This is a genomic window from Streptomyces sp. NPDC052721 (assembly GCF_040678315.1).
In the GTDB taxonomy this organism is placed as follows: domain Bacteria; phylum Actinomycetota; class Actinomycetes; order Streptomycetales; family Streptomycetaceae; genus Streptomyces.
This window is the reverse complement of the sequence record NZ_JBFATL010000004.1, coordinates 1-55,909: the sequence shown is the minus strand read 5'-3', so window position 1 is coordinate 55,909 and position 55,909 is coordinate 1. Positions and strand designations below refer to the sequence as shown.

The following is a 55,909-nucleotide window of genomic DNA, read 5'->3' as shown; positions in this document are numbered from 1 at the left end:
CCCTGCACCGCCTGGGCGGGGGCGACCGGGGCCTCGTAGCGCGTCGGCGCGGTGCGGAGCGTGAGCGTCGTCGCACCGATGATCGTCACGGTGAAGGCGATGGCCGCCCGGGTCCAGAAGACGTTCCGCCGTTCGCAGCCGGTCCGTACCGTCGTCGGCTTCTCCGCGCGGAGCCGCTCCCTGGAGGCCAGTTCGAGCAGGCGGTGGTGCAGCGTTTCCGGATCGGCCAGTTCCGGCAGCAGCGCGGCCACCGCCTCCCGGGCGTGGATCAGCCGGTTCGCGGCGGCCGGTGTGCTCGCCTCCGTCTCCGCCGCCGTCTCCGGCAGGTCGAGGCCCACACCGTCGTACAGGACGAGCGTGCGCCGGTACGACGCCGGCAGCCTGAGCAGCGCGTTCAGCAGGGCCTGGTCGGCCGGGTCGGCGGGCGGGGGTTCCGGGGAGCGGTAGCGGGGGCGGAAGCGGTGCCAGGGGGAGAGCGCGCAGTCGTACGCGACCGCCCGCACCCAGCCGGCCGGGTCACGGTCCCGGGCCACCTCGGGCCAGTGCTGCCAGGCCAGCTGGAAGGCCCGTTCCACGGACTCGCGGGCCAGCTCCCGGCGCCCGGTGAGCAGATAGGTCTGGCGTACGAGGGCGGGGGCGCAGAAGGCGTACAGCGCGTCGAAGGCCTGAGCGGGGGTCAGCGAGGGTGCCTGTTCGGCCGTCAGGCACGCCTCGGCCGAACGGTTCTGAGGGGCCGTCGGCTCGGGGCTTTGTGTCGTCACCATGCACCCTTCTGTACGAAAAAGAACATAAACGTATATTGAGCGACACTTCGGAGGTTCGCCTGTTACGACGGGAAAGCGCGTGTCGTTGGGAGCATGGCGAGCGTGATCCAGACGACCGTTCGCCGCTCCTCGATGTCGCCCATGGCCAACCGGATGCGCGACCGCTCACCCGGACTCGGCGCCGGCCTGCTGGGCGGTGCCGTCGCGGCCGGACTGGGCCTCGCCTCGTTCGCCGTGCTCGTGATGGTGCTGTGGGTCAGCTCGCCCTACCCGGACAGCGGACCGGACGGCGCGCTGCACATCGCCGCCGCCCTGTGGCTGCTGGCGCACGGTGTGGAACTGACCCGCACCGACACGCTCTCCGGCGCGCCCATGCCCGTCGGCGTGACCCCGCTGCTGCTGCTCGCGCTGCCGCTGTGGCTGCTGTACCGGGCGGCGCGGGACGCCACCGACGCGTCCACCGAACCGGACGGCCCGCCACCGGTGCGGGCGCGTACGGTGTGGACGGGCGTGGTCCTCGGCTATCTGGGTGTCGGCGTCGCCGCGGCGCTGTACTGCTCCCGGGCTGAACTCCGTCCGCAATGGGGCTGGGTGACCGTGTGTCTGCCGCTGGTCGCCGCGGGCGCGGCCGGTGCCGGGGTGTGGGCGGCGTACGGCCGCCCGCGCGAGCCGGTTCTGAGCGTGCTGGGGGTGGTGCCGGGACCGGTGCGGCGGCTGGTGTTCGGCACGGACGAGCGGGCCCGGCTGGGCGCCGCCGTACGCGCCGCCGGTGCCGCGACGACGGTGCTGTTCGGGGGCGGCGCGCTGCTGGTGGGGGTGTCACTGGTGTGGCACGGCGAGCCCGCGCGGGCCGCCTTCCTCCAGCTGACGGAGGGCTGGACGGGACGGTTCGCCGTACTGCTGCTCGGCGTCGCGCTGATCCCCAACGCGGCGGTCTGGGCCGCCTCCTACGCGCTCGGCCCCGGCTTCCTCCTCGGCGCGGGACACCTGGTCCACCCGCTCGCCTCCGACCCGGCCCCGCTGCTGCCGCCGTTCCCGCTGCTGGCCGCCGTGCCGGAGCCGGGGGCCGGTACGCCGGAGAACTGGGCGGCGGGGCTGGTGCCGGCGGTGGCCGGGATGACGGCGGGATGGTTCGTGGCGCGGGCGGCCGTGCGCCGGCCGGAGGGCGGGGGACCGGCGCGGGCCCGCTGGTCGGCCGGCCGTACCGCCGGGGTGGTGCTGCTGACGGCACTGGTCTGCGCGGCGGCCCTCGCCCTGCTCGCCGCGCTGGCGGGCGGCCCCCTGGGCGTCGCCGCGCTGTCCCGCCTCGGCCCGCCGTGGTGGCAGACCGGGGGCGCGGCCGGGGCCTGGACGCTGGTGTTCGCACTGCCGGTGGCCCTGACCGCCCGGGCCTGGCACCTGCGCACCTGGCTGCGGCGCCACGACGGCATCCCGGCCCAGGGCACGGAGACGGGGGCCACGGCCCCGAAGGCGGCGCGGGGCGGCAAGGGGGCGGTGACGCCGGCGGCCCGGGCGAAGGGCGGTGCGGGGGTGGTGACGCCGGGGGCCGGGGCGGAGAGCGCCGCCGGGACGGTGACACCGGCGGTCGCCGCGAAGGGCGGTGCGGCGGGTGTGGCAACGACGGCCGCGGCGAAGGCGGGGCAGTCGGGCGAGGGGGCCGAGGCTACGGCGGACACCGGGGAGGCGGCGGCCACGGGCCCGGACGCGGGCCAGGCCGCCGGCGAAGCGGCACGGGGCGAGGGCGGGCCGGCCATGACCGACGACGGCGGTACGGCGGGCGGGGACTCCGCGGGCGGGCCCGCGGGCAGGCGGAAGGTGCGGGGCCGGAGCAAGGACGGCAAGGGGGGTACGACCGCTCGGGCGGGGGCGGTCGCCGGTGCGACCGGAGCGGAGGAGGAGGACCTGTACGAGGTCCTTCCCGCCGACGACGCGTTCCCGACCTCGTACCCGACTCCCGCCCCGGCACCGGCCCCGGCCGCCCGGCCGTTCGCCGCGGGCTGGCACGACGACGTCGCGCGCACCTCCCGCTGGACGGCCCTGAAGCAGGCGGCGGGAACCCCGGAGAACGCCGGCGAGAACGCCGGCGAGAACGCCGCCGAGGGCGGCGCCCCCGACACCGCGCCCCGGCCGCACCCGGAGACGCAGACGGAGACACGAGGCGAGGCGCGTCCCGGGGCGCACGCCGAGTCTCGGCCGGAGCCGGAAGCCGACCGGCGCCCTGGATCCAGCCCCGGCCTCGGCCCCGACCCTGACTCCGGCCCCGACCTCAGCCCTGACTCCGGCCCCGGCCCCCGCGCGGGCTCCTCCGGGTGAGGGACCTCAGCTGTTCTCCGTGCCCAGTACGCCCCGCAGCTCACGGGGCAGCAGGGTGTCGCAGGACTGCTTGGCCTCGTGGGTGAGGGCGTCGTTGACGCAGGTGTAGTAGTCGCGGTAGACGAGCTGGACGGTGAAGGTGGAGGCCACCAGAACCAGCGCGAGGCCCGCTGTGACCAGGCCGCCGACGGCCGCCGTCGTCTGCGGCCGGCCGGCCGGAGCAGCGGGGGAGGCCGGGGCCGCCGGGGCGTCCGGGGACGGTCGGCGCGGCTTGGCGCGCAGGGCGCTGATGCCCCAGTACAGGGCGAGCGCACCCAGCAGCAGGGCTACGTAGGGCCAGCTGAACAGGGCGAAGAAGACCGCCCACATGCCGGAGAGCAGGGCGTACCGCGCGCGGCGCTGTGCCGGGTCCGTCGGGTCCCAGCGCATGCCGGGGCCGGCCGGTCCGCCGGGGCCCTGCGGGCCGCCGCCCGGGCGTTCGCCGAAGCCGTCGGGGGAGCGGCCGGGCTGCCGGTCACTCCACTGACTGCCCCAAGGAGAGTGGCCACCAGGCCCCTGACCGCCCCCGGGACCCCGCCCGGGAGCCTGGCCCGGACCGTGGCCGTCTCCCGGCCCCTGACCGCCCTGACCGGACCCCGGACCACCCGAGCCCTGCCCCTGCCCCTGCCCGTGCCCGTGCCCCGTGCCGGACGGACCCCCGTGATGACGCGGCCACCACGGCTGGTCGGGAGCACCCTCCGGCGGCGGCGCGAACGGATTGTCGTCCTGCCGCTCACCACCCGCCCCGGTACCACCGTGCCCGGAACCGCCCTGTCCAGAGCCGTCCCACCCGGAGCCTCCCTGCCCGGCGCCTCCTTGGCCGGAACCGCCCCGCGGCGACTGGGTGGGCGGCGAGGTCGGGCGCTCGCGCAGCAGTGCGGCGCCACGCTCGCCTCCCTGGGCCGGGCGCGGCGGGAACGTGAGGAGTCGCAGGCTGCGATCGGGCATCAAAAGAGCGTCTTCCCCTAGGTGACTACGGCAGTCCGACATGAGCTTCCACCCCGTGAACGCACCGCACGACGACCCGGTTCCCGAGGCTGCTCCTTCGTGACTCCTTGCGAACGCTACCGAACGGCCGCCCACCCGTCCCGAGGGCCCCTTCCCGAGTGCCGGTATCGTTGCTGACGGTCGGCCGCTTCGTAGACTTCCCCGTATCCGGGGGCGTGAAGCATTCGTACGACTGTACAAACCGGCCGTACGAAACCGGCCGTACACGGATCGCAACCCCAGAAAGGGCCCCATCGTGGCCGCCACCTCCGCCGGCCCGGCAGTCAAGCGCCTCGTCGTGCTGGTCTCCGGCTCCGGCACCAATCTGCAGGCGCTGCTGGACGAGATCGCCGCCGTCGGCGCCGAGGCGTACGGCGCCCGGGTCGTGGCCGTCGGCGCGGACCGCACGGGCATCGAGGGGCTGGCCCGCGCCGAACGCGCCGGTATCCCCACCTTCGTGTGCAAGGTCAAGGACCACGGCTCCCGCGAGGAGTGGGACGCCGCCCTCGCCGAGGCCGTGGCCGCCCACCGGCCGGACCTCGTCGTCTCCGCCGGCTTCATGAAGATCGTCGGCAAGGAGTTCCTCGCGCGGTTCGGCGGGCGGTTCGTGAACACCCACCCGGCCCTGCTGCCCAGTTTTCCGGGGGCCCACGGAGTCCGTGACGCGCTCGCGTACGGCGCCAAGGTCACCGGCTGCACCGTCCACTTCGTCGACGACGGCGTCGACACCGGCCCGATCATCGCCCAGGGCGTGGTCGAGGTGCGGGACGAGGACGACGAGAGCGCGCTGCACGAGCGCATCAAGGAAGTCGAGCGAAGGCTGCTCGTCGAGGTCGTGGGGCGGCTCGCCCGCAACGGCTATCGCATCGAGGGACGAAAGGTAGTTATCCAGTGACCGCCGAGAGCAACAAGCGGGCCATCCGTCGCGCGCTCGTCAGCGTCTATGACAAGACCGGCCTGGAGGAGCTGGCCCGCGGGCTGCACGAGGCCGGTGTGGAGCTGGTCTCCACCGGGTCGACGGCCGGGCGGATCGCCGCCGCCGGCGTCCCCGTCACCAAGGTCGAGGAGCTGACCGGCTTCCCCGAGTGCCTGGACGGCCGGGTGAAGACCCTGCACCCGAAGGTGCACGCCGGCATCCTCGCCGACCTGCGTCTGGACAGCCACCGCGAGCAGCTCGCCGAGCTGGGCGTCGAGCCGTTCGACCTGGTCGTCGTCAACCTCTACCCGTTCCGCGAGACGGTCGCCTCCGGTGCCTCGCCCGACGAGTGCGTGGAGCAGATCGACATCGGCGGCCCGTCCATGGTCCGCGCCGCCGCCAAGAACCACCCGTCGGTGGCCGTGGTCACCAGCCCGGAGCGGTACGCCGACGTCCTCGCCGCGGTGAAGGACGGCGGCTTCGACCTCGCCGCCCGCAAGCGGCTGGCCGCCGAGGCCTTCCGGCACACGGCCGAGTACGACATCGCCGTCTCCTCCTGGTTCGCCTCCTCCTACGCGCCGGCCGACGACTCGCAGTTCCCGGACTTCATCGCCTCCAGCCTGGAGCGCGCGCACACCCTGCGCTACGGCGAGAACCCGCACCAGCCCGCCGCCCTCTACACCTCCGGCGAGGGCGGGCTCGCGGCGGCCGAACAGCTGCACGGCAAGGAGATGTCGTACAACAACTACACGGACACGGACGCCGCCCGCCGTGCCGCGTACGACCACGCCGAGCCCTGTGTCGCGATCATCAAGCACGCCAACCCGTGCGGCATCGCGGTCGGCGCGGACGTCGCCGAGGCGCACCGCAAGGCGCACGCCTGCGACCCGCTGTCCGCGTTCGGCGGGGTCATCGCCGTGAACCGGCCGGTCAGCAAGGAGATGGCCGAGCAGGTCGCGGAGATCTTCACCGAGGTCATCGTGGCGCCGGACTACGAGGAGGGCGCGCTGGAGGCCCTCACCAAGAAGAAGAACATCCGCGTGCTGCGCTGCCCCGACGGCCCCACCCACCCGGTCGAGGTCAAGCCGATCGACGGCGGCGCGCTGCTCCAGGTCGCCGACCGGCTCCAGGCCGAGGGCGACGACCCGGCCCACTGGACGCTGGCCTCCGGTGAGGCCCTGGACGCGGACGAGCTGGCCCAGCTCGCCTTCGCCTGGAAGGCGTGCCGTGCCGTGAAGTCCAACGCGATCCTGCTGGCCAAGGACGGCGCCTCGGTCGGCGTCGGCATGGGCCAGGTCAACCGCGTCGACTCCTGCAAGCTGGCCGTCGAGCGGGCCGGTGCGGAGCGGGCCCGGGGTGCCTACGCGGCCTCCGACGCCTTCTTCCCCTTCCCGGACGGCCCGCAGATCCTCATCGACGCCGGTGTCCGGGCGATCGTCCAGCCGGGCGGTTCGATCCGGGACGAGCAGGTCGTGGAGGCCGCCAAGAAGGCCGGCGTGACCATGTACTTCACGGGGACGCGCCACTTCTTCCACTGAGCCGCACCCGCTGCCCCCGCCGAGTCCCGCCCGTCCCCGACGCGCGGGACTCGGCCGTATCCGACGCGCGGGACTCGGCCGTATCCGGACGCCCGCCGTCCGGAAGCGACCCCGGCGGGCCGCCCGCGACAGCGGTCGGCAATGTTTCAGTCCCTCGTCAGCGGTGGACGCGAGGGCGGTGGGCATGACGTCGAGCGTGGCAGTCTCCGCTGCCTTCCCGACACCATCCCGATCGCCCGGTTCCACCGCGAACTCGGCCTGGCGGACGTCCAGTTGTGTCGCTGCCAGCGCTTCTAGGGGCTGTCGGACGTGTGCCGCGACCCGCAGGCCGACGAGACGCGGCTGCTGCTGCGCGCCGGGCCTCGCGGCCGGCCGATCCGCGCGGCGCGCGGCGCTCGGCCGCCCGGGTCGGCCTCATCGGCACCGGCCTGATCGCCCGCTGTCCGCACACCTGCCTGGCGGCCGGCGGCGGCCAGTTCCTGGACTCCGTCCAGCGGGTGGCCGCGGTCGGCACCGCCATGGACCCCGAGGCCATCTCCCAGCTGCTGGTCCGCAAGGAGCGCGACGAATCCGTCGGCAGCCTCTCCGAACGCGAACGCGAGGTCCTCGAACTCGTCGCCCAGGGCCGCTCCAACGCGCGCATCGCCCAGGCCCTGTTCGTCACCGAGAAGGCCGTCGCCAAGCACATCGGCAACATCTTCACCGAGCGCGGCCTCCTCCCGACGGACGGCGACAACCGCCGCGTCCTGGCCTACCTGGACCAGTGAGCCGAGCGGACCGGTGCGCGCAGCCGCCGAAACGACACCGGGCCGCACCCCGTCCGGGCGGACGGGACACGGCCCTGGAGTGGTGCCGGGCGCCGGCGGCTCAGTACCGCGGGCGGTTGAACCAGGCCGAGGCGGAGCCGTTGACCATCGACGCGAGGATGATGCCGGCGAAGGCCAGGGAGATGACCCCGCCGAACGTCGCCGAACCGCCACCACCGTTGACGATGTTCACCAGGCTGCCGAGCAGCATCAGCGACGCGTACACGATCGTGGTGACGCGGATGCCGCCGCCGCCCTTCTTGAACTTCACGCCCAGGAAGATCGACAGGGTGCCCAGCGCCAGCATCAGCAGCGCGAACGCGATCAGCACACCGGTGGCCATGCTGGTGTCGTCACCGGAGCCGATGCCGTTGGAGACGTCCTGCGCGGCGCCGGCGGCGATGCCGAGGAACAGACCGGCCAGGTACTGGAAGCCCGCCAGGATGAACAGCAGCACCCGGGCCGTCTTGATCAGGCCCGGCATCTCCATCGGCACGCCGTAGCCGTACGGCTGCTGCACCGGCGGCGCGGCCGGGTAGCCGTATCCGGCCTGGCCCTGCGGGGCGCCCGGGTAGCCGTGTCCGGGCTGGCCCTGCTGCGGATAGCCGCCCTGCTGGCCCTGCGGCGGGCCGTACGGGTTGTTGGGGTCGCCAAAGCTCATGGCGGTCTTCCTCCGTTTGCTCAAGTGCGGGGACGACGCGCGGCACGGTTCGGAGGAAGTTCTACAGATGCGGTCCGTCCCCCCGGTACTGCCCGCGGCACTGTCCGCTCATCGTTCTTTAACAGGCTCTTACTTGTCCAGCCGGAGGCGTCAGGTGTTGTGCAAGTGCAACATCACTGATCATGCCGTGACACCCGGATTGGAACCGGGGCCGGGTCATCCGCGAGGATGGGACCATGACCGCCCAGATTCTCGATGGCAAGGCCACCGCAGCCGAGATCAAGTCCGATCTGACCGCCCGCGTGGCGGCGCTGAAGGAGAAGGGCGTCACGCCCGGCCTCGGCACGATCCTGGTCGGGGACGACCCCGGCAGCCAGAAGTACGTCGCCGGCAAGCACCGTGACTGCGCCCAGGTGGGCATCGCCTCCATCCAGCGCGAGCTGCCCGCCACCGCCACCCAGGAGGAGATCGAGGCGGTCGTCCGCGAGCTGAACGAGGACCCGGCCTGCACCGGCTACATCGTCCAGCTGCCGCTGCCCAAGGGCATCGACGAGAACCGCGTCCTGGAGCTGATGGACCCGGCCAAGGACGCCGACGGCCTGCACCCGATGAACCTCGGCCGCCTCGTCCTCAACGAGCCCGCCCCGCTGCCCTGCACCCCCAACGGCATCCTCACCCTGCTCCGCCGCCACGGCGTGGAGATCAAGGGCGCCGAGGTCGTGGTCGTCGGCCGCGGTGTCACCATCGGCCGCCCGATGCCGCTGCTGCTCACCCGGCGCAGCGAGAACGCCACCGTCACCCAGTGCCACACCGGCACCCGTGACCTGTCCGCCCACCTGAAGCGGGCCGACATCGTCATCGCCGCGGCCGGCTCCCCGCACCTGATCCGCGCCGAGGACGTCAAGCCGGGCGCGGCCGTCCTGGACGTCGGCGTCTCCCGCAACGCCGACGGCAAGATCGTCGGCGACGTCCACCCGGACGTGACCGAGGTGGCCGGCTGGATCTCCCCCAACCCCGGCGGCGTCGGCCCGATGACGCGGGCGCAGCTGCTGGTCAACGTGGTCGAGGCGGCGGAGCGCAGTGCCGGCTGAGGACACCCGCGGGTCCGCGGAGCCGACCGCCCGCGACGCGATCAGCGCCCCGGACGCCGAGGGGCGCCCGCGCCGCGTCACCCGCCGCTTCCCGCTGTTCACCAGGGACACCGCACGCCCCGAGGGCGGCGGCCGGGCCGCGCCCGGCGACGCCCCGGCGCCCGCCCGGCAGTGGCCCGTGCTCGTCGTGCTGTCCACGGTGGCGCTCGGCCTGCTGCTGACCGCGCTCGACGTGTTCCGCTACGGCACCTTGCTGATCGGCGCCGCCCTGCTGGCCGGCGCGGTCATGCGCTGGATGCTGCCCAGTGTCGGCATGCTCGCCGTCCGCTCCCGCTTCACGGACATCGTCACCTACGGCGTCCTGGGGCTGGCCATCTCCCTGCTGGCGCTGATGATCCAGCCCGACCCGCTGCTGAAGATGCCGTTCCTCAAGGACATCCTGCACTTCACGCTCGACAAGTAGCGCGATCGGTACGACAGGTGGCCCGCGCCTCCCCCGGGGACGCGGGCCACCGCCGTATCCGCCCGGGGCCCGACGCCACGGCCGCCCGCCGCCCGCCGCCTCCGCCCCCGGACCGAACCGCCGTACCGTCCAGGGACCTACGGCGGCCGGGAACTGCAACTTCCGCGGTACCGCGCGCGGTTGACTCCCGGACGCGGCCGTGCGGGTTACCCTGCGGCGATGCGACCGAGGACCCCCCGCCCGCTCGTCGTGGACACGTTGATCGCGGTGGCCATGGCCGTGGTGGCCGTCCTGGTCGCGCAGGAGTCCCGGTCGCAGGGATGGCCGGAACTCGACGCCCCCGCCTACGCCCTCGTCGCCCTCGCCCACCTCCCGGTCGCCCTGCGAGGCCGCCACCCCCTCGCCGTCTTCGCCGTCGTCGAGGCCGCCGCGGCCTGCTACATCAGCCTTGGCCACTGGCCGGTGGTGTGCACCTTCGGCGCCATGCTCGCCCTCTACACCGTGGCCTCCGTCCGCCCGCCGTGCACCGCCCTCGCCTACGCCGCCTGCACCTCGGCGGTCTGGGTGTACGCCGGCGTGGTCAGCCACAGCCCCTCCATGGCGTCCGTGGTCGGCCAGGCCCTGCTCTACAGCTCGGTGCTCGTCTGGTTCGGAAACCTGGCACGCCGCAGCGCCGAACTCACCCGGCGGCTGCGCGCCGAACAGGCCGAGCGGGCCCGCCGCGCGGTCGCCGAGGAACGCGGCCGGATCGCCCGCGAACTGCACGACGTCGTCGCCCACCACATGTCGGTCATCTCCGTGCAGGCCGGGCTCGCCCGGTTCGTCTTCGACTCCGATCCCGGCAAGGCGCGCGGCGCGCTCGGCACCATAGCCGACACCAGCCGCGAGGCCCTGGAGGAACTGCGCCGCATGCTCCAGGTACTGCGCGAGGAGGACCCCGAGGCCCCGCAGCGGGCCCCCATGCCCACCCTGGCCCGGCTCGGCGAACTCGTGGACCGGGTCCGGGCCGGCGGACTGCCCGTGGACCTCGCCGTCGAGGGCACCGCCCGCCCGCTGCCGCCCGGCGTCGAACTGTGCGCCTACCGCGTCGTCCAGGAAGCCCTCACCAACGCCCTCAAACACGCCGGCCCCGCACACGCGCGCGTGGAACTCCGGTACGGCGCCCACGAGCTGACCGTCCGCGTCACCGACGACGGCGAGGGGGCAGATCCGGACAGAATGCCCATGAGTGGCGGCCACGGCTTGATTGGCATGCGGGAGCGGGCCACGCTCTACGGCGGGACGATCAGCGTCGGCCCACGCACCGAGGGCGGCTACGAAGTCCGGCTGACCCTGCCGACCTCGGCCGCCGAACGCGACCGCGGGGGTGCGCGAGAAGCGGAGCGGTGAGGGACGACGCACGGCCGGGGGGGACGACCGTACGGATGACCAGAGTGCTCGTCGTGGACGACCAGTTCCTCATCCGCGCCGGACTCGTCGGCCTGCTCGACGCCGCGCCCGGCTTCGAGGTGGTGGGCGAGGCGGGGGACGGCGAACAGGCCGTACGGCTCGCCGCCGAGACCAGGCCCGACGTCGTCCTCATGGACATCCGGATGCCCGGCGTCAACGGCATCGAGGCCACCGAACGGATCCTCGCCGAAGCCACCGACCGGCCGCCCCGGGTCCTGGTGCTGACCACCTTCGACCTCGACGAGTACGTGTACGGCGCGCTGCGCGCAGGCGCCTCCGGTTTCCTCCTGAAGGACTCCGGCCCCGAGAGGCTGCTCGCCGCGGTCACGGCGGTCGACGGCGGCGACGCCCTGTTCGCCCCCAGCGTCACCCGGCGCCTGGTGGAGGCCTTCGCCCGCCAGCAGGCGCCCGCCGACACCGCGCCCCCGCCCGACCTGCGCGTGCTCACCTCCCGCGAGGTGGAGGTCCTCAAACTCACCGCCCGCGGCCTGTCCAACCTGGAGATCGCCGACCGCCTCTACATCAGCGAGGCCACCGTCAAGACCCACCTCAACCGGACCATGACCAAGCTCGACCTCGGCAGCCGGGCGCAGGCGGTGGTGCTGGCGTACGAGACAGGACTGGTGACCCCCGGCGGTTGACCGCCGTCCTGGCATCCTTTTGATCAGCGCGTACCGCGCGACCTGCAAGGAAGACGGGGAAAGAGGGGAAGAGGGGGTAGGCGATGCCACGGTGGAAAGCCCTGCCGGAGGATCTGGACCCGCAGATCAAGGAGTTCACCGTCCAGTTGCGGCAACTGGCCGACCGCGGCGGCCTGAACACGGCGGCCCTGGCCGACCGCACGGGCTACGGCAAGACGTCCTGGGAGCGCTACCTGGGCGGCCGGCTCCTCGCCCCCAAGGGTGCGGTCATCGCCCTCGCCGAGGCCACGGGCACCGACCCCGGCCCCCTGACCACCCTGTGGGAACTGGCCGAACGGTCCTGGACCCGAGCGGAGTCGAACGACGACCACACGATCCAGGCCCTCACCATGACGGAGTCCCGAGCGGCCTTGGGCGACCTCGCCCGTCCGACGGAAGAGACCGGGCACGTGTCCGGGGGGAGCCCTGCGGTGTCGGCCGGTGGGGCGGGCGGGGGTAGGTCTGGGGGGTCGGCTGGTCGTGCCGTGGGGCGTGAATCTGCGGGGGCCATTGGTGGGGCGGCCGGGAGCAAGTCCGTAGGTGCGGCCGGGAGTACGTCGGTGGGGACGGCCGGCGGGGCAGCCGACCGGAAGGGGGGCGAGAAGGGTGCCGGACCCGGTGCCGGCCGGGGTGGTGGGCTCACGGCCTTGCTGGGGACCGCCGGGCCCGCCCGTGTCTCGCCGACGATCCCGGCCCAGCCGACGGACTCGGAGGCCGGCATACGCGACAGCGTGCCGAACCTTACGGGGCTCGGCGGCGAAGAGGGCGGCGACAGCGGCGATGGCTCGGTCACGGCGGGGGCAAGCGGCCGGGGTACGGCGGCGGGCGCCGGCTCGGGCGCGGATTCCGGCGCCGGCTCGGGTACGGGCGGCGGCGATGGCCCCGACACGGGCGGCGGCCGTGGCTCCGGTGCGGTGTCCCGCGCTGACTCCCGTACCGCTTCCGGCATTGATGAACCGCCCGTCAAGAACTCCTGGGGGCTGGCCGGTTACCGGGGCCCGTCGAAGGCGAGCGTCCGCCCGGGCACCCGGCCCGGCCCGGCGCCGACTCCACCCTCCTCCGCCTCCAGTCCGGACACGCCCGCCCGGACCCCGGACACGCCCGCCCGGACCCCGGGCCTCCCGGCCGGAGCCCCGGGCCTCCCGGCCGGAGCCCCGGGCGCGTCCGCTCGGTTCCCGGACGTTCCCGGCGGAGGCCCCAGCACCTCTGTCTGGCCCCGGGGCCTCACCGTCGGAACCCCGGCTGTCTCCCCCCGGACCCAGGGCCGCGCCGCCGGAACTCGGTCCACCCCTGCCCACACCCCAGGCGTCCCCGGCGGAGCCGCCGGCACGCAGTCCGTGGCCCCGCTCAGTCGGCGGTCCGAGCATCGGCAGCAGGTGCTGATGTTCCTCGCGGGGCTGGTCGGTGTCGGGGTGCTCATCGCCGGGGTCCTCCTCTTCACCCAGGGGGACGGGGGCAAGGGCGGGCGTGCTGTCACGTCACCGTCCCCGTCCGCCCCGGCACGGACGAGCCCGCCCCCCGGTGTGAAGTGCACCGGCGCCGCCTGTACCGGCAAGGACGCGGAGGCCATGGGGTGCAGCGGTGACCTGGTGAGCACCGCCAAGACCGCCACCGTCGGCAGCACCACCCTGGAGGTCCGCTACAGCAAGGCGTGCGGCACGGCCTGGGGCCGGATCACCAGCGGTGCGCCGGGCGACACCGTACGGGTCACCGTGGGCAAGGTCCGGCAGACGGGCGACATCACCGCCGTGGGGGACACCATCGGCTACACCCCGATGGTCGCCGTACACGATCCGGCACAGGCCAGGGCCTGCGCCACGCTCGCCTCGGGCGAGACCGGCTGCACGCGTTGACCGCGGCGGTCGCGTCGCGCGTCAGCGGGGCGGAAGAAACGGAGGGGGAATTTCCAAAGGCGGCGCATAGGGCGCCGGATCCTGGGCACGCGAACGGTATCCCCCACGGGAGTCCGGTACGCCGGTACCCCCACCGGCGGCCGTCTCCGTCCCTCCTCTCCCGGACGGACGGCCGCCTTTTCGTGCCCCTCCGCACCCCGCCCGACAGGCGATACGTCCCCCCTGATCCCCTTGTGGGGTGAGCCACACGGCCCCGGACGTCTCACCTGGCGGATGCGCGATAGCCTGACCGCTGGATCTCTCTTGACGCCAAGAGATCGATCATCCGCCCGGGGCAGGGACGCCCCACCGCCAGCTGTCATACGGAGAACGCCATGACCCGCACTCCCGTGAACGTCACCGTCACCGGCGCGGCCGGCCAGATCGGTTACGCCCTGCTCTTCCGCATCGCCTCCGGCCAGCTGCTCGGCGCGGACGTGCCGGTCCGCCTGCGCCTCCTGGAGATCACCCCGGCCCTGAAGGCCGCCGAGGGCACGGCCATGGAGCTGGACGACTGCGCCTTCCCGCTGCTGCAGGGCATCGACATCACCGACGACCCGAACGTCGCCTTCGACGGCGCCAACGTAGCCCTGCTGGTGGGCGCCCGCCCGCGCACCAAGGGCATGGAGCGCGGTGACCTGCTGGAGGCCAACGGCGGCATCTTCAAGCCGCAGGGCAAGGCCATCAACGACCACGCGGCGGACGACATCAGGGTCCTCGTCGTCGGCAACCCGGCCAACACCAACGCGCTCATCGCGCAGGCCGCCGCCCCGGACGTCCCGGCCGAGCGCTTCACCGCGATGACCCGCCTGGACCACAACCGCGCGCTGACCCAGCTGGCGAAGAAGACGGGCAGCAGCGTCTCCGACATCAAGCGGCTCACCATCTGGGGCAACCACTCCGCCACCCAGTACCCGGACATCTTCCACGCCACGGTCGCCGGCAAGAACGCCGCCGAGGTCGTGAACGACGAGAAGTGGCTGGCCGAGGACTTCATCCCGACCGTCGCCAAGCGCGGTGCGGCGATCATCGAGGCCCGTGGCGCGTCTTCCGCCGCCTCCGCCGCCAACGCCGCGATCGACCACGTCCACACCTGGGTGAACGGCACCGCCGAGGGCGACTGGACCTCCATGGGCATCCCGTCGGACGGTTCCTACGGCGTCCCGGAGGGCCTGATCTCCTCCTTCCCGGTCACCTGCAAGGACGGCAAGTACGAGATCGTCCAGGGCCTGGACATCAACGAGTTCTCCCGCGCCCGCATCGACGCCTCCGTCAAGGAGCTGGAGGAGGAGCGCGAGGCGGTCCGCGGCCTCGGCCTCATCTGATCTGACGTGGTGTGACCCGGCGCCGGTGCGCTATAGTTGATCACGCACCGGCCGCCGGAAAACCCGGCACCGGGTGATGCGTTGGTGGTCCAAGGAAAGACGCCCCGCTTCCTGCGGGGAGATGCAGGTGCAAGGCCTGCCCGGCGCTCCACACACGAGGTCCCCTTCCGCGGTGACGGAAGGGGACCTCGCTGCGTTGTACCCACGCATCGGACCTCAGGCCACCGGCTCCTTCGCCGCCCGCGTGCCCGTGGCCGTCCGCAGGGCGCGGCCGGCGGGGCGGTAGCCCACGACGACCAGGGGCGTGCCGGCGACGGTGACGCCGGGGTGAGCGCGGTGGTGGAGCGGGCCCGCGCCCTGTTCACGCCGGGGCGGGACACCGGCCTGCGCGAGGTGACCCGCGCCTTCACGATCCTCGGCCACCACGCGATCGCCTCTTGAGCGAGAGCCGCGTGGACGTCCCGTTCCCGCAGGCCGAGTTGACGCCCGAGCGGTTCGCCGCAGTGGCGGGGCACCTCATCGTCTCCCGGCGCGGCAGACAGGACAGGCACGACGCCGACCCGGCCCACGCCTGGCTGCGCGGCTGTGTACGGGAGCTGATGCTCCAGGGGTCAGGTGTGCTCCAGTTCGCGCTGGAGCTCGGAGATGTCCACGGACTGCGCCGGGGCCGGGGTGGCGGACGGGACCGGTTCGTCGTAGCCCGTGAAGGTCAGGTCCTGGTCGATGCCGGCGCCTTGCTGGGTGGCCCGGACCAGGCGGTGCGGGGTGGCCGAGGTGACGTAGAGGGCGATCTTCTTCCCGCCGTGCTCGGTGCCGGTCAGCGGGATCACCTTCGTGCCGTCGACCTTCGTCTCCTTGCCCTTGGTCAGCGTCGTGTGAGGGGAGGACTCGGCGGCCTCCTTCTGGAAGGCGGTCAGGTCGCAGGTGCCGGACATGCCCCTGAGCACGGTGTCCTTCGTGGAGCCGTGCAGATAGCGGTTCTTCAGGCGGGCGGCCACGGCATCGCCCTGGCGGCCCGGCAGCTGTGCCTTCCAGAACGCGGTGTCCGGCTTCATCCACACCTGGTCGCTGCGCTTGACCAGCGCGACGCTGCCGCCGTCCGCGCCCATGACCAGCTTGCCCGCGCAGTTGCCGGCGCGGTCGAGCGTCAGCTCCAGCGAGGCCGGGGCGCTCCGTTCGGTGCGCGCGCGGTGATCCGTGAACCTGAGGTGCACCGACCGCGCCTTGAGCAGATTGCTCCGGGCCTCGTCCGCGAGGGCGCGGGCGCTGGGTCCGTCGTCGTCGGCGAGGATCTTCGGGGTGCCGTCGGAGCGGGCCAGGGCCGGGGGAGCGGGTGCCGTGGCGGCCGGAGCAGGGGCCGTACCAGGGAGGGCGAGCGGGGTCAGCAGGGCCGCGGTGATGCTTGCCCCCGCACAGAGCCGCGATCGACGAGCCATCGCGCCACCTCCCGACACCCCTTCCTCACCCTACTTTCGTCTGTTTTCGGCCGCATTTTCAGTGACGCGGCGCACAGTCGGCCGCCGATTGCGCATGCGACGCGAAGGCCCTGGGCAGGCGCCGACGGTCCCCAGCCGAGACAGCCCTGTCACGCGGGGACACGGATCAAAGACGGAAGGCAACACCGATCATGGCGGACAGAACGGAACGACAGACCCGGGCGACCATCCACGCGGGCGGCGAGTGGCTGGCGGCGATCTCCGGCGCGACCCGGGAGATCCTCGACCCCGCGGACGCCCGGCCGTTCGCCGTGGTCGCCGAGGGCGACGAGAAGGACGCCGAACGCGCGGTGGCCGCCGCCCGGCACGCGTTCGACCAGGGCCCCTGGCCGCACACCCCGGTCGCCGAGCGCGCCGCCCTGCTGCGCCGTGTCGCCGGCCTGCTGGTGCGCGACCGCGAGGAACTCGGCCTGCTGGAGAGCCGGGACGCGGGCAAGACCGTCGAGGAGGGCCGCGTCGACATCGACTGCGTCGCCGACGCCTTCCGCTACTTCGCCGACCTGGTCGCCGCCGAGGCCCCGGGCCGGGTCGTCGACGCGGGCTCGCCCGACATCCACAGCGTGGTGGTCCACGAACCGGTCGGCGTCTGCGCGCTGATCACCCCCTGGAACTACCCGCTCCTCCAGGCCAGCTGGAAGATCGCCCCGGCGCTCGCCGCCGGCAACACCTTCGTGATCAAGCCCAGCGAGATCACCCCGATGACCACCATCGCCCTGATCGAGCTGCTGGCCGAGGCCGGTCTGCCCGCGGGCGTGGCCAACCTCGTCACCGGCCCCGGCCACACGGTCGGCGCCAGGCTCGCCGAGCACCCCGACGTCGACCTGGTCTCCTTCACCGGCGGCCTGGCCAGCGGTACCAAGGTCGCCCAGGCCGCCGCGCCCACCGTCAAGAAGGTGGCCCTCGAACTCGGCGGGAAGAACCCCAACGTGGTCTTCGCCGACGCCTGCGCCACCGACGAGGACTTCGACACCGCCGTCGACCAGGCCCTCAACGCGGCCTTCATCCACAGCGGCCAGGTCTGTTCGGCCGGCGCCCGCCTCATCGTCGAGGAGCCGGTCCGCGAACGCTTCGTCGCCGAACTCGCCCGCCGTGCCCAGCGGATCAGGCTCGGCCGCGGCACGGCCGACGGCGTCGAGTGCGGCCCGCTCGTCTCCGAGCAGCAGCGCGCCAAGGTCGAGGCGTACGTCGCCTCCGCGCTCGAAGAGGGTGCCGTACTGCGCTGTGGCGGCAAGCGGCCGGAGCCGTCACCGCAGCGCCCCGAGTCCGGCTGGTTCTACGAGCCGACCGTCCTCGACGCCTGCCACCGCGAGATGCGGGTCGTCCGCGAGGAGGTCTTCGGCCCGGTCCTCACCGTCGAGACCTTCCGCACCGAGGAAGAGGCCGTCTTCCTCGCCAACGACACCGAGTACGGACTCGCGGGCGCCGTCTGGACCTCCGATGCCGGCCGGGCCCGCAGGGTCGCCTCCCGGCTGCGCCACGGCACCGTGTGGATCAACGACTTCCACCCCTACCTGCCGCAGGCGGAGTGGGGCGGCTTCGGCAGGAGCGGCACCGGCCGTGAGCTGGGGCCCGCCGGCCTCGCCGAGTACCGCGAGACCAAGCACATCTACCAGAACCTCGCGCCGAAGCCGGTGCGCTGGTTCGCCGGCTGAGCCCCACCCCGTAAGCCGTACGTCCCCCCTGGAGCAGCACCCCCATGTCCCACACCCCCCACGTCTACGACTACGTCGTCATCGGCGGCGGCACGGCGGGCTCGGTCATCGCCTCCCGCCTCACCGAGAACCCCGACGTCACCGTCGCCGTCATCGAGGGCGGCCCGAGCGACGTCGGCCGCGACGACGTCCTCACCCTGCGCCGCTGGATGGGCCTGCTCGGCGGCGAACTCGACTACGACTACCCGACGGTGGAACAGCCCCGCGGCAACTCCCACATCCGGCACAGCCGCGCCCGCGTCCTCGGCGGCTGCTCCTCGCACAACACCCTCATCTCGTTCAAGCCGCTGCCCTCCGACTGGGACGAGTGGGAAGAGGCCGGTGCCAAGGGCTGGGGCGCCGTCCCCATGGAGGCCTACTTCGCCCGCCTCAAGAACAACATCGTCTCCGTCGACGAGAAGGACCGGAACGCCATCGCCCGCGACTTCGTCGACGCGGCCCGGTCGGCGCTCGGGGTACCCCGGGTCGAGGGCTTCAACCGCAAGCCGTTCACCGAGGGCGTCGGCTTCTTCGACCTCGCCTACCACCCCGAGAACAACAAGCGCTCCTCGGCGTCGGTGGCCTACCTGCACCCGGTGATGGACGAGCGGCCCAACCTCCGCATCTTCCTGGAGACCTGGGCGTACCGGCTGGAGCTGGACGGCACCCGCGCCGAGGGCGTCCACGTGCGCACCAAGGACGGCGAGGAACTGCTGATCCGCGCCCGGGGCGAGGTCGTCCTGTGCGCGGGCGCCGTCGACTCCCCGCGTCTGCTGCTCCACTCGGGCATCGGCCCCGCCAAGGACCTCGAAGCGCTCGGCATCCCCGTCGTCCACGACCTGCCCGGTGTCGGCGAGAACCTGCTCGACCACCCCGAGTCGGTCATCGTCTGGGAGACCCACGGCCCGATTCCCGAGAACTCCGCGATGGACTCCGACGCGGGCCTGTTCGTCCGCCGGGACCCCGGGCACGCGGGCCCGGACCTGATGTTCCACTTCTACCAGATCCCGTTCACGGACAACCCGGAGCGCCTGGGCTACGAACGCCCGCGGTACGGCGTCTCGATGACCCCCAACATCCCCAAGCCGAAGAGCCGTGGCCGCCTCTACCTGACCAGTGCCGACCCCTCCGTCAAGCCGGCGCTCGACTTCCGCTACTTCACCGACGAGGACGACTACGACGCGCGGACCCTCGTCGACGGCATCCGCATCGCCCGTGAGATCGCCAGGACCGAGCCGCTGGCCGGCTGGCTCAAGCGCGAGGTCTGCCCCGGCCCCGAGATCCTCGGCGACGCCGAGCTGAGCGAGTACGCCCGCAAGGTCGCGCACACCGTCTACCACCCGGCCGGCACCTGCAAGATGGGCGCCGCCGACGACGAACTGGCCGTGGTGGACCCGGACCTGAGGATCCGCGGCCTCGACGGCATTCGCATCGCCGACGCGTCCGTCTTCCCGACCATGACCGCGGTCAACCCGATGATCGGGGTGCTCATGGTCGGGGAGAAGGCCGTCGACCTGATCGGAGGTGACCCCCGATGACTCTCACCGTCCCCACCCGCAAACCCCCCACCACCACCGAGCCCGTCTTCTCGGTGTCCGGACTGTGGAAGGTGTTCGGCCCCAAGCCCGAGCGCGTTCCCGGGGACCCGGAACTCGGCACGCTGACCCCCGCCGAACTCCGCTCCCGCACCGGCTGCACGGCCGCCGTCCGGGACGTCTCCTTCGACGTCCGCAAGGGCGAGGTCTTCGTCGTGATGGGCCTGTCCGGGTCCGGCAAGTCCACCCTCGTCCGCTGCCTGACCCGCCTGATCGAACCGACGGCGGGCACCATCGCCATCGACGGCGAGGACGTCCGCGCGATGGACAAGACCCGCCTGCGCGAGCTGCGCCGGCACCGGGCCGCGATGGTCTTCCAGCACTTCGGCCTCCTCCCGCACCGCACGGTCCTCGACAACGTCGCCTACGGCCTGGAGATCCAGGGCGTCGGCAAGTCCGAACGCCGCGAGCGCGCCGCCGAGTTCATCGCCAAGGTCGGCCTCGAAGGCATGGAGAAGCGCCGCCCCGGCCAGCTCTCCGGCGGCCAGCGCCAGCGGGTGGGCCTCGCCCGGGCACTGGCGGTGGACCCCGAGGTGCTGCTCTTCGACGAGCCGTTCAGCGCCCTCGACCCCCTCATCCGCCGCGACATGCAGGACGAGGTGGCCCGCCTGCACCGCGAGGAGGGCCGCACGATGGTCTTCATCACCCACGACCTCACCGAGGCCCTCAGGCTCGGCGACCGCATCGCCCTGATGCGCGACGGCCAGGTCGTCCAGCTGGGCACCCCCGAGGAGATCGTCGGCGACCCGGCCGACGACTACGTCCGCGAGTTCGTCCGGGACGTACCGCGCGAACAGGTGATGACCTGCCGCACGGCCATGCGCCCGCTGTCCTCGGACGACACCGCGACCGGCCCGGCAGTCCGCCCGGAGGCCACGGTGGCCGAGGCCATCGAGGCCGTGGCCCGAGCCGGCGAACCGGCCCGCGTGATGGCCGAGGGCCGCTGCCTCGGGATGGTGGACCACGAGCAACTCCTGGGAGTGGTGGCAGGTGTGGACGCCGTGGCCGCGGAGGCACCCGCCGCAGCCGGCACAGCTGCGGGCAGTCGTGCCGCTGGGGCGGCACGGGTGGGCGCAGCGGCACCCGCCAAGCGCGGCCCGGCGACCCCTCCCGGTCCCCGCACCAGCCCGGAGGCCGTCTGATGGCAACGCTCACCGTCCCGACCTTCAGAACCAAGACCCCCCGCCTCCTGAAGAGCCGAGCCGTGGGCAAGCTCCTGCTGCTCGGGCTCGTCACCGCCGTACTGCTGCCCCTGCTCCACGGCGGATCCTGGCCCCGCGAGCTGACCGTCCACCTCGACAAACCCCTCACCACCGCCAGCGACTGGGTCATCGACAACCGGGACAGCCACCCCCTGTTCCTGTACTTCTTCGGCTACGTCAGCAACGCCGTCATCTGGGCCGTCCGAGCCGTCTACCTCACCCTCCTCGCCGCCGGCTGGGCGGGCGTGACGGCCTTCGCCGCCCTGCTCGCCTGGCGCGTGGCCGGGGTCCGCCTGGCCGCCGGCACGGCCGTCGCCTTCCTCGCCTGCGGCGCCCTCGGCATGTGGGTCCCGACCATGCAGACCCTCGCGCTGATGGTCGTGGCGGTCCTCGCCTCCGTCGTCGTCGGCGCGTTCCTCGGTCTCGCCGCCGGCCTCTCCGACCGCCTGGACCGCGCCCTGCGCCCGGTCCTGGACACCATGCAGGTGCTCCCGGCCTTCGCCTACCTCCTCCCTGTGGTCCTGGTCTTCGGCATCGGCGTCCCCGCGGCCGTCCTCGCCACCGTCGTGTACGCGGCCCCGCCGATGGCCCGCCTCACCGCGCTCGGCCTGCGCGGCGCCGACTCCGAAGTCCTGGAGGCCGTTGAGTCGCTCGGCGCGACCCGTCGCCAGCGGCTGCTGACCGCCCGTGTCCCGCTGGCCCGCAAGGAACTCCTCCTGGGCCTCAACCAGACGATCATGATGGCGCTGTCCATGGCCGTCATCGCCGCCGTCATCGGCGCGGGCGGCCTCGGCGACCGCGTCTACCAGGCCCTCGCCTCGGTCGACGTCGGCGCGGCCCTCGCGGCCGGCATCCCGATCGTGCTGCTCGCGGTGGTCCTGGACCGCGTGACCGCCGCCGCCGGGGACGGGGTGACGCGCAGCCGGACCATCGGCTGGCCCTACGCCCTCGCCGTCACCGTGGCCGTCGCCCTCGCCACCCGCCTCCTCGGCGCGCTGGACTGGCCCGCCGGCTGGACCCTGGGCATCGCCGAACCGGTCAACCGGGCCGTCGACTGGATGACCGCCCACCTGTACTCCGGCGTCCCGGTCGTCGGCGGCACCGCCGACTGGGCGGGCCACTTCACCACCTGGGTGCTGGACCCGGTCCGCGACGGTCTGCAGTGGCTGCCCTGGTGGGCGGTGCTGCTCGTCGTCGCCGCACTGGCCTGGCTGATCGGCACCTGGCGCACCGCGCTGACCGCCGTCCTCGCCATGGCCGCGATCGGTGTGCTCGGCGTGTGGGAGCCGTCGCTCGACACCCTCTCCCAGGTGCTGGCCGCCGTCGCCGTCACCCTCGCCCTCGGCTTCGCGGCCGGCATCGCCGCCGCCCGCAGCGACCGCGTCGAACGCGCCCTGCGCCCGGTCCTGGACGTGTTCCAGACCATGCCCCAGTTCGTGTACCTGATCCCGGTCGTCGCGCTGTTCGGCGTGGGCCGCGCGCCCGCCGTCGCCGCGGCCGTCGTCTACGCCCTGCCGGCCGTCGTCCGGATCACGGCGCAGGGCCTGCGCCAGGTCGACCAGGCCGCACTGGAGTCCGCGCGCTCGCTGGGCGCGACCGGCCGCCAGCAGCTGTGGCAGGTCCAGCTCCCGCTGGCCCGGCGTGCCCTGCTGCTCGCCGTCAACCAGGGCGTGGTCCTGGTCCTCGCCGTCGTCATCATCGGCGGCCTGGTCGGCGGCGGCGCCCTCGGCTACGACGTCGCGTTCGGCCTCGCCCAGGGCGACCTGGCGACCGGTCTGGTCGCCGGTGCCGCCATCGTCTGCCTGGGCCTGATGCTGGACCGGGTGACCCAGCCGACCCAGCCGCGTGCGAAGAAGGGAGCCTGACATGCGACGTCGTACGACCGCCCTGGTGGGCTCGCTGGTGCTGCTGACCGCCACCGGCTGCGGCGCCGCCGACATGACCAAGCAGGCCTCGCCCTTCGCGAACGCCGGGGGCACGAAGTCGGTCACCCTGTCCGTGCAGTCCTGGGTGGGCGCGCAGTCCAATGTGGCCGTCGCCCAGTACATCCTTCAGCACAAGCTCGGCTACCGCGTGGACACCGTCCAGGTCGACGAGGTGCCCGCCTGGGACGCGCTCAGCCAGGGCCGGGTCGACGCCCTCCTGGAGGACTGGGGCCACCCGGACCAGGAGAAGCGGTACGTCCAGGACAAGAAGACGATCGCGCGCGGCGGCGACCTCGGGGTGACGGGCCACATCGGCTGGTTCGTGCCGACGTACCTCGCCGAGCAGCACCCGGACATCACCGACTGGCGGAACCTGAACAAGTACGCCTCGCTCTTCCGCACCGCGGAGAGCGGCGGCAAGGGCCAGCTGATGGACGGCTCCCCGTCCTACGTCACCAACGACAAGGCGCTGGTGAAGAACCTGAAGCTGGACTACCAGGTGGTCTTCGCCGGTTCCGAGGCGGCCCAGATCACCCAGATGAAGCAGTTCGCCAAGGAGAAGAAGCCCTTCCTGACCTACTGGTACTCGCCCCAGTGGCTGTTCGAGAAGGTGCCGATGACGGAGGTGAAGCTGCCGCCGTACAAGGAGGGCTGCGACGCGGACGCGGCCAAGGTGGCCTGCTCCTACCCGCACACCCCGCTCCAGAAGTACCTCAACGCCGACTTCGCGAGGTCCGGCGGGAGGGCCGCGGCCTTCCTGAAGAAGTTCCGGTGGACGACGGAGGACCAGAACGAGGTCTCGCTGATGATCGCCGAACAGAAGCTGGACCCGCAGGAGGCGGCGGAGAAATGGGTGGACAGCCACCCCGCCGTGTGGAAGAAGTGGCTGTCCTGACCGGCGTCAGTCCGGGAGGCCGCCGGCGATCCCCTCCAGCGCGGCCTCGGCCCGCCGCTGGAGGCCCGGCCCGCGGCAGGGGCAGTACGTCCGCGGGGGCGAGGACCGGTCGTCGGCCGCAGTGGTCACCGTTCGGCCTCGTCCAGCGCCGGGCGACGGCTCACGCGTGCTGACCGGGCTGGTAGTGGCCCGGGGTCATCCGGAAGGTCACGCCGAACCGGTTCCAGGCGTTGATCACCGTGATCGCGGCCACCAGCTGTGCCAGCTCGGCGTCCTCGAAGTGCTTGGCGGCCCGCTCGTACACCTCCTCCGGCACGAAGCCGTCCGTCAGGACGGTGACCGCCTCGGTCAGCTCGATCGCGGCCAGCTCCTTCTCGGTGTAGAAGTGCCGGGACTCCTGCCAGGCGCTGAGCTGCACGACCCGCTCGACGCTCTCACCGGCGGCGAGGGCGTCCTTGGTGTGCATGTCGAGGCAGAACGCGCAGTGGTTGAGCTGCGAGGCGCGGATCTTCACCAGCTCGTACAGCTTGGGGTCCAGGCCCCGCCTGGCGACGCTGTCCAGGCGGACCATGGCCTTGTAGACGTCCGGGGCGTGCTCGGCCCAGGGCAGGCGCGGGGCTTCTTCGGCGGCGTATGCGACGGATTCCTGTGCAGTGGTCATGCCTCGACTCTAGGAGCGAGGCAGCCCAGGAGTATGGTCCATTTCCATGGCGGAATCGTGGGCCACTCTGGGCGTCGACCTGCACCTCGAACCGAGCGGGGCGGGCGGTCTGCGCCGGGGCCTGACCGACGCCCTGCGGGACGCGGTCCGCTCCGGCCGGCTCGCCCCCGGCACCCGGCTGCCGTCCTCCCGCTCCCTCGCCGCCGACCTCGGCATCGCCCGCAACACCGTCGCCCAGGCCTACGCCGACCTGGTCGCCGAGGGCTGGCTCACGGCCCGCCAGGGCTCCGGCACCCGAGTGGCACCCGGCACGCCCTCCGGCACCCGGGCACCCTCCGCCCCCGGAACGCCCCCCGCCACCACCCCGGCGACCTCGCACCGCGCCCCCACCCGCCCGCGCCACGACCTCGTCCCCGGCGCCCCCGACCTCGCCGCCTTCCCGCGCACCGAGTGGCTGAAGGCCACCCGCCGGGCCCTGGCCACGGCCCCCTTCCACGCGCTCGGCTACGGCGACCCGCGCGGCCGGCCCGAACTGCGCACCGCCCTCGCCGGCTACCTCGCCCGTGCCCGCGGCGTGCGCACCGACCCCGACACGATCGTGATCACCGCGGGCTTCTCGCACGCCCTGACCATCCTCGGCAAGGTGCTGCGGGCCCGGGGGGTGCGGACGGTGGCCGTGGAGTCCTACGGCCTGGACGTCCACCGGGCGCTGCTGCGGAACGCGGGCATGGCCACGCCCGCGCTGCCGTACGACGAACTGGGCACCGATCCCGGCGAGCCGGGGACCGCCGGCGCGGTGCTGCTGACCCCGGCGCACCAGTTCCCCATGGGCACCCCGCTGCACCCCGACCGGCGGGCCGCCGTCGTCGCCTGGGCCCGGCGCACCGGCGGACTGGTCCTGGAGGACGACTACGACGGCGAGTTCCGCTACGACCGCCAGCCCGTCGGCGCGTTGCAGGGCCTCGCCCCCGAGCGGGTCGTCTACCTCGGCACGGCCAGCAAGTCCCTCGCGCCCGGACTACGGCTCGGCTGGATGGTGCTGCCGCCGGCCCTGGCGGCGGAGGCGGCCTCGGCCAAGGGACACGCCGACACCGTCGGCGTGCTGGAACAGCTCACCCTCGCGGAGTTTCTTGCTTCCGGCGCGTACGACCGCCACGTCCGCTCCTCCCGCCTGCGCTACCGGCGCCGCCGCGACGCCCTCGCCACCGCCGTCACCGAGCGGGCACCGGAGGTGAGGGTCACGGGGATCGCGGCCGGCCTGCACGCGGTCCTACGGCTCCCGCCCGGCACGGAGGAGTCGGTGGTACAGGCGGCGGCATGGCAGGGCCTGGCCCTGCACGGCCTCTCCTTCTACCGCCACCCCCAGGCCGTCACCGATCCGCTGGACGCCCTGGTCGTCGGCTACGGCACACCCCCGGACAGCGCGTGGGCGGGGGCGCTGGAGGCGCTGCGCCGGGTGCTGCCGTGAGAGACGGCCGGCGACATCAGGGGCGCGGGGAACGGCGCGACAAGCCACACCCCCCCCCGCACTCGTGAGACGGCCCGGGCGAACCTACTCCACCGGCGCCTCCCCGAACCGCGCCAGTGCCAAGGCCCCCGCCACGGCCACCGCGAACCCCAGCGCGGCGAGCCACCCCAACCCCTCCCGCGTACGATCCCCGAGCCAGACCACCCCCACGGCGGCCGGCCCGATCGTCTCGCCGAGCACCATCCCGGCCGTCGCGGTCGTCACCGAACCCCGCTGGAGGGCCGAGGTGAGCAGCAGGAACGCGGCGCCACCGCCGAGCAGCAGCGCATAGGCGGCCGGGTTGCCCAGCAGCTCCCCCACCCGCAGCGAGTCGATCAGCCGTACCGCCACCTCCACCACCCCGAACCCGAGCCCGGCGCCGAGCCCCAGCAGCAGCGCCCGGGTCCGGCCGGACAGGCGCCCGCCGATCCCGCCGAGCAGCAGCACGCCGACCGCCGCCGCGACCATCGCGTACCGCAGCCAGGCGGGCCCGCCCCGGTCGCCCTCGGTGCCCGAGGCCAGCCCCAGCATGGCCAGCCCCGCGCACACCACCCCCACGGCGGCCCACTCCACCCCGCTCAGCCGGACCCGCAGCAGCCGCGCCGCCACCACCGCCGTCACCGCGAGGCTGGCCGCCAGCGCCGCGCCCACCGCGTAGATCGGCACCGACCGCAGGGCCGCGATCTGGAGCAGGAAGCCCAGCCCGTCCAGCGCGAGACCGGCGAGATACCGCCACTGCCGCAGCGCCCGCAGCAGCAGCGCCGCGTCCCCGCCGCCACCCCCCTCGGCGCCCGCCGCCCGCGCGGCCACCGCCTGCAACACCGTCGCCGTACCGAAGCAGACCGCCGCGCCAAGGGCGCACACCATTCCAAACAGCACGAAGTGACTCTAGGGGAGCGGCAGATCGAGGACCCACCGGGGGGAACACTCACACCGATCTCTAGGCTGACCGCCGAACACGGCATCCGAATCCGACGGGGGAGACACCACCATGGACCGCACACGCCGACCACTCCGTTCCGGCACGGTCGTCCTCGGTGGCGTGGGCCTGCTGGCCGCCGCGCTCACCGCCTGCTCGTCCGAACCGGACAAGCGCTGCGTCGACCGTGACAGCTACCACCTCGCCAAGGGGTACAAGGTCGTCCCGGACAAGAACTGCAAGACCACCGGCGCGTCAGGGAGGACGACGGGCAAGAAGGCACCGGGCGGGAAGGCGACCGTCCGGAAGAAGGCCGACGCCGCCTGGTACTACGAGGGCGAGGAGAAGGACGGCTGGGTCGACGGCGGCTCCTTCACCAAACCCGGCAAGGGCTCGGGCAGCGGCTCGTACGACGATGACGACGACCACCACAGCGGAAGCGGCGGAGTCCACCGCGGCGGCTTCGGCGGCGGCAAGGGCAGCTCCGGCGGCTGACCGGAACACGCGCATGGAACGCCGTACCATCACCCCCCGCCCCGGCTGGCAGCAGACCGTGGAGGCGCAGGGCCTGGTCTACCCGCTCACCCGCCACCCCGACGGCTCACTGCGCCCCTACTGGGACGAGAGCGCCTACTACGTCTTCTCCCTGGACGAGGTCGAGACGCTGGAGGAGACCGTCGAGGAACTCCACCGCATGTGCCTGGCCGCCGCCGCGCACATCGTGTCCGGGAACCGCCTGGCGGACCTCGGCATCACGGACCCGCGGGTGGCCGCCGCGGTCACCGAGGCCTGGCACCGGCGTGCCGAACTCCCCTCCGTCTACGGCCGTTTCGACCTGCGCTACGACGGCACGGGACCGGCGAAACTCCTGGAGTACAACGCCGACACCCCGACCTCGCTGGTGGAGGCGGCCTCCCCGCAGTGGTTCTGGATGGAGGACCGTTTCCCCGGCGCGGACCAGTGGAACTCCCTGCACGAACGCCTGGTGGACGCCTGGCGCGCCCAGTCCGCGCTGCTGCCTCCCGGCAGCCCGCTCCACTTCGCGCACTCCGCGGCCGACGAACTCGGCGAGGACCTGATGACGGTCGCCTACCTGAAGGAGACCGCCGAACAGGCCGGCCTCACCACCGACTGGCTGGCCATGGAGGAGATCGGCTGGGACACCCTCTCCGGCCGCTTCGTCGACAACCGGCTCCGCTTCATCCGCGGCATCTTCAAGCTCTATCCCTGGGAGTGGCTCACCACCGATGCCTTCGGCGGGCACGTCCTGGACACCCTGGACAACGGCGGCGGCACCGGCAGCACGCTGTGGATCGAACCGGCCTGGAAGATGCTCCTGAGCAACAAGGCGCTCCTCGCCATCCTCTGGGAGCTGTACCCCGGCCACCCGAACCTCCTCCCCGCCTACCTGGACGGCCCCCGCGAGCTGACCGGCACGACCGGCTACGTGGCCAAGCCCCTCCTCGGCCGCGAGGGCGAGGGCGTCACCGTCCACGAGCCCGGCGCCCCGCCCGCCCTCCGCGAAGAGCCCTGCTGCTACCAGCAGTTGGCCCCCCTCCCCGCCTTCGACGGCAACCACGTGGTCCTGGGCGCCTGGGTGGTGCGGAACGAACCCGCGGGCCTCGGCATCCGCGAGTCCACGGGCCTGATCACCGACGAGTACGCCCGCTTCCTGCCCCATGTGATCCTCTAGCCGGCAGTCGCCACAGCGTCCCCGAGCAGCGTCTCCACCGCCGCCCGGGCATGCCTCGCCGGGGCCGGGTCGCCGGTGATGGCGGCGGTGACGACGGCCCCCTCGGCGAGCAGGAAGACCGGTTCGGCCACCGGAGCGCCGGTGGCGCGGACCCAGGCCGTCAGCTGGTCGTGGAAGGCGCGCTTGTGGGCGCGTACCTCCGCCAGGACCGGCTCGGACGACGAGCCGAGTTCGCCGTGGGCGTTGATCCAGGCGCAGCCGCGGAAGCCGGGCTCCGCGAACCACGCGGCGAGCCAGTCGAAGACCGCCAGCACCCGTGCGCGGGGGTCCTGGACGCTCTCCACGTGGGCGGCGAGGTCCGCGCGCCAGCGCCGGTCGCGGTGCCTGAGCATGGCGACGACCAGGTCCTCCTTGGTCGCGAAGAGCCGGTAGATCCGCTTCAGGGGCAGACCGGAGGCCTCGCGGACCCGGTCCATGCCGACCGCCTGGATGCCGTGCGCGTAGAAGAGCGTCTCCGCCGCGTCCAGGAGCGCTTCACGGTCCAGGCGGTTCTGATCCTCGGTGACGGCGGCGGGCATGGGGTCTCCTCGACGTCGAGAACGAACGTTCTCTATCCTAGCCCCACCGATCGAGAGTGCTTGTCCTCGCTTCCGGTACTGATCACGCTTCGGACAGCACCGCCCGCAGCTGCTCCACCCCCCAGTCCAGGTCCTCCTCGCCGATCACCAGCGGCGGCGCGATCCGGATGGTCGACCCGTGGGTGTCCTTGACCAGGACCCCACGGGCCAGCAGCCGCTCGGAGATCTCCCGTCCGGTGCCCACCGCCGGGGAGACGTCCACCCCGGCCCACAGCCCCCGCCCCCGCACCGCCGTCACCCGGCCCGTGCCGAGCAGCTCGCCCAGCTGTCCGTGCAGCCGCTCACCCAGCCGCGCCGCCCGCTCCTGGTACTCGCCGGTCCGCAGCATCGCGATCACCTCCAGCGCCACCGCGCAGGCCAGCGGATTCCCGCCGAACGTCGACCCGTGCTCGCCCGGCCGGTACACCCCGAGCACCGCCGCGCTCGACACCACGGCCGACACCGGCAGGATCCCGCCGCCCAGCGCCTTGCCCAGCAGGTACACGTCCGGCACCACCCCCTCGTGCTCGCACGCGAAGGTCCGCCCGGTGCGCCCCAGGCCCGACTGGATCTCGTCGGCGACGAAGAGGACGTTCCGCTCGCGGGTCAGCTCCCGCACCCCGGCCAGATAACCGGCCGGCGGCACGATCACCCCGGACTCGCCCTGGATCGGCTCCAGCAGCACCGCCACCGTGTTCTCCGTCAGCGCCGACCGCATCGCGGTCAGGTCCCCGTACGGCACGATCTGGAACCCCGGCGTGTACGGCCCGAAGTCCGCCCGCGCCTCCGGATCGGTGGAGAAGCTGATCACCGTCGTCGTACGCCCGTGGAAGTTGCCGCCCGCCACGACGATCTTCGCCATCTCCCCGGGCACCCCCTTCACCCGGTACCCCCACTTCCGGGCCGTCTTCACCGCGCTCTCCACCGCCTCCGCGCCCGTGTTCATGGGCAGCACCATCTCCATCCCGCACAGCTCGGCCAGCTCCGTGCAGAACGCGGCGAACCGGTCGTGGTGGAAGGCGCGGGAGGTCAGCGTCACCCGGTCCAGCTGCCGCCGGGCCGCCTCGGTCAGCCGCCGGTTGCCGTGCCCGAAGTTCAGCGCCGAGTAGCCGGCCAGCAGATCCAGATGGCGCCGCCCCGCCACATCCGTCAGCCACGCCCCCTCACCCGTGGCGATCACCACCGGCAGCGGGTCGTAGGTGGGCGCGCAGTGCGCGCCGGCGGCGGCGATGAGGTCTTCTGCAGCGGTCACGGCCTCTCCCGGAGACGACTCGGACTCGACGGTGACCTCCTTCTTATCCTCGCTCGCATGGTGGACGCGGGACCTGCCCCGCGCGGCGCGCCCGGTAGGCTGACGAGCGGGCCGTGACTGGCGCGCTGGGATGGGACGGACCATCAGGGAGCGGCCCGAGCGGGAAGAGTGCCGTGCGCCTGGGCCGAACGTGAACGCTGTACGCACACCGTCCGGAGGTCCCCGATGCCCGAGAATTCCGCCTCCCTCTCCACCGAGTCGACCGCCTTCCGTGCCGCCCTCGACGTGATCCGCACCGTCGAGCCACGCGTCGCCGACGCCATCGGCCAGGAGGTCACCGACCAGCGCGAGATGCTCAAGCTGATCGCCTCGGAGAACTACGCCTCCCCGGCGACCCTGCTCGCGATGGGCAACTGGTTCAGCGACAAGTACGCCGAGGGCACCGTCGGCCGCCGCTTCTACGCCGGCTGCCGCAACGTCGACACCGTCGAGGCCCTCGCCGCCGAGCACGCCCGCGAACTCTTCGGCGCCCGCCACGCCTACGTCCAGCCGCACTCCGGCATCGACGCCAACCTGGTCGCCTTCTGGGCCGTCCTCGCCGACCGCGTCGAGGCGCCCTTCCTGGAGAAGACCGGCGCCCGCCAGGTCAACGACCTGACCGAGGCCGACTGGGCCGAGCTGCGCCAGGCCTTCGGCAACCAGCGCATGCTCGGCATGTCCCTGGACGCCGGCGGCCACCTCACCCACGGTTTCCGCCCGAACATCTCCGGCAAGATGTTCGACCAGCGCTCCTACGGCACCGACCCGGCCACCGGCCTGATCGACTACGAGGCCCTGCGCGCCCAGGCCCGCGAGTTCAAGCCGCTGATCATCGTCGCCGGCTACTCCGCGTACCCCCGCCTGGTGAACTTCCGGATCATGCGCGAGATCGCCGACGAGGTCGGCGCCACCCTCATGGTCGACATGGCGCACTTCGCCGGCCTGGTCGCGGGCAAGGTCCTCACCGGCGACTTCGACCCGGTCCCGCACGCCCAGATCGTCACCACGACCACCCACAAGTCGCTGCGCGGCCCGCGCGGCGGCATGGTCCTGTGCGACGACTCCCTCAAGGACCAGGTGGACCGCGGCTGCCCGATGGTCCTCGGCGGCCCGCTCCCGCACGTCATGGCCGCCAAGGCCGTCGCCCTGGCCGAGGCCCGGCAGCCCGCCTTCCAGGACTACGCGCAGCGCATCGTGGACAACTCCCGCGCCCTCGCCGAGGGCCTGACGCGCCGCGGCGCCACCCTCGTCACCGGCGGCACCGACAACCACCTGTGCCTGATCGACGTCGCCACCTCCTACGGCCTCACCGGCCGTCAGGCGGAGGCAGCCCTGCTCGACTCGGGCATCGTCACCAACCGCAACGCCATCCCGGCCGACCCGAACGGCGCCTGGTACACCTCCGGCATCCGCATCGGCACCCCCGCGCTCACCACCCGCGGCCTCGGCACGGCGGAGATGGACGAGGTGGCGGGCCTGATCGACCGCGTCCTCACCACCACCGAACCGGGCACCACCAAGTCCGGCGCCCCGTCCAAGGCGGCCCACGTGCTGGACGAGAAGGTCGCCCAGGAGATCTCCCAGAGGGCGACGGACCTGGTGGCGGGCTTCCCCCTCTACCCGGAAGTCGACCTGGGCTGATCAACGCCCTCAGGGGCAGCCGACCCAGGGGCGCGGGGAACTGCGCGACCAGCCAGGACCGGTCCGCAGTCCCCACGCACCGAACCACCCCCCACCTCTCGGGCCAACCACACCCTGGGCCTCTGAGAGAATGGGCAGCATGGCCACTGCTGATCGCCCCCGCGTGCTGTCCGGCATCCAGCCCACCGCCGGCTCGTTCCACCTCGGCAACTACCTCGGCGCCGTCCGCCAGTGGGTGGCCCTGCAGGAGTCCCACGACGCCTTCTACATGGTCGTCGACCTGCACGCGATCACGGTCCCGCAGGACCCGAAGGAGCTGCGCGCCAACACCCGGCTCGCCGCCGCCCAGCTGCTGGCCGCCGGCCTGGACCCGGACCGCTGCACGCTGTTCGTGCAGAGCCACGTCCCCGAGCACGCCCAGCTGGCCTGGATCATGAACTGCCTCACCGGATTCGGCGAGGCCAGCCGCATGACCCAGTTCAAGGACAAGTCCGCCAAGCAGGGCGCCGACCGGGCGTCCGTCGGCCTGTTCACGTACCCGATCCTCCAGGTCGCGGACATCCTGCTGTACCAGGCGGGCGAGGTGCCCGTCGGCGAGGACCAGCGCCAGCACATCGAGCTGACCCGCGACCTCGCCGAGCGCTTCAACGGCCGCTTCGGCGACACCTTCACGATCCCCAAGCCGTACATCCTCAAGGAGACGGCGAAGATCTACGACCTCCAGGACCCGACGGTCAAGATGAGCAAGTCGGCGTCCACGCCGAAGGGCCTCATCAACCTCCTCGACGAGCCGAAGACCACGGCCAAGAAGGTCAAGAGCGCCGTCACCGACACGGACACGGTGATCCGCTACGACCCCGAGAACAAGCCGGGCGTCTCCAACCTCCTCACCATCTACTCCACGCTCACCGGCAAGACCGTCGCCGAACTGGAGCAGGAGTACGAGGGCAAGATGTACGGCGCGCTCAAGACGGACCTCGCCGACGTCATGGTCGAGTTCGTCACGCCGTTCCGCGAGCGCACCCGGCAGTACCTGGACGACTCGGAGACGCTCGACGCGGTCCTCGCCAAGGGCGCCGAGAAGGCGCGTGCCGTCGCCGCCGAGACCCTCGCGCAGGCGTACGACCGCGTGGGCTTCCTCCCGGCCAAGCACTGAGGCGTACGACCGCACGGGTCCGCGCGGGCAGAGCGCTGCACATCACTTCCGCCGCGCCTGCCCGAAGGACATCCGTGGCCGTACAGTCGATAGCCGACGGCCGGGACGAGACGGCCGAGAAGACGACAGACGCGACGACAGGAGACGACGTGGGGACCGTAACGATCGGCGTGTCGATCGCGGTCCCGGAGCCTCACGGCAGCCTGCTCCAGGAGCGGCGCGCGGGCTTCGGCGACGCCGCGGCTCACGGCATCCCCACGCACGTCACACTGCTGCCGCCGACCGAGGTGGACGAGGCCGACCTGCCGGCGGTCGACGCGCACCTCTCCGAGGTCGCCACCGCGGGCCGGCCGTTCCCGATGCGGCTGTCCGGCACCGGCACCTTCCGGCCCCTGTCGCCGGTGGTCTACGTGCGGGTCGTCCAGGGCGCCGACGCCTGCGCCTGGCTCCAGCAGCGCATCCGGGACGCCTCCGGCCCGGTGGCGCGCGAGCTGCAGTTCCCGTACCACCCGCATGTCACCGTCGCGCACGGCATCGACGACGCGGCGATGGACCGCGCCTTCGAGGAACTGGCGGACTTCGAGGCCGAGTGGCCGTGCACCGGCTTCGCGCTGTACGAGCAGGGCGCCGACGGCGTCTGGCGCAAGCTGCGCGAGTACACCTTCGGGGGGCCCGTGGTACCGCCCCAGCCGGGCCACACGGAAGTCGAACGGGGCACGATCGCCAGCCGTTAGGCCATCAGCCAGCGGTACACCACCCGGGGCGCATGCCGCAGGACCGCCAGCAGCAGACGGAGCACACCCGGCACCCACACCGTCTCCGAGCGGCGGCGCAGGCCCAGTTCGATCGCCGTGGCGACCGCCTCCGGCGTGCCGGCGAGCGGTGTCCGCACCCGGCCGGCCGCCTGTCCCGTCCGGACGGACCCGGGGCGTACGACCATGACGTGGACGCCGGTGCCGTGCAGGGCGTCGCCCAGGCCCTGGGCGAAGACGTCGAGGCCGGCCTTGCTGGAGCCGTAGATGAAGTCGGCCCGGCGGGCGCGTTCGGCGGCGGCGGAGGACAGCACGACGAGGGACCCGTGGCCCTGGGTCTGCAGAGCGCGCCCGGCGACCAGGCCGGCCGAGACGGCCCCGGTGTAGTTGGTCTGGGCGACCCGCACGGCCCGCACCGGGTCGCGCTCGTCGTGCGCCTGGTCGCCGAGGATGCCGAAGGCGAGCAGCACCATGTCGACGGGCCCGTCGGCGAACACCTTGCCGAGGACGGCCTCGTGGGACTCGGGGTCCAGCGCGTCGAAGGCGACGGTGTGCACGTCCGCGCCGAGCGCGCGCAGGCTCCCGGCGGCGCTCTCCAGCGCCAGGGAGGGGCGGCCCGCCAGCCACACCGTGCGGGTGCGGCGGGCGATCAGCCGGCGCGCGGTGGCCAGCGCGATCTCGGACGTGCCGCCGAGGACGAGCAGGGACTGGGGCAGATCGGTGGCGTCCTTCATGACAGCTGACCGTATCGCCCGCATATGACCGTTCTGCTGAAGAAACGCGGTGTTGACGCGCATGCGCAGCGGGCACAGTCGGATCATGGACTGGCTGAAGAGGCTCCCCGGCATCGGGCCGATCGTCACCCGGCTGATGCTCACGCACGCGTGGCGGTGCTACGAGCGGCTGGACCGGGTGAAGTGGGCCCGGCTCGCCGCCGCCATGACGTTCGTCAGCTTCGTGGCGCTGTTCCCGCTGCTGACCGTGGCCGCCGCGATCACCGCCGCCACGCTCAGCCCGGCCCGCCAGAAGACCGTGGAGCACCGGATAGCCGACCAGTTCCCGGGCCTGGCCGACCAGCTCGACCTTACCTCCCTGGTGCAGAACGCGGGCACGGTCGGCGTCATCGCGGGCGCGGCCCTGCTGTTCACGGGCATCGGCTGGGTCGGCCAGGTCCGGGACTGCCTGCGCGCGGTGTGGGAGCTGCCGGACCGCGACGAGAACCCGGTCGTCACCACGGCCAAGGACACCGGCATCCTGCTCGGCTTCGGCGGCGCCCTGCTGGTCACCCTCGCCGCGTCCACCCTCGCCTCGGCCGCCGTCGGCCTGGTCTCCCGGCAGATCGGCCTGGACGAGCACAGCTGGGGCAGCGTCCTGCTGCGGATCACCGCGTTCGCCGTCGCCGTGCTCGCCGACTTCCTCGTCCTGCTCTACGTCCTGACCCTGCTGCCCGGGGTCGAACCGCCACGCCGCCGCCTGCTGGTCGCCGCGCTGCTCGGCGCGATCGGCTTCGAACTGCTGAAGCTGCTCCTCAGCGGCTACATCCAGGGGATCGCCGCGAAGAGCGTGTACGGCGCGTTCGGTGTCCCCGTGGCACTGCTGTTGTGGATCAACTTCACCGCCAAACTGGTCCTGTTCTGCGCCTCCTGGACGGCGACACCCAGCAAGGAGGCGGACCTCAGGGACGCGTCCGACGGCGCATCAGATCCGGCAGCGGCCACCGGCGGTTGACCAGGAACGCCCCGCCCCCGAACAGCACCAGCAGCCCGCCCACGACGGCCAGGGCGATCCCGACCCCGCTGGAGCCGGACGCGGCGGTGGCACTCGCCACGGGCTTCGACCCCGGCCCACCGGTCCCGCCCGCCCGCCCCGACCCCTGCTCCGGGTCCTGCGCGGCGGACGTGCCGGGGCCGGGCTGCGGGGTGGCTGACGCGGCGCTCTTCGGCGGCACCAGCTCGCCCACCGCGTTGACCTTGCCGACGGCCTGGAAGCCCCAGTCGAACAGCTTCGCCGTCTCCTTGTAGACCTCGTTGTGCTCGCGCTTCTCCGGGTTCATCACCGTGACCAGCAGCACCTTGCCGTTCCGCTCGGCGACCCCGGTGAAGGTGGCGCCCGCGTGCGTGGTGTTGCCGTTCTTCACGCCCGCGATGCCCTGGTAGACGGGGACGTCGGTATCGCCGCTCAGCAGCCGGTTGGTGTTCCGGATCTCGGCGGAGCCGAACTTCGCGCTCACCGTCGAGCAGTAGTCGCGGAAGTCCTTCTTCTGCAGCCCGGAGCGGGCGAACAGCGTCAGGTCGTACGCCGACGACACCTGCTCCGGAGCGTCGTAGCCGTCCGGCGAGACCACGTGCGTGTCCAGGGCCTGGAGTTCCTCGGCGTGGTCCTGCATGTCCTGGACGGTCTGCTTGATGCCGCCGTTCATCTGGGACAGCACGTGCACGGCGTCGTTGCCCGAGCGCAGGAAGACCCCGAGCCACAGGTCGTGGACGGAGTAGGTGGCGCCCTCCTTTATCCCGACCACGCTGGAACCGACGCCCACGCCCTTGAGGTCCGACGGCGCCACCTTGTGCTGGGTGCCCTTGGGGAACCGGGGCAGCACGGTGTCCGCGAACAGCATCTTCAGCGTGCTCGCCGGGGGCAGCGGCCAGTGCGCGTTGTGCGCGGCGAGGACCTCCCCGGACTCGGCGTCGGAGACGATCCAGGAACGGGCGGTGAGGTCCTTGGGCAGGACCGGCACACCCGGGGCGAGGTTGACCTGCGTGCCCGGCATGCCGAGCCGGGCGCCGCCCACGGTGGACATCCGGGCCGGGGGCGTGGCCGTCGGGCTCGTCGAGGGGGTCGGCGCGGCGAGGGCGGCGGGTGCGGTGACGGACAGGGACAGCAGGGTGGCGGAGGTGACCAGCAGGGATCGCCTGACGGTCGTGTTCGGTGCGGGCACGACCGAGAACGTACCGGCACCCGACCGCGAAGTCCCGCGTCCCGCCGCACCCCCGACACGGAACCGGACACGGGACGGCGATACTGGACTCATGAAGCTCAGCCGCCCGGTCTCCTGGTTCCTGCTCGCGTTCGGGGTGTGGTCCTGGGTCATCTGGGTCACTTTCGTCAAGAACCTGGTCAAGGACAGCAGCGGGCTCGCCTTCGACGACGGTCACCCGACCGCGTACTTCTGGGTGCATCTGCTGCTGGCGGTCGTCTCCTTCGTATTGGGGACGGTCATCGGGGTCATCGGGTTGCGCGGTCTGCGCGCACTGCGCCGGAACTCATAGCGGGGGACCGGCCGGGGTGGTCATCGTCTTCGCGCTCGTCGCCCTGGCCGTCCTGGCCGTCGTGGCGGGCCTGCACCGGTACGTGTGGCGGCGCCTGGTCCGCGACACCACACGCGGCCCGGGCCCGGCCCGCCGCACCGGCACCGCACTGTTCGTCACCGGCCCGGCCCTGACGGTCGGAGCCCTGGTCGCGGAACGCGCGGGCGCCCCCTTCTGGCTCCAGCGCACCCTGGCCTGGCCGGGCTTCCTGTGGCTGGCCCTGGCGCTGTACCTGCTGCTGGGGGTACTGGCGGCCGAGGCCGTACGCCCACTTCTCAACCGCCTGAGCCGACGCCTCCCGCCCCCACCCGTCGACCGCCCGCCCCGGGAAGCCGCGGCCTCACCTTCCGGCCGCCCGAGCCCGGACCCCGCGGCTTCACCTCTCGGCCGCCCGAGCCCGGACCCTGCGGTCTCACCTTCCGGCCGCCCGAGCCCGGACGCCGTGGCTTCACCTCTCGGCCGACCGACCCAGGACCCGGTCGCTTCAGCTCCCGACCGCCCTGGCCCGGACCCTGCGGTCTCACCTTCCGGCCGCCCGAGCCCGGACCCCGCGGCTTCACCTCTCGGCCGACCGAGTCGGGTGGTGGGTGGGCAGGGGCCGGGGGTCCAGGGGGCGGAGCCCCCTGGGGCGGTCACTGAGGCACCGGCCCCGGCACCACCGGCACGGGCACAGGCACCGGTACCGGAACCGGCACCTGGCGTCCAAGAGCCCACCCGGCGCCTCGTCGTCGCCCGCCTCCTCGCCGGCGCCGCCACAACCGCCGCCGTGGCGACAGTGGGCCACGGCACCTACGGAGTCCTGAAGGGCCCCCGGGTCAAACACGTCACCGTCCCGCTGACCAAACTCCCGCGAGCAGCACACGGCTTCCGCATAGCCGTCGTCAGCGACATCCACCTCGGCCCCGTCCTCGGCCGGGGCTTCGCACAGCGAGTCGTCGACACGGTCAACGCCACCCAGCCGGACCTGATCGCGGTCGTCGGCGACCTGGTCGACGGCAGCGTCAAGGACCTCGGTCCGGCCGCCGCCCCCCTCGCGCAGCTCGGCGCCCGCCACGGCGCGTACTTCGTCACGGGCAACCACGAGTACTTCTCCGGCGCCGAGCAGTGGATCGGAGAGGTCCGCGACCTCGGCCTGCACCCGCTCCAGAACGCCCGCACCGAGCTGCCGTACTTCGACCTGGCCGGCGTCAACGACGTCCAGGGCGAGAGCGAGGGCCAGGGCCCGGACTTCGCCAGGGCGCTCGGCGACCGGGACCCGGTACGCGCGTGCGTGCTGCTCGCCCACCAGCCGGTGCAGATCCACGAGGCCGTCCGCCACGGCGTCGACCTCCAGCTCTCCGGCCACACCCACGGCGGCCAGCTCTGGCCCGGCAGCCTCCTCGCCGCCGCGGCCAATCCCACGGTCGCCGGTCTCGACCGCTACGGCGACACGCAGTTGTACGTCAGCAGGGGCGCGGGTGCCTGGGGGCCGCCCACCCGCGTGGGGGCGCCGTCGGACGTGACGGTGATCGAACTGGCCGCCACGCGCGCGTGAGCCGCCACGCGTGCGCGAGCCGTCACCCGCTTGACCGGAACCGCTCCCACGCCTGTGGACGAGCTGTGAAACCCGGCGGAAAACAACGCCTCGGTAAGTTCTTTCACAACTGGGTCAGAAAGCCCTTCCCCGCAGTGAAACCGGTGTGATTAGGTGAGCCGCGCCACTTAGGGGAGTGGCCGATTCGTGCTGGGCCAGGGGTAGGGCCCTGACGGGCCTGGGGAGGGCACCACCATGCGATCTGTTCGCATGCGGATTCTCGTGACGCTGCTCGTGCTGGCCGTCGTGGGGATCGGCGGCTGGCAGCTGCTGCCGTCGTCGGAGGACAAGAACAAGACCATCACCGTCGGTACGACGGACGCGGTCACCGCACTCGACCCGGCCGGCGCCTACGACGCCGGGTCCTGGGCGCTGTTCAGCAATGTGTTCCAGACGCTGCTGACCTTCGAGCCGGGCGGGGTCGAGCCGGTCCCGGACGCCGCGCAGAGCTGTGCGTTCGAGGGCAGCGGCCTCAGGACGTACCGGTGCACCCTGCGCTCCGGGATCACCTTCCCGAGCGGGCGCGCCATGACGGCCGAGGACGTGAAGCACTCCTTCGAGCGCGTCAAGAAGATCAACTCCGATGTCGGTCCGGCGTCCCTGTTCGACACGCTCGCCTCGGTGACCGCCGACGACGCGCACACCGTCACCTTCCACCTCTCGTCCGCGGACGCCACCTTCCCGCTGAAGGTCGCCACCGGCGCCGGCTCGATCGTGGACAAGGACAAGTACCCCGCCGACGCCCTGCGCACGGGCACCGCCGTCGACGGCACCGGACCGTACACGCTGACGGCGTACGCCAAGGACCAGAAGGCCGACCTCGCGCCGAACGAGCACTACAAGGGCTATCTGAGCGGCGTCGGCCGCCCGGTCGAGCTGCGGTACTACGCCGACTCCGCGAAGCTGGACCGGGCCTGGAAGGGCCGGAAGGTCGACGTCGCCACCCGGACCCTGCCGCCGGGCATGCTCTCCCAGCTGAACCCGAGCGACCCCGGGCAGCGGGTCACCGAGTCCGACAGCGCCGAGACCCGCAACCTGTACCTCAACACCCGCTCCGGTTCCCCGCTGCACGACGTGCGGGTGCGCCGGGCGATGGCCTGGCTGGTCAACCGTGAGCAGCTGGCCACGACGGTGTACGAGGGCACGGTCGACCCGCTGTACTCGCTGATTCCGACGGGCATCACCGGGCACACCACCTCGTTCTTCGACTCCTACCCGACCCAGAGCACCGAGAAGGCGCGCCGGCTGCTCACCGAGGCCGGGGTGAGCCTGCCGGTCCGCTTCACCCTCGGCTACGGCGTCGGCCGGGGCGCGGGCGCGGAGGAGTCCGCGGAGCTGAAGAAGCAGCTGGAGGCGGGCGGCCTGTTCAAGGTGGACGTCAAGGGCTACGAGTGGACCGACTTCCAGAAGCGCTGGGCCGCCGGGAAGATGGACGCCTGGGCGGTCGGCTGGGTCGCCGACTACCCCGACCCGGACACCTTCGGCGGACCGCTCGTCGGCACCGGCTCCACCATGAGCACCGGGTACAGCAACAAGCTGGTCGACCATCTCATCCTGGACAGCCGGCAGTTCGCCGACCGCACCCGGGCCGCGAAGGACTTCAAGGACATCCAGACGGACGTGGCCGAGGACGTCCCGCTGATCCCGCTCTGGCAGCGCAAGGAGTACGTGGTCAGCACCGAGGACGTGGGCGGCGGCCAGTACTTGTCGGACGGCACGGGCGTGTTCCGCCTGTGGCGCCTGACCTGGATCTGATCAGTCGGCCTTCTTCTGCCCGGCCTTGATGATCTGCTCCACGTCGAGCGCGACCTCGGCGCCGATCGAGTCGGGCAGCGTCACCGTCTCGCCGGGGGCGTGGACACGGTGGTTCGTGTACTCGTTCCCGGCGGGCTCCGTGAGGACGTGGAGGCGCTGGTGCTTGCGGTCGACCACGAGGTAGACGGGCACCTTGGCCTCGGCGTACGCGCCGACCTTGGTCTTCAGGTCGTCCCGCCAGTTGCCGGAGGTGACCTCCAGGACCAGGCGGAAGCAGACCGGGTCGTAGGCGTTGTTCTCGATGAAGTGGTCGTCGATGTCGGCGTCCACGACGACCAGGTCGGGGATGCAGTAGTCCTCGGCGCCGGTGGGAAGCTTGATCGCGACGCTCTGGAGCACCTCGGTCTCCGCGCCGTGCAGTCCGGCGGCGAGGAAGGGAATCATGAGATCGGTCAGAACGCGGGCGTGGGGGGCATCCGGTGAAGGGGTCACGAGGAGATGGCCTCCGATGATCTCGACGCGGTAGCCCGGATGGCGCTCCATGATCTCGTCGGCGATGGCCGTGAGGGAGAACGGCTCGTCGGCGTCGAAGGGCTGCTCGACGGATGCAGCGGACATCGCGTGCCTCCTAGGGGCTGGTGCCGAGAGCATCATCGTAGGCAGCCGGAACCCCGGGCGTCCTGTTCCCGCGCGTTCACCCGAAAGTGATCACTCGCCGTCCCGGCCCCCCCGCCCCGGGTCCGGCAGCACCTTCGTCATCCCCGGCAGGAAGTCCGTGAACAGCTCGTGGACCTCCAGGACCAGGGGCCGCAGGACCCGGAAGCGGGCCAGGGAGACACCGCGGGCGGTCAGGCGGGCCCCCCGCCGCGCCAGCCGGTAGCTGCGCTCCCGCCCCTCCGTGCGGTCGAAGATCCAGTACAGGACCAGGCCCATCTGGGCGAGCCACATCAGCTCCGGGAGCACGTCCCGCAGCTCGGGGGCCACCTTGGACTTCGAGCCGGCCAGCACCTCCCGGTGCACGCTGATGGCCTGCTCGCGCGCGTGCTCGCTCTCCGGCGAGAAGGGGCTGAGCGGGCTGTCGGGGTCGGCGGCGTTCTTGAAGAACTGGACGGCGAACTCGTGGTACGGCCGGGCGATGTCCAGCCACGCGGTCAGTACGCCCGCGAGCCGCGCCTCCAGGTCGGTCTCCCGGTCCAGGACCTCCCGGACCGCCGCCTGGTGCTCGGCGGCGATCCGGTCGTAGAAGCCCTGGATCAGGTGTTCCTTGCCCTCGAAGTAGTAGTAGGCGTTGCCGACGGAGACCCCGGCCTCCTTGGCGATGGCCCGCATCGTCGTCTTGTCGTACCCGCGCTCCTGGAACAACCGCATCGCGGTCTCCAGGATCAGCGCACGGGTCTGCTCGGACTTGCTGCTGTGGGGGCCGGCCGCTTCGGGGCCGTCGTTCTTCGCGGGCACGGTAGGAGCCTAACGAGTGGCGGGGGCCGCCCCGGAGCAGGACGGCGGGGAGTAGGCCCAGCCCGTGCGCGGGTGGTACGACCAGCCGTCCGCCCGCCGGTACACGTGGCCGCCCCACTGCGCCCCCCGCCCGTGCGTCTCCCGCCACTTCGCGGCCGCGAGCACCGCGCCCCGGGCCAGCTTGGCGCCGGCCGGCCCGGCCAGCCTGTGCGCGAGCGGGCGGTGTTCGCGCAGCGCCCACAGGACGACGATCCAGGCGCGCGAGCCCCGGTAGACCTGTCCGGAGTCACCGACGACGGTGACCTCGTCGAGGGAGGCGGCGTGGTCGAGCCCCGGGAAGCGGCTGCGGGCCTCGGCCGAGCCGGCAGGCAGAAGTTCCAGCGGGACCAGCTGGGGCTGGCGGGCCAGCCAGTCGCGCAGATGGGCGCACAGGGCGCATTCGGCGTCGTACAGGACGGTCAGCCCCCGGACCGGGGCGCCCGCGGCACCCCGGCCCTCCGTCCCGGTCACGGCGGTCGTGCCGGTCACGGCCGTCACGCCCCGGCCGTCGGGGCGATCCACTCCTGCGGGGTGACCGGGGGCAGCTGCTCCCGCTCCATGACCCCGCGCCGGCGGATCCTGTTGAGCACGTACACGTTGCCCAGGTGCATCACGCCGAGCACCAGCAGGACCACGCCCAGCTTGGTCGACAGGGCCTCGAAGATGCCGCGGGTGTCCTCGATCGTCTCGTCGTCCCCCAGGTACAGCGCCACGAAGCCGAGGTTGACCAGGTAGAAGCCGACCACCAGGAGGTGGTTGACGGCGTCCGCGAGCTTCTCGTTGCCGCGCAGGACGTCGGCCAGGAAGATCCGGCCGTTGCGGCTGAGCGTGCGGGCCACCCAGACGGTCAGCGCGATGCTGACGACCAGGTAGATGACGTAGGCGATGACGGTGCGGTCCATGCCCCACCCCTTCTTGAACGCGTTCAAAACGCTGACAGGCATGACTGTAGACCTGTTTTTGAACACGTTCAACCGAAGGGGTGGTGGCCGGTGTCTCAGGCTCTGCGGCCCAGTGCCGGGCGCTTGGTGTAGTCCGTGAAGCCGAGGACGTTCCCCCAGGGGTCGGCGATCTCCACCGTCCAGCCGGTGGCCACCGGGAAGACCTCGTCCAGGGGTTGGATGCCGGCGGCGGCCAGCTCCCGCGCCGCCACCCGCGCGTCCGGCACCTCCAGCCAGACACGCGGCGAGGGCCAGGGCGGCGTCCGGTGCCGCAGCTCCTCCTCGGCGCGCAGCAGGATGCCGGGCGTCTCCCCGCCGACCTTCAGCTGTGCGATCCCGCCCTCGTCGAACCGGAAGCCCACGGCGAAGCCGGCCCGCTCGTAGAAGGCGACGGCCTCGCCGAGGTCGCCGACGGGGAGCAGCACGTTGTCGAAACCGAGCAGTTCGTACGACTCATCGTCTGACATGTCGTCACATTAGGAGCCTTGTTCCCGGGAAGCGAGGAGCCCCACCGGAGCGGACTTTCGGTGGGGCTCCTCAGGTGGACCCGTCAGTGGCTCACTGCGGGAAGCCCGGGTCCAGGTCGGACTCCGACGCGCCACTGGTCGTGATGCCCTTCGCGGACCCGCGCAGCAGCAGGCCCTTGCGGTAGAGGTCACCCGAGACCAGCAGGTCCGCGTCGCCGTCCCGGTCGAAGTCCCGCAGCCGGACGAACAGGCCGAGCACCTCGGAGTCGGTGGGGCTGCCCGGCACGCCCGCCGTGGCCCGGGTGAACCACTGCGATCCGGCGCCGGTCAGGCCGCTCCTGCCGCCCCGCAGGACGTGCACGCCGCCCGCGTTCGCGACCTGGCCGACCTCCTCCTCCGGCACGCCCACCGCGAGGTCCGGGTAGCCGTCGCGGTCGGTGTCGCCGGCGGAGAGGGCGTAACCGAAGCGGTCGTTCTTGGTGGCGGCGGTCGCCACGCCGGCGGTGGACTGGGACAGCCGGTAGGAGGTGCCCGGGCCGCTCGCGCCGCCGCGCAGCACCAGCACGGAGCCCGCGCCCTTGTTGTACGGCTTGTCGCTGACGGCCAGGTCGCCGTAGCCGTTCTTGTCGAAGTCGGCGATCACGCCGGTCGCGCCGTAGTCCGCCTGAGTGGCGTTGTACGTCGTGTACTTCCCGCGCTTGATGGTGGAGCCGCCCTGCACGAACCAGGCGGCCTGCGTCACCCGGCCGTTCTTGTAGCCCTGGCCGAGCACGTACAGGTCGGTGGCCTTGTCCTTGTTCACCTTGCCGGCGACGATCGCGGACGGCTCCAGCACCTCGGCGCCGCTGGGGCTGACCTCCAGCTTGGTGACGCTGCCCGTCGTACCGGACTGGGAGAAGCCGCCCCGGTAGACGAAGAGGGTGCCCGTGACGTCGGCGACGGCCAGGTCGGGCTTGCCGTCGCCGTTGAAGTCACCGGAGGCCAGGGCCGCGCCGAACGCGGTCGTCGACTTGGCCGGGATGCGCGTGGCCTTCGCCCCGAGGCCCGCCTTGGCGCCCCACAGGATGGTGACCGCGCCCGCCCCGGCCTTCGTACCGACCTTCTCGCTGGGGTCGGCGACGGCGAGGTCGGCGTACCCGTCACGGTTGAGGTCGGCGTTCGCCACCTGGTCGCCGAACGTGTCGGCGTACCCGCCGGCATCACCGGCCTTGCCCGGGATGTTGGGGCTGTCCTGCGTGAACGTGACCGTCTTCGGCCCCGGCCCGGTCGCCGTGCCGTAGGTGACCGTGACCTCGCCACCCCAGCCGGACGCGTAGTCCCGGTACCCGTCGCCGTTGAAGTCGTCGGCGTACTTGGCGGGCGTCACCGCGGCGGCCGTCCCGGCCGTGAAGGCCAGCAGTCCACCGGTGAGCGAGAGCGCCGTGGCCGTCGCCACGGCGAGCTTTCTCTGCGTGCGCATGTCTCTCCTTGATCGCGTGCACACACAAGACCCACGACGTCCGGGGACAGTTGTACGACACTGATCGCCTGCCCCCCTCGGCCGGAAGGTCTTCGACGCGGTCGTCTCACGGTTCCACGACCTCGCGGAGCGGTCCGCGGACGACCCCCTCGGTTCCCGTGTGCGACCTGGGGGAGGACGGAGACGTCCTGCGGCGGTCGCTGGAGCGCGCGGGCGTCGGAGACCCGGCGGAACCGATGGTCTCGGGTGGAAGTCCGCCGGGTGACGACGGTGTCGGAACGGTGCGCCTGTCCCTGTCGCCGGACGAGGCGGCCCGGGTGGACGCAGCTCTTTCCGGGACCGGCCTGGACGAGGTCATGCGGGCGGCGCCGGCGGTGCTGTCGCCGATGTTCCGGGGCGGCGGCATCCCCGACGGTTACGAGGACGGCCTGCGGGACGCAACGGAGGACCTGCGCGGCCTCTACCGGTTCGCCGCCGGACAAGGGCTGGCCGTGGCGCAGGTGTTCCAGGGCTGACAAGGGCCCCGCCCCCGGTGCGGGGGCGGGGCCCTGGTGATGCGGGCGCGTCCGTGGATCAGTAGCGGCGCGTGATCAGCGCGCGCTTCACTTCCTGGATCGCCTTCGTGACCTCGATGCCGCGCGGGCAGGCGTCCGTGCAGTTGAAGGTCGTGCGGCAACGCCACACGCCGTCACGGTCGTTGAGGATCTCCAGGCGCTGCTCGCCCGCCTCGTCCCGGCTGTCGAAGATGAAGCGGTGGGCGTTCACGATCGCGGCCGGACCGAAGTACTGGCCGTCGTTCCAGAACACCGGGCAGGAGGAGGTGCAGGCCGCGCACAGGATGCACTTCGTCGTGTCGTCGAAGCGCTCGCGGTCCTCCGGGGACTGGTAGCGCTCCCGGGTGGGCTCGTTCGTCTCCTTGACGACCAGGAACGGCATGACGTCCCGGTACGCCTGGAAGAACGGCTCCATGTCCACGACCAGGTCCTTCAGGACCGTCAGGCCCTTGATGGGCTCGACCGTGATCGGCTTCTCGGGGTTGATGTCCTTGATCAGCGTCTTGCAGGCAAGGCGGTTCTTGCCGTTGATCCGCATCGCGTCCGAGCCGCAGATGCCGTGCGCGCACGAGCGGCGGAAGGTGAGGGTGCCGTCGAGGTCCCACTTGATCTTGTGGAGGCCGTCGAGGACCCGCTCCTTGGGGTCGATCTCCAGCTGGAAGTCTTCCCAGGTGGCCTCCGCCGCGACCTCCGGGTTGAACCGGCGGATGCGGAAGGTGACCGTGATGTAGGGGGAGTCGGCGAAGCCGGGCTCGGGCTGGCCGGCCGCGTCCGCCTTGTCCAGAACAGGGGTAGCCATCAGTACTTACGCTCCATCGGCTGGTAGCGGGTCTGGACGACCGGCTTGTAGTCGAGACGGACGGTTTCCGAGCCGTCGGCGCCCACCTCGCGGTACGCCATGGTGTGGCGCATGAAGTTGACGTCGTCGCGGTTCGGGTAGTCCTCGCGGTAGTGACCGCCGCGGGACTCCTTGCGGGCGAGGGCCGACACCGCCATGACCTCGGCCAGGTCGAGCAGGTTGCCCAGCTCGATCGCCTCCAGCAGGTCCGTGTTGAAACGCTTGCCCTTGTCCTGGATCGCCACGTTCTTGTAGCGCTCCTTGAGCTCGGCGATCTTCTCGACCGCCGTCTTGATCGTCTGCTCGGTGCGGAACACCATGACGTTGGCGTCCATGGTCTCCTGCAGCTCGCGACGGAGCGTCGCCACCCGCTCGTTGCCGGTGGAGGTGCGCAGCCGCTCGATCTGCTCGACCACGAAGGACTCCGGGGCGTCCGGCAGCTCGACGTAGTCGGCCTTCGCCGAGTACTCGGCGGCGGCGATGCCCGCGCGGCGGCCGAAGACGTTGATGTCCAGCAGCGAGTTGGTGCCGAGCCGGTTGGCGCCGTGCACGGACACGCAGGCGACCTCGCCGGCCGCGTACAGACCCGGGACGACCGTGGTGTTGTCCGCCAGGACCTCACCCTCGACGTTCGTCGGGATGCCGCCCATCGCGTAGTGCGCGGTCGGCTGGATCGGGATCGGGTCCGTGTACGGCTCGATGCCGAGGTAGGTCCGCGCGAACTCGGTGATGTCCGGGAGCTTGGCGTCCAGCTGCTCCGGCGGCAGGTGGGTCAGGTCCAGGTAGACGTGGTCGCCCTCGGGACCACAGCCACGGCCCTCACGGATCTCCGTGTAGATGGAGCGGGACACGACGTCACGGGACGCCAGGTCCTTCATGACGGGAGCGTACTTCTCCATGAAGCGCTCGCCGTCCTTGTTGCGCAGGATGCCGCCCTCACCGCGGGCGCCCTCGGTGAGCAGGATGCCCATGCGCCAGATGCCGGTCGGGTGGAACTGGAAGAACTCCATGTCCTCCAGGGGCAGACCGCGCCGGTAGACCGCCGCCTGACCGTCACCGGTCAGCGTGTGGGCGTTCGACGTCACCTTGAAGAACTTGCCGCAGCCGCCGGAGGCGTAGATGACGGCCTTCGCCTGGAAGATGTGGATCTCGCCGGTCGCCAGCTCGTAGGCGACGACACCGGCGGAGCGCTTGACACCGTCGACCTCGGTGATCAGCTGGTCCAGGACGTAGAACTCGTTGAAGAACTCCACGCCCTCCTTGACGCAGTTCTGGTACAGCGTCTGGAGGATCATGTGGCCGGTGCGGTCCGCGGCGTAGCAGGACCGGCGGACCGGGGCCTCGCCGTGGTTGCGGCTGTGACCGCCGAAGCGGCGCTGGTCGATGGTGCCGTTCGGCGTCCGGTTGAACGGCAGGCCCATCTTCTCCAGGTCGAGGACGGCGTCGATGGCCTCCTTCGCCAGGATCTCGGCGGCGTCCTGGTCGACCAGGTAGTCACCGCCCTTGACCGTGTCGAAGGTGTGCCACTCCCAGTTGTCCTCCTCCACGTTGGCCAGCGCGGCGGCCATGCCGCCCTGCGCGGCGCCCGTGTGGGAGCGGGTGGGGTAGAGCTTGGTCAGGACCGCGGTGCGGCTGCGCTTCGTCGCCTCGATGGCGGCGCGCATGCCCGCGCCACCGGCGCCGACGATGACGGTGTCGTACTTGTGGATCTTCATGATTCTCGCAGCCCCGTGCCTAGCGGATGTTCGGGTCGAAGGTGAAGATCACCAGCGTGCCCAGCAGGATGGTGAACACCGTGGCGGTGTAGAGCAGGCCCTTCAGCCACAGCCGGCTGTTCGGGCGCTCCGCGTAGTCGTTGATGATCGTGCGCAGGCCGTTGGCGCCGTGCAGCATCGCGAGCCACAGCATCAGCAGGTCCCAGACCTGCCAGAACGGGGACGCCCAGCGGCCGGCCACGAAGGCGAAGCCGATCTTGGAGACGCCGCCGTCCAGCACGAGCTGGATCAGCAGGTGGCCGAGGACGAGGACGACCAGCACGATGCCGGACAGGCGCATGAAGAGCCAGGCCGCCAGCTCGAAGTTGCCCCGGGTCGACTTCGGGGACTTCTTGGTGCGCTTGCGCGGTGCCTCGATCAGCGGGGCCGGGTTGTCGACGGTGTAGACGGGAGCGCCCTCGACGGGGCCGACTCCGGAGGCCGCGGTTTCAGTCGTGGACATCGGCGTCAGCTCCCAAACAGGACACGGTAGGCGTGGCCGAGGACCGGGTAGATCGCCCCGAGCATCAGCACGATCCAGACACCCATCACGGTCCAGAACATCTGCTTCTGGTAGCGCGGGCCCTTCGACCAGAAGTCGACGGCGATGACGCGCAGGCCGTTGAGCGCGTGGAAGAGGATGGCGGCGACGAGGCCGTACTCCAGCAGCGCGACGATCGGCGTCTTGTACGTGGCTACGACCTTGTCGTAGTCCTCGGGGGAGACACGCACGAGAGCGGTGTCCAGCACGTGAACGAACAGGAAGAAGAAAATGAGGACGCCGGTGACTCGGTGAGCCACCCAGGACCACATTCCTTCCCGGCCGCGGTACAGCGTTCCAGCCGGCACGGAAGAACCCTCCGGGAGCGGGGACTAGGGCCGCGCCGGCTTCACTGTCGGTCGGGCCCGGCCGGGTACGGTCCACCGGCCCTCTGCATGGTATCCACGTGCCGCCGTGGTGCTTACGGGGGGCCTACCGGTGTGATCAAAGTGGCACGCGGTTGGGCTAGCGGGTGCGGTCACCGGGGCGGGTTCGACTGTCATTTGCCCGGTGCGGGTGTGTTTGGGCTGGTCGCGCCCATGTGGCGGTAGCCACAAATCGAACACAGCCCTGCGCTACTGAGCAGGGTCAGCAGCCGTCCCCGTGCGAGGCGCCGGAGCTCGTCCGCCGCCACCACCCGTTCCTCCTCGGGATCGTTTGCCAATCGTGACCGGATCGCTTCGAGGATGTGGTCGATGACCTCGTCGGGGGCGACGTCGCCCAGGTAGATGACGAACGCGTGTCCGAATCGGGCCTCGTACGCGGCGTGCGCGGCGCTCAGGGCCATGTGGGCCGCCGAGTAGGTGTCCTCGGGAAGCTCGGGGAGGGACTCGCCGGCCAGGGCCTCGGCCAGATCGCCGGGGGAGAGGTCGTACGCCGCCTCGTCCGCCGCCGCCAGCAGGGCGTCCAGGTCGGGGTAGGGGCGGTGGTCGGCGATCCGGTGCGACCAGCGCAGGCTGTGCACGCAGTGCAGGAGGAGGGTGCGGGCCTCGTCCGCGGGCGCGGTGTTGAAGGCGTCGAGGGGTGTGGGGAGATACGGCAGGCGGTGGGCGGGCAGCGTGGGTCCTCGCGTCACAGTGGTGTGGCAGGGGATGCTGTGAAAAGTGTGACGTCAGGTTATCGAGAGTGGTCACGCTGTGTCCGAGGGATGCCTGAAATTCACCCGGACGGGAGAGTTTCGAAACGCCCGGGTGACAGCTGACGGGGAGATCGGTCGTACGTTGGCAGGGTGATCCAGCACAGGCACAGGCGCCGGGGCCCGGCGCGGCAGGTGATACGGAAGCGGGCGGTGGTGGCCGCCGCGGTCGTCGGGACCCTCGCGCTCGGCACGGGCGTCTGCGTGTGGGCCTCGTCGGACGGGGACGGCGGAACGCCGCAGGGCAGCGCGCGTCAGTCGTCGTCCGGCCGGGTGGCCGACTCCGGCGATCCGGGCACACCGTCCGCGAGTCCCAGCCCGAGCCGGTCCTATCCGCTGTCGCAGGCGCCGCGCACGATACCCACGGTGCGCTCCCACACCCCGGCGCGCGGGCCCGGCTGGACACCGCGGCCGGGCGGGCGGGTGGTGGTGAGCGACCCCGAGCTGGCCGACGAGGGGCGGCTCACAGCCCGGGAGCTGGGGCTGCGCTACGCGGGGGAGAAGGACGACGTGCGGGCGGGCGACGTGCGGCTCGCGCTCGGCGGCGGGGACGGGAACCAGGAGTCGTACACCATGACCGTCCGGGGCGGGCGGGTCGACATCAGCGGGCCCGGCGAGGCCGGCGTGTTCTACGGCACCCGCACCCTGAAGCAGGAGGTCCACGGCGGCGGTACGGCACCCGAGGGCGTCGTACGGGACGAGCCCGCCAAGCCGGTGCGCGGGTTCATGCTGGACATCGCGCGCAAGCCGTACAGCGAGACCTGGATCGAGGACCGGATACGCGAGCTGGGGGACCTGAAGTTCAACGAGCTGGGCCTGCACTTCTCCGACGACCAGGCCTTCCGGATCGAGTCCGGCAGCCACCCGGAGATCGTCTCCAGGGACCGTCTGACCAAGGCGCAGGTCAGGAAGATCGTGGCGCTGGCGGACAGCCGGCACATCACCGTCGTACCGGAGATCGACTCACCGGGGCACCTGGGCGCCGTCATCGCCGCCCACCCGGACCTCCAGCTGCGCAACGCGAGCGGGGCGCCGACGCGGGGCGCCGTCGACATCTCCGAGGACGCCTCCGCGCGGATCGTCGACGATCTGCTCGAGGAGTATGCCGGGCTCTTCACCGGCGACCAGTGGCATCTGGGCGGGGACGAGTACCAGGCGCTGACCGTCAGGGACCCGCAGGCCTCGTTCCCGCAGCTGGCCGCCGCCGCCCGACAGGCCTTCGGCCCCGGCGCGACCGTCGCCGACCTCGCCACCGGCTGGCTGAACGACCGCGCGGCCACCGTCCGCGCCCACGACCGGACCGTCCGCGCGTGGAACGACGGCTTCTACCGCGACACCTCCGTGCGGCCCGACCCGGACATCCGGGTCGCCTACTGGACCGGCAAGGAGATCGGCGCCCGGCAGCCCGTGGAGTACCTGAGCGCGGGGCGGAAGGTGCTCAACTACAACGACGAGTTCCTCTACTACGTGCTCGGACAGCCGCAGACCTTCGTCTACCCGACCGGACAGCGGATCTACGAGCAGTGGAACCCGCGGGTGCTGCGCGGCACGACCGCCGTGCCGGAACGCTACGACGGGCAGATCCCCGGCGGCTCGTTCGCGGTCTGGTCCGATTTCCCGAACGCCCAGACGGAGGCACAGGTCGCCGCCGGCATCCGGATGCCGCTGCGGGCCACCGCGCAGAAGCTGTGGGACCCGCGCACGCCCGCGCTGTCCTGGGCCGGCTTCCGTGAGCTGGCGGACCGGCTGGGCCGGTAACCGAGTGGACGCACGGCGGCGTCCGGCCGTATGTTCCGGTGTCCGCGCGCGTCCTCGGAACGCGCGCGTCCGTACCAGTGGCCGCCCCTCGCCTCGGGGAGAGCCGACGCGCCGGCCCGGCTCTCATCGTCCCGGGGGAACTCCGTCATGACCTCGCCCATGCCCACGCCGCCGTATCCCGCGCCGCCGTATCCCGCGCCGCCCGGCGCCTGGCTGCGCTCGCCGGCCGCGCTCGGCCGGGCCACCGCCGTCCTGCTCGGGCTCGTCATCGCCACCGACCTGTTCGCCTGTGCCGCGGACCTGCTGGAACTCGACGTCGCCGGCGACATCGCCGGCGGTGCCCGTGGGGCCGGTGTCGTCGACCGGGCCGACCGCGCGGACGCGCTCTACGCGGTGGCCGGCGCCTCCCAGATGGTCGCACTGGTCGCCACGATGGTCGTCTACCTGTGCTGGCTGTGGCGGGTCCGGGTGAACGCCGAGGTGTTCGACGCCTCCCGGCAGCGGATGAAGCGCGGCTGGGCGATCGGCGGGTGGTTCTGCCCGGTCGTCAACCTCTGGTTCCCGCGCCGGATCGTCGCCGACAGCTGGGACGCCAGCGCTCCCTGGGGCGCGCGGTCCGGGCACACGCCGGTCAACGCCTGGTGGACGCTGTGGATCATCAGCCTCCTCGCGGGCCGGTACGCCTACTCCACGTCCCGGAACGCCGAGACGGCGGCCGAACTGCGCGACGCCGCCCGGGTGATGCTGTTCTCCGACGGGGTCGACATCGCGGCGGCCGTCCTCGCCGTCGTGGTGGTCGTCCGGCTGACCCGTATGCAGGAGCGCAAGGTGTTCTCGGGTGAGCTGCCGGCCCCCGCGTTCGGCTGACCTCCCGCCGCTGTCGCCTTTGGCTGAAACACCTCCGCTGTGACACTCCCGCGCCGTCGCACGCAGTAAGGGGAAGTGCGGGCTCCGTACCGGTCGGCGCCCTGGCGAGGGAGACATTCATGAGCCTGGTGGAACTCATCGCACAGGCCGACGAACGCGGACTGGCCGCCGGCGGATTGGCTTGTTTGGATCGGTGTCTGCCGCTGCTCGGCGGCGACGACGAGCTGCTGCGCCCCCTGTGGGCCCGCCTCGCCGACGGCTCCGACTGGTCCGCGGACCTGGCCCTGGCCCGCACCGCGCTCGGCCCCGCGGACCCCGCCGACGACGAGGCCGCGCGGCTCACCCGGCGCATGCTGGAGTCGGCCCCGGCCGAGCGCACCACCGGAGCGGTACGGCCCTGGGCCGACGCCTGCTCGGTCGCCTCGCTGCGCGTCCACCGGCTGCTCGACCCCGCCGCGGACGGCGACCCGGCCCCGGACGGCCTCGACGCCGGGCGCGCGGGCGACACGGCGGGCCTGCCGCCGCTCGTCGCCGCCGAGCTGCGCCGCCAGGCCGCGGTCCTGGAACTCCTCGCGGGGCATGGCGCGCAGGGGCTGCGCCAGGCGCTGGAGGTGTCGGTGGAGGGCCGCCGGGTGCTGCGCGCGGTGGTCTCGCGCCGGGCGCGCAGTGTCGCCGAACCGGGGCGTGAGGGGAGCCTGTGACCCTCGTGCGGCGGAGGTGGGGTGGTCCTGCGACGGTTGGCCGAACGTCGGGAGAAACGTTTCGAATTCGGGTGACGGAACCCCGCCCCGGCTCGCTGTTCCCTATGTGACAGCCCAAGTGACGACTCATGTGACAGCCCACGCGACCGACCGGTCCCGGGCAGCACAGCAGGAGACCAGGCCGAGTGCCGCGGTCAAGCCCGTACGGTGGGCGGCGGACGCGGTGGCGACCATGCGCGAGGGCGCGCGGGTACGGCTCGACTACTCGGCGCAGAGCCTGTGGCGGGTGGACCGGATGATCGAGGAGATACGGCGTGAGGGACCGCCGTACGCGGCCGTCGAGAGCGTGCTGCGCGGCCTCGGCGCCTACGCCGGCGAGGTGATCGTCCGTCAGACCGGCGCCGAATGGTGGGCGACCGGCGGCGAGCACTGGGTGCGCACCCCCGACGGCCGGCTGTGGGACCCCATCGACGAGGCCCGCCGCTGCTACGCCGGCCACGGCTCGCTGCGGCTGTTGTGCCGGGACGCGACCTCCCCCGGCTGACCGGTCCGGCCTGGCTGTGACACTTCCGTCGGGGCCGACGCTGATGATCGTGGAGGGCGGGGACACGGCCGGAGCGTGTCGCACCGTGAGGCAAGCGCCACGCAGTGGCCAGGAACTCGGCACGAACGAGGACGGTCTTGGGCCAGGGAGGGGAACCCCGCCGCCCGCAGCCGCGGGACGGGGAGCTGGGCGCGGCCGTCGCGCGGGCCCAGGACGGCGACGAGACCGCGTTCGCGGTGGCCTACCGGATCGTGCAGCCCGGCCTGCTGGGCTATCTGCGGGGCCTGGTCGGCGAGGACGCGGAGGACGTCGCCTCCGACGCCTGGCTGGAGATCGCGCGCGACCTCGGCCGGTTCCGGGGCGACGGCGCGGGCTTCCGCGGCTGGACCGCGACCATCGCCCGGCACCGCGCGCTGGACCATCTGCGGCGGCAGCGGGTACGGCCCCGGGCGGCGCAGTTGGAGCAGGACGCCCTGGAGCTGCCCGGCCGGCACAGCACCCACGACCAGGCCCTGGAGTCGCTGTCCACCGAGCGCGCTCTGGAACTGGTGCGCACGCTGCCCCGGGACCAGGCCGAGGCGGTGCTGCTGCGGGTGGTCGTCGGCCTCGACGGCCCGGCCGCGGCCCGAGTCCTCGGCAAACGCCCCGGCGCCGTCCGCACGGCCGCCTACCGGGGCCTGCGGCGCCTGGCCCGCCAGCTCGGCACGGACGGTACGACGGACGCGGATCCGCCGACGCGGGGTGAGCCGGGGTGAACGCGCCGGCGGGTGTGGGACGTATGTACGGGGGCGGGGCGTTGGCTCCGCGGACGTCGCCGGCGTGGGCAGCGGGGGCGTCCGAGGCCATGGACACAGGGGCCTTGGCCGCGGGGATGCCGGGCGTCTTGGCCGCGGCGGTGTTCGCGGGCTCGGCTTCGGCGGGCCGGGGCTTCGGGGCGGAGGCGTTCGGGGCCTGGGCTTCGGGGCGTTCGAGGCTCGGCTTCGGCGGGGTGCGGGGTCCGGGGCCGGGTGCGCCTGGGCCTCGGCTCACCGGACGCGTCCGGGGCTCGGGTTCCGGCGCGGGCGGGGCCTTGGCCGCAGGAGCGGCCGGCGCTCGGCTCCGAGGCGTTCGGGGCTTGGCTTCCGGCGCTTGTGAGGCCTCGGGTTCGGGGCCCACGGGCCGGGGGCGGCCGGTGGCTCCGGGCCCGGAGCCGTCATGGCCGGCGGTCGTGGGCGTACGGCTTCGAAGGTCCGTTGGTTCGGGCGCGGGGCTGTGACGGTCGGCGGGCACGGGCGCGGGGCTGTGGTGGTCGGTAGGTGTGGGCGCCGGGGGTTCCGGCGAGTGGGCGCGGGCGGATCGGCGTACGGAGTTCCGGGTGGACCGGATGAGGGCGGGAACGGGCATGGGTGAACGGCACAGCGGCGGCGGGCTGACCGGTCGTCGGCGTGCGCACCCCGGCGGTGCCGTCGCCGTGCCGGACCCCGCCGACGCCTCTGGGCTGGAGACGCGGCTCGCCGCCGCGCTGCGCGTCGACCGCGTCGACGCCGAGGCCGAGCGCAGCGCCGTCGCCGCCTTCCGGGCCGCGCGCGACGCGGGGGCGCACGACGCGCGGACCCGCGTCCGGGACGACTGGCGGCCCGGGCGGCCGGCACCCGCCCACCGCTCGCTGCGGACCGCCCTCTCGCTCGCGCTGGCGAGCCTCACACTGGGCGGAGTCGCCGTCGCGGCCATCGGCTCGGCCGGGTCCGGTACGCACGACGACGACCGGAGCCGATCGCCGCGGTCCACGCGGCCGGTGGCGAGCACTCCGCCCGCCTCGGCCGCCGCCACGGAAGCCGGGCCCCCGGACACCGCGTCCGCGGATCACCCCAGCCGGCCGGCCACCGCCCGGGACACTCTCGCCCACTGCCGTGCCTACACGCACGCCGGGGAACACGGCGGTGCCGTGGAGGCGGCGGCCTGGCAGCGGCTCGTCAAGGCGGCGGGGGGACCAGGGAAGGTCGCCGCCTACTGCGCCGCCCGCATGGAGCAGAGGCAGGGCAAGAACACCGACAACGCGGGCACTTCCGGAAGCAACGGGAACACCGGCAAGGGTGAGGGCAAGGGCGGCGGCAGCCAGCAGAACGCGGGGGCGGGGAACTCGACCGGTGACAACGCGGCCGGCGGCAAAGCGACCGGCGGCAAGCCCTAGGTCCTGTCGTCAAACTCCCGTCGTCCGCCCGGAGGGCGGGCCGCGCGGCGTCAGGTGCGTGCTCTCGGCGTGCCGGGCCCGGGCCCTC

Annotated in this window: 53 protein-coding genes and 1 pseudogene (1 of these 54 cut by a window edge); 32 read left to right on the top strand and 22 right to left on the bottom strand. The window is 72.6% G+C overall.

Annotation, left to right across the window (positions count from 1 at the left end):
* Positions 1–761 carry the 5' portion of an RNA polymerase subunit sigma-70 gene (locus AB0L21_RS05490; RefSeq protein ID WP_365707726.1) on the bottom strand. Its footprint begins 115 nt before the window's first position, so the window shows 761 of its 876 coding nt (coding positions 1–761); the start codon lies at positions 759–761; the stop codon falls past the left edge of the window.
* 96 nt (positions 762–857) lie between these two features.
* Here AB0L21_RS05490 and AB0L21_RS05485 point away from each other — a divergent pair, with 96 nt between their 5' ends.
* Positions 858–3,077: a DUF6350 family protein gene (locus AB0L21_RS05485; protein ID WP_365782397.1), complete on the top strand. Its 2,220-nt coding sequence runs from the start codon at positions 858–860 to the stop codon at positions 3,075–3,077.
* Positions 3,078–3,083: 6 nt separating this feature from the next.
* Here AB0L21_RS05485 and AB0L21_RS05480 read toward each other — a convergent pair whose 3' ends face one another.
* Positions 3,084–4,064 (bottom strand): hypothetical protein, encoded by a 981-nt coding sequence (locus AB0L21_RS05480; protein ID WP_365782395.1) that lies wholly within the window; start codon positions 4,062–4,064, stop codon positions 3,084–3,086.
* A gap of 295 nt (positions 4,065–4,359) precedes the next feature.
* On the opposite strand from AB0L21_RS05480, the gene purN reads away from it, so the two are divergent.
* The 3 genes and pseudogenes from purN to AB0L21_RS05465 all read left to right on the top strand — a co-directional run.
* A complete protein-coding gene (gene purN / locus AB0L21_RS05475; protein WP_365707676.1) occupies positions 4,360–4,998 on the top strand; it encodes a phosphoribosylglycinamide formyltransferase in 639 nt (212 codons plus the stop codon).
* The gene (gene purH, locus AB0L21_RS05470; RefSeq protein WP_365707674.1) at positions 4,995–6,557 is read left to right on the top strand and encodes a bifunctional phosphoribosylaminoimidazolecarboxamide formyltransferase/IMP cyclohydrolase; all 1,563 of its coding nucleotides are present in this window, start codon (positions 4,995–4,997) and stop codon (positions 6,555–6,557) included. Before purN ends, purH begins: the two co-directional genes overlap by 4 nt.
* 473 nt (positions 6,558–7,030) lie before the next feature.
* Positions 7,031–7,324, top strand: a pseudogene (locus AB0L21_RS05465) (LuxR C-terminal-related transcriptional regulator); the annotation flags it as partial.
* Positions 7,325–7,424: 100 nt separating this feature from the next.
* Here AB0L21_RS05465 and AB0L21_RS05460 read toward each other — a convergent pair.
* The gene (locus AB0L21_RS05460) at positions 7,425–8,024 is read right to left on the bottom strand and encodes a hypothetical protein (RefSeq protein ID WP_365707672.1); all 600 of its coding nucleotides are present in this window, start codon (positions 8,022–8,024) and stop codon (positions 7,425–7,427) included.
* Positions 8,025–8,260: 236 nt separating this feature from the next.
* Between AB0L21_RS05460 and AB0L21_RS05455 the strand changes: the two genes are divergently transcribed.
* From AB0L21_RS05455 to AB0L21_RS05430, 6 genes are all read left to right on the top strand, one after another.
* Positions 8,261–9,115, top strand: a complete 855-nt coding sequence (locus AB0L21_RS05455; protein ID WP_365707670.1) for a bifunctional methylenetetrahydrofolate dehydrogenase/methenyltetrahydrofolate cyclohydrolase — start codon at positions 8,261–8,263, stop codon at positions 9,113–9,115.
* The gene (locus AB0L21_RS05450; protein WP_365782394.1) at positions 9,105–9,578 is read left to right on the top strand and encodes a DUF3017 domain-containing protein; all 474 of its coding nucleotides are present in this window, start codon (positions 9,105–9,107) and stop codon (positions 9,576–9,578) included. Before AB0L21_RS05455 ends, AB0L21_RS05450 begins: the two co-directional genes overlap by 11 nt.
* Positions 9,579–9,797: 219 nt before the next feature.
* Positions 9,798–10,967, top strand: a complete 1,170-nt coding sequence (locus AB0L21_RS05445; protein WP_365782392.1) for a sensor histidine kinase — start codon at positions 9,798–9,800, stop codon at positions 10,965–10,967.
* Positions 10,968–11,002: 35 nt separating this feature from the next.
* Positions 11,003–11,668 (top strand): response regulator transcription factor, encoded by a 666-nt coding sequence (locus tag AB0L21_RS05440; RefSeq protein WP_365707664.1) that lies wholly within the window; start codon positions 11,003–11,005, stop codon positions 11,666–11,668.
* An 83-nt stretch (positions 11,669–11,751) separates the two neighbouring features.
* A complete protein-coding gene (locus AB0L21_RS05435; protein WP_365782390.1) occupies positions 11,752–13,560 on the top strand; it encodes a DUF2690 domain-containing protein in 1,809 nt (602 codons plus the stop codon).
* A 374-nt stretch (positions 13,561–13,934) separates the two neighbouring features.
* The gene (locus tag AB0L21_RS05430; RefSeq protein WP_030641389.1) at positions 13,935–14,924 is read left to right on the top strand and encodes a malate dehydrogenase; all 990 of its coding nucleotides are present in this window, start codon (positions 13,935–13,937) and stop codon (positions 14,922–14,924) included.
* A gap of 611 nt (positions 14,925–15,535) precedes the next feature.
* Here AB0L21_RS05430 and AB0L21_RS05425 read toward each other — a convergent pair.
* Positions 15,536–16,360 carry a hypothetical protein gene (locus AB0L21_RS05425; RefSeq protein ID WP_365782388.1) on the bottom strand — a complete coding sequence of 275 codons (825 nt, stop codon included), beginning with the start codon at positions 16,358–16,360 and terminating at the stop codon, positions 15,536–15,538.
* Between the two features lie 191 nt (positions 16,361–16,551).
* Here AB0L21_RS05425 and AB0L21_RS05420 point away from each other — a divergent pair, with 191 nt between their 5' ends.
* Genes AB0L21_RS05420 through AB0L21_RS05400 form a run of 5 tightly spaced genes read left to right on the top strand, consistent with a single transcriptional unit; the run spans position 16,552 to position 23,728 of the window.
* Positions 16,552–18,072 (top strand): aldehyde dehydrogenase family protein, encoded by a 1,521-nt coding sequence (locus tag AB0L21_RS05420; RefSeq protein ID WP_365782386.1) that lies wholly within the window; start codon positions 16,552–16,554, stop codon positions 18,070–18,072.
* Between the two features lie 44 nt (positions 18,073–18,116).
* Entirely contained in the window at positions 18,117–19,649 is a 1,533-nt protein-coding gene (locus tag AB0L21_RS05415) for a GMC oxidoreductase (protein ID WP_365782384.1), read from the top strand.
* Positions 19,646–20,848 (top strand): glycine betaine/L-proline ABC transporter ATP-binding protein, encoded by a 1,203-nt coding sequence (locus AB0L21_RS05410; protein WP_365782382.1) that lies wholly within the window; start codon positions 19,646–19,648, stop codon positions 20,846–20,848. The genes AB0L21_RS05415 and AB0L21_RS05410 overlap by 4 nt, the downstream gene beginning before the upstream one ends.
* Entirely contained in the window at positions 20,848–22,773 is a 1,926-nt protein-coding gene (locus AB0L21_RS05405; protein WP_365782380.1) for an ABC transporter permease subunit, read from the top strand. Before AB0L21_RS05410 ends, AB0L21_RS05405 begins: the two co-directional genes overlap by 1 nt.
* 1 nt (position 22,774) lies before the next feature.
* The gene (locus tag AB0L21_RS05400) at positions 22,775–23,728 is read left to right on the top strand and encodes an ABC transporter substrate-binding protein (protein ID WP_365707650.1); all 954 of its coding nucleotides are present in this window, start codon (positions 22,775–22,777) and stop codon (positions 23,726–23,728) included.
* A 6-nt stretch (positions 23,729–23,734) separates the two neighbouring features.
* Here the strand turns inward: AB0L21_RS05400 and AB0L21_RS05395 are convergent, their stop codons facing one another.
* Positions 23,735–23,857 (bottom strand): hypothetical protein, encoded by a 123-nt coding sequence (locus AB0L21_RS05395; protein WP_365707648.1) that lies wholly within the window; start codon positions 23,855–23,857, stop codon positions 23,735–23,737.
* A 31-nt stretch (positions 23,858–23,888) separates the two neighbouring features.
* Complete coding sequence (locus tag AB0L21_RS05390; RefSeq protein WP_365707646.1) at positions 23,889–24,389, bottom strand: carboxymuconolactone decarboxylase family protein; 501 nt, start codon at positions 24,387–24,389, stop codon at positions 23,889–23,891.
* Between the two features lie 46 nt (positions 24,390–24,435).
* Between AB0L21_RS05390 and AB0L21_RS05385 the strand changes: the two genes are divergently transcribed.
* The gene (locus tag AB0L21_RS05385) at positions 24,436–25,857 is read left to right on the top strand and encodes a PLP-dependent aminotransferase family protein (RefSeq protein ID WP_365782378.1); all 1,422 of its coding nucleotides are present in this window, start codon (positions 24,436–24,438) and stop codon (positions 25,855–25,857) included.
* A gap of 84 nt (positions 25,858–25,941) precedes the next feature.
* Here AB0L21_RS05385 and AB0L21_RS05380 read toward each other — a convergent pair whose 3' ends face one another.
* Positions 25,942–26,763, bottom strand: a complete 822-nt coding sequence (locus tag AB0L21_RS05380) for a hypothetical protein (protein ID WP_365707724.1) — start codon at positions 26,761–26,763, stop codon at positions 25,942–25,944.
* A 124-nt stretch (positions 26,764–26,887) separates the two neighbouring features.
* On the opposite strand from AB0L21_RS05380, the gene AB0L21_RS05375 reads away from it, so the two are divergent.
* Both AB0L21_RS05375 and AB0L21_RS05370 read left to right on the top strand, forming a co-directional pair.
* Positions 26,888–27,310, top strand: a complete 423-nt coding sequence (locus tag AB0L21_RS05375; RefSeq protein WP_365707642.1) for a hypothetical protein — start codon at positions 26,888–26,890, stop codon at positions 27,308–27,310.
* A 13-nt stretch (positions 27,311–27,323) separates the two neighbouring features.
* On the top strand, positions 27,324–28,508 hold the full coding sequence (locus AB0L21_RS05370) for a glutathionylspermidine synthase family protein (protein WP_365707640.1): 1,185 nt from the start codon (positions 27,324–27,326) through the stop codon (positions 28,506–28,508).
* On the opposite strand, the gene AB0L21_RS05365 is transcribed toward AB0L21_RS05370, so the two are convergent.
* Together AB0L21_RS05365 and rocD are read right to left on the bottom strand one after the other, a co-directional pair.
* Positions 28,505–29,086 carry a TetR/AcrR family transcriptional regulator gene (locus AB0L21_RS05365; protein ID WP_365707638.1) on the bottom strand — a complete coding sequence of 194 codons (582 nt, stop codon included), beginning with the start codon at positions 29,084–29,086 and terminating at the stop codon, positions 28,505–28,507. The genes AB0L21_RS05370 and AB0L21_RS05365 overlap by 4 nt on opposite strands.
* 82 nt (positions 29,087–29,168) lie before the next feature.
* Positions 29,169–30,377 carry an ornithine--oxo-acid transaminase gene (gene rocD / locus AB0L21_RS05360; protein ID WP_365782376.1) on the bottom strand — a complete coding sequence of 403 codons (1,209 nt, stop codon included), beginning with the start codon at positions 30,375–30,377 and terminating at the stop codon, positions 29,169–29,171.
* Between the two features lie 225 nt (positions 30,378–30,602).
* On the opposite strand from rocD, the gene AB0L21_RS05355 reads away from it, so the two are divergent.
* From AB0L21_RS05355 to AB0L21_RS05345, 3 genes are all read left to right on the top strand, one after another.
* Positions 30,603–32,057, top strand: a complete 1,455-nt coding sequence (locus AB0L21_RS05355; RefSeq protein ID WP_365782374.1) for a glycine hydroxymethyltransferase — start codon at positions 30,603–30,605, stop codon at positions 32,055–32,057.
* Between the two features lie 139 nt (positions 32,058–32,196).
* On the top strand, positions 32,197–33,213 hold the full coding sequence (gene trpS, locus AB0L21_RS05350) for a tryptophan--tRNA ligase (RefSeq protein ID WP_365707632.1): 1,017 nt from the start codon (positions 32,197–32,199) through the stop codon (positions 33,211–33,213).
* Between the two features lie 149 nt (positions 33,214–33,362).
* Complete coding sequence (locus AB0L21_RS05345; protein WP_365707723.1) at positions 33,363–33,947, top strand: 2'-5' RNA ligase family protein; 585 nt, start codon at positions 33,363–33,365, stop codon at positions 33,945–33,947.
* Here AB0L21_RS05345 and AB0L21_RS05340 read toward each other — a convergent pair.
* Entirely contained in the window at positions 33,944–34,699 is a 756-nt protein-coding gene (locus tag AB0L21_RS05340; protein ID WP_365782372.1) for an SDR family NAD(P)-dependent oxidoreductase, read from the bottom strand. The two genes, AB0L21_RS05345 and AB0L21_RS05340, sit on opposite strands and share 4 nt — an antisense overlap.
* An 85-nt stretch (positions 34,700–34,784) precedes the next feature.
* On the opposite strand from AB0L21_RS05340, the gene AB0L21_RS05335 reads away from it, so the two are divergent.
* Positions 34,785–35,693, top strand: a complete 909-nt coding sequence (locus tag AB0L21_RS05335) for a YihY/virulence factor BrkB family protein (protein WP_365782370.1) — start codon at positions 34,785–34,787, stop codon at positions 35,691–35,693.
* Here the strand turns inward: AB0L21_RS05335 and AB0L21_RS05330 are convergent.
* Positions 35,641–36,900: a D-alanyl-D-alanine carboxypeptidase gene (locus AB0L21_RS05330; RefSeq protein ID WP_365782368.1), complete on the bottom strand. Its 1,260-nt coding sequence runs from the start codon at positions 36,898–36,900 to the stop codon at positions 35,641–35,643. The two genes, AB0L21_RS05335 and AB0L21_RS05330, sit on opposite strands and share 53 nt — an antisense overlap.
* Positions 36,901–36,991: 91 nt before the next feature.
* On the opposite strand from AB0L21_RS05330, the gene AB0L21_RS05325 reads away from it, so the two are divergent.
* From AB0L21_RS05325 to AB0L21_RS05315, 3 genes are all read left to right on the top strand, one after another.
* A complete protein-coding gene (locus AB0L21_RS05325; RefSeq protein ID WP_030641438.1) occupies positions 36,992–37,231 on the top strand; it encodes an SCO4848 family membrane protein in 240 nt (79 codons plus the stop codon).
* A gap of 16 nt (positions 37,232–37,247) precedes the next feature.
* Positions 37,248–38,804 (top strand): metallophosphoesterase, encoded by a 1,557-nt coding sequence (locus AB0L21_RS05320; RefSeq protein ID WP_365782366.1) that lies wholly within the window; start codon positions 37,248–37,250, stop codon positions 38,802–38,804.
* Positions 38,805–39,038: 234 nt separating this feature from the next.
* Complete coding sequence (locus tag AB0L21_RS05315) at positions 39,039–40,598, top strand: ABC transporter substrate-binding protein (protein ID WP_365707622.1); 1,560 nt, start codon at positions 39,039–39,041, stop codon at positions 40,596–40,598.
* Here AB0L21_RS05315 and AB0L21_RS05310 read toward each other — a convergent pair whose 3' ends face one another.
* The 6 genes from AB0L21_RS05310 to AB0L21_RS05285 all read right to left on the bottom strand — a co-directional run bounded on the left by AB0L21_RS05310 (position 40,599) and on the right by AB0L21_RS05285 (position 44,959).
* Positions 40,599–41,216, bottom strand: a complete 618-nt coding sequence (locus tag AB0L21_RS05310) for a Uma2 family endonuclease (protein WP_365782364.1) — start codon at positions 41,214–41,216, stop codon at positions 40,599–40,601. It abuts the gene before it with no gap.
* A 90-nt stretch (positions 41,217–41,306) separates the two neighbouring features.
* The gene (locus tag AB0L21_RS05305; protein WP_365707617.1) at positions 41,307–42,053 is read right to left on the bottom strand and encodes a TetR family transcriptional regulator; all 747 of its coding nucleotides are present in this window, start codon (positions 42,051–42,053) and stop codon (positions 41,307–41,309) included.
* 9 nt (positions 42,054–42,062) lie between these two features.
* Positions 42,063–42,581, bottom strand: a complete 519-nt coding sequence (locus tag AB0L21_RS05300) for a DCC1-like thiol-disulfide oxidoreductase family protein (RefSeq protein WP_365782598.1) — start codon at positions 42,579–42,581, stop codon at positions 42,063–42,065.
* A 5-nt stretch (positions 42,582–42,586) separates the two neighbouring features.
* Positions 42,587–42,994, bottom strand: a complete 408-nt coding sequence (locus AB0L21_RS05295; protein WP_365707615.1) for a hypothetical protein — start codon at positions 42,992–42,994, stop codon at positions 42,587–42,589.
* A gap of 95 nt (positions 42,995–43,089) precedes the next feature.
* Complete coding sequence (locus AB0L21_RS05290) at positions 43,090–43,500, bottom strand: VOC family protein (RefSeq protein WP_365782362.1); 411 nt, start codon at positions 43,498–43,500, stop codon at positions 43,090–43,092.
* A 91-nt stretch (positions 43,501–43,591) separates the two neighbouring features.
* Positions 43,592–44,959 carry an FG-GAP and VCBS repeat-containing protein gene (locus AB0L21_RS05285; RefSeq protein WP_365782360.1) on the bottom strand — a complete coding sequence of 456 codons (1,368 nt, stop codon included), beginning with the start codon at positions 44,957–44,959 and terminating at the stop codon, positions 43,592–43,594.
* A 158-nt stretch (positions 44,960–45,117) separates the two neighbouring features.
* Here AB0L21_RS05285 and AB0L21_RS05280 point away from each other — a divergent pair, with 158 nt between their 5' ends.
* A complete protein-coding gene (locus tag AB0L21_RS05280) occupies positions 45,118–45,474 on the top strand; it encodes a hypothetical protein (RefSeq protein WP_365782358.1) in 357 nt (118 codons plus the stop codon).
* Between the two features lie 58 nt (positions 45,475–45,532).
* Here the strand turns inward: AB0L21_RS05280 and AB0L21_RS05275 are convergent, their stop codons facing one another.
* The 5 genes from AB0L21_RS05275 to AB0L21_RS05255 form a co-directional block, all read right to left on the bottom strand.
* Complete coding sequence (locus AB0L21_RS05275) at positions 45,533–46,312, bottom strand: succinate dehydrogenase iron-sulfur subunit (RefSeq protein WP_365707607.1); 780 nt, start codon at positions 46,310–46,312, stop codon at positions 45,533–45,535.
* The gene (sdhA, locus tag AB0L21_RS05270) at positions 46,312–48,066 is read right to left on the bottom strand and encodes a succinate dehydrogenase flavoprotein subunit (RefSeq protein ID WP_365707605.1); all 1,755 of its coding nucleotides are present in this window, start codon (positions 48,064–48,066) and stop codon (positions 46,312–46,314) included. The genes AB0L21_RS05275 and sdhA overlap by 1 nt, the downstream gene beginning before the upstream one ends.
* Positions 48,067–48,085: 19 nt before the next feature.
* Positions 48,086–48,568 (bottom strand): succinate dehydrogenase hydrophobic membrane anchor subunit, encoded by a 483-nt coding sequence (locus AB0L21_RS05265; RefSeq protein WP_365707603.1) that lies wholly within the window; start codon positions 48,566–48,568, stop codon positions 48,086–48,088.
* Positions 48,569–48,573: 5 nt separating this feature from the next.
* Positions 48,574–48,954, bottom strand: coding sequence for a succinate dehydrogenase, cytochrome b556 subunit (gene sdhC, locus AB0L21_RS05260; protein WP_043195476.1), 381 nt, complete (start codon positions 48,952–48,954; stop codon positions 48,574–48,576).
* Positions 48,955–49,145: 191 nt separating this feature from the next.
* On the bottom strand, positions 49,146–49,721 hold the full coding sequence (locus AB0L21_RS05255) for a 2-oxo-4-hydroxy-4-carboxy-5-ureidoimidazoline decarboxylase (RefSeq protein WP_365782356.1): 576 nt from the start codon (positions 49,719–49,721) through the stop codon (positions 49,146–49,148).
* 195 nt (positions 49,722–49,916) lie between these two features.
* Here AB0L21_RS05255 and AB0L21_RS05250 point away from each other — a divergent pair, with 195 nt between their 5' ends.
* From AB0L21_RS05250 to AB0L21_RS05225, 6 genes are all read left to right on the top strand, one after another.
* Positions 49,917–51,539: a glycoside hydrolase family 20 protein gene (locus AB0L21_RS05250; protein ID WP_365782596.1), complete on the top strand. Its 1,623-nt coding sequence runs from the start codon at positions 49,917–49,919 to the stop codon at positions 51,537–51,539.
* Between the two features lie 147 nt (positions 51,540–51,686).
* Positions 51,687–52,406, top strand: coding sequence for a DUF4328 domain-containing protein (locus AB0L21_RS05245; RefSeq protein WP_365782354.1), 720 nt, complete (start codon positions 51,687–51,689; stop codon positions 52,404–52,406).
* Between the two features lie 119 nt (positions 52,407–52,525).
* Complete coding sequence (locus AB0L21_RS05240; RefSeq protein WP_365782352.1) at positions 52,526–53,107, top strand: hypothetical protein; 582 nt, start codon at positions 52,526–52,528, stop codon at positions 53,105–53,107.
* Positions 53,108–53,339: 232 nt separating this feature from the next.
* Positions 53,340–53,651 carry a hypothetical protein gene (locus tag AB0L21_RS05235; RefSeq protein WP_365782594.1) on the top strand — a complete coding sequence of 104 codons (312 nt, stop codon included), beginning with the start codon at positions 53,340–53,342 and terminating at the stop codon, positions 53,649–53,651.
* A gap of 137 nt (positions 53,652–53,788) precedes the next feature.
* Positions 53,789–54,406, top strand: coding sequence for an RNA polymerase sigma factor (locus tag AB0L21_RS05230; protein WP_365707595.1), 618 nt, complete (start codon positions 53,789–53,791; stop codon positions 54,404–54,406).
* 626 nt (positions 54,407–55,032) lie between these two features.
* Positions 55,033–55,821: a hypothetical protein gene (locus tag AB0L21_RS05225; protein WP_365782350.1), complete on the top strand. Its 789-nt coding sequence runs from the start codon at positions 55,033–55,035 to the stop codon at positions 55,819–55,821.
* Positions 55,822–55,909 lie beyond the last annotated feature (88 nt).

Coding starts and splice junctions, on each gene's coding strand:
- AB0L21_RS05485 (WP_365782397.1), top strand. CDS start 858: ATGGCGAGCGTGATCCAGACGACCGTTCGCCGCTCCTCGATGTCGCCC.
- AB0L21_RS05480 (WP_365782395.1), bottom strand. CDS start 4,064: ATGCCCGATCGCAGCCTGCGACTCCTCACGTTCCCGCCGCGCCCGGCC.
- AB0L21_RS05460 (WP_365707672.1), bottom strand. CDS start 8,024: ATGAGCTTTGGCGACCCCAACAACCCGTACGGCCCGCCGCAGGGCCAG.
- AB0L21_RS05455 (WP_365707670.1), top strand. CDS start 8,261: ATGACCGCCCAGATTCTCGATGGCAAGGCCACCGCAGCCGAGATCAAG.
- AB0L21_RS05445 (WP_365782392.1), top strand. CDS start 9,798: ATGCGACCGAGGACCCCCCGCCCGCTCGTCGTGGACACGTTGATCGCG.
- AB0L21_RS05440 (WP_365707664.1), top strand. CDS start 11,003: ATGACCAGAGTGCTCGTCGTGGACGACCAGTTCCTCATCCGCGCCGGA.
- AB0L21_RS05435 (WP_365782390.1), top strand. CDS start 11,752: ATGCCACGGTGGAAAGCCCTGCCGGAGGATCTGGACCCGCAGATCAAG.
- AB0L21_RS05430 (WP_030641389.1), top strand. CDS start 13,935: ATGACCCGCACTCCCGTGAACGTCACCGTCACCGGCGCGGCCGGCCAG.
- AB0L21_RS05425 (WP_365782388.1), bottom strand. CDS start 16,360: ATGGCTCGTCGATCGCGGCTCTGTGCGGGGGCAAGCATCACCGCGGCC.
- AB0L21_RS05420 (WP_365782386.1), top strand. CDS start 16,552: ATGGCGGACAGAACGGAACGACAGACCCGGGCGACCATCCACGCGGGC.
- AB0L21_RS05415 (WP_365782384.1), top strand. CDS start 18,117: ATGTCCCACACCCCCCACGTCTACGACTACGTCGTCATCGGCGGCGGC.
- AB0L21_RS05410 (WP_365782382.1), top strand. CDS start 19,646: ATGACTCTCACCGTCCCCACCCGCAAACCCCCCACCACCACCGAGCCC.
- AB0L21_RS05405 (WP_365782380.1), top strand. CDS start 20,848: ATGGCAACGCTCACCGTCCCGACCTTCAGAACCAAGACCCCCCGCCTC.
- AB0L21_RS05400 (WP_365707650.1), top strand. CDS start 22,775: ATGCGACGTCGTACGACCGCCCTGGTGGGCTCGCTGGTGCTGCTGACC.
- AB0L21_RS05390 (WP_365707646.1), bottom strand. CDS start 24,389: ATGACCACTGCACAGGAATCCGTCGCATACGCCGCCGAAGAAGCCCCG.
- AB0L21_RS05385 (WP_365782378.1), top strand. CDS start 24,436: ATGGCGGAATCGTGGGCCACTCTGGGCGTCGACCTGCACCTCGAACCG.
- AB0L21_RS05380 (WP_365707724.1), bottom strand. CDS start 26,763: ATGGTGTGCGCCCTTGGCGCGGCGGTCTGCTTCGGTACGGCGACGGTG.
- AB0L21_RS05375 (WP_365707642.1), top strand. CDS start 26,888: ATGGACCGCACACGCCGACCACTCCGTTCCGGCACGGTCGTCCTCGGT.
- AB0L21_RS05370 (WP_365707640.1), top strand. CDS start 27,324: ATGGAACGCCGTACCATCACCCCCCGCCCCGGCTGGCAGCAGACCGTG.
- AB0L21_RS05365 (WP_365707638.1), bottom strand. CDS start 29,086: ATGCCCGCCGCCGTCACCGAGGATCAGAACCGCCTGGACCGTGAAGCG.
- AB0L21_RS05355 (WP_365782374.1), top strand. CDS start 30,603: ATGCCCGAGAATTCCGCCTCCCTCTCCACCGAGTCGACCGCCTTCCGT.
- trpS (WP_365707632.1), top strand. CDS start 32,197: ATGGCCACTGCTGATCGCCCCCGCGTGCTGTCCGGCATCCAGCCCACC.
- AB0L21_RS05340 (WP_365782372.1), bottom strand. CDS start 34,699: ATGAAGGACGCCACCGATCTGCCCCAGTCCCTGCTCGTCCTCGGCGGC.
- AB0L21_RS05335 (WP_365782370.1), top strand. CDS start 34,785: ATGGACTGGCTGAAGAGGCTCCCCGGCATCGGGCCGATCGTCACCCGG.
- AB0L21_RS05325 (WP_030641438.1), top strand. CDS start 36,992: ATGAAGCTCAGCCGCCCGGTCTCCTGGTTCCTGCTCGCGTTCGGGGTG.
- AB0L21_RS05315 (WP_365707622.1), top strand. CDS start 39,039: ATGCGATCTGTTCGCATGCGGATTCTCGTGACGCTGCTCGTGCTGGCC.
- AB0L21_RS05310 (WP_365782364.1), bottom strand. CDS start 41,216: ATGTCCGCTGCATCCGTCGAGCAGCCCTTCGACGCCGACGAGCCGTTC.
- AB0L21_RS05295 (WP_365707615.1), bottom strand. CDS start 42,994: ATGGACCGCACCGTCATCGCCTACGTCATCTACCTGGTCGTCAGCATC.
- AB0L21_RS05290 (WP_365782362.1), bottom strand. CDS start 43,500: ATGTCAGACGATGAGTCGTACGAACTGCTCGGTTTCGACAACGTGCTG.
- AB0L21_RS05285 (WP_365782360.1), bottom strand. CDS start 44,959: ATGCGCACGCAGAGAAAGCTCGCCGTGGCGACGGCCACGGCGCTCTCG.
- AB0L21_RS05275 (WP_365707607.1), bottom strand. CDS start 46,312: ATGGCTACCCCTGTTCTGGACAAGGCGGACGCGGCCGGCCAGCCCGAG.
- sdhA (WP_365707605.1), bottom strand. CDS start 48,066: ATGAAGATCCACAAGTACGACACCGTCATCGTCGGCGCCGGTGGCGCG.
- AB0L21_RS05265 (WP_365707603.1), bottom strand. CDS start 48,568: ATGTCCACGACTGAAACCGCGGCCTCCGGAGTCGGCCCCGTCGAGGGC.
- AB0L21_RS05245 (WP_365782354.1), top strand. CDS start 51,687: ATGACCTCGCCCATGCCCACGCCGCCGTATCCCGCGCCGCCGTATCCC.
- AB0L21_RS05240 (WP_365782352.1), top strand. CDS start 52,526: ATGAGCCTGGTGGAACTCATCGCACAGGCCGACGAACGCGGACTGGCC.
- AB0L21_RS05235 (WP_365782594.1), top strand. CDS start 53,340: ATGCGCGAGGGCGCGCGGGTACGGCTCGACTACTCGGCGCAGAGCCTG.
- AB0L21_RS05225 (WP_365782350.1), top strand. CDS start 55,033: ATGGGTGAACGGCACAGCGGCGGCGGGCTGACCGGTCGTCGGCGTGCG.